This window comes from Paenibacillus polysaccharolyticus (assembly GCF_900102085.1).
GTDB classification, from domain to species: domain Bacteria; phylum Bacillota; class Bacilli; order Paenibacillales; family Paenibacillaceae; genus Paenibacillus; species Paenibacillus polysaccharolyticus.
This window is the reverse complement of record NZ_FMVM01000003.1, coordinates 288358-346028: the sequence shown is the minus strand read 5'-3', so window position 1 is coordinate 346028 and position 57671 is coordinate 288358. Positions and strand designations below refer to the sequence as shown.

46 protein-coding genes and 1 other annotated feature (2 of these 47 only partly in view) are annotated in these 57671 nt (G+C 46.0%); of the genes, 38 read left to right on the top strand and 8 right to left on the bottom strand.

Annotation, left to right across the window (positions count from 1 at the left end; translation table 11 throughout):
* The 13 genes from dinG to BLQ13_RS06145 all read left to right on the top strand — a co-directional run.
* Nucleotides 1–2125 carry the 3' portion of an ATP-dependent DNA helicase DinG gene (gene dinG / locus BLQ13_RS06205; RefSeq protein WP_090917151.1) on the top strand. Its footprint begins 737 nt before the window's first position, so the window shows 2125 of its 2862 coding nt (coding positions 738–2862); its start codon lies off the left edge, out of view; it ends in the stop codon at nt 2123–2125.
* 218 nt (nt 2126–2343) lie between these two features.
* Nucleotides 2344–3000, top strand: a complete 657-nt coding sequence (locus BLQ13_RS06200) for a redox-sensing transcriptional repressor Rex (RefSeq protein WP_090917150.1) — start codon at nt 2344–2346, stop codon at nt 2998–3000.
* Entirely contained in the window at nt 2984–4291 is a 1308-nt protein-coding gene (locus tag BLQ13_RS06195; RefSeq protein WP_090917148.1) for an amidohydrolase, read from the top strand. Before BLQ13_RS06200 ends, BLQ13_RS06195 begins: the two co-directional genes overlap by 17 nt.
* A 44-nt stretch (nt 4292–4335) precedes the next feature.
* Complete coding sequence (locus BLQ13_RS06190; protein ID WP_090917146.1) at nt 4336–4866, top strand: DUF5590 domain-containing protein; 531 nt, start codon at nt 4336–4338, stop codon at nt 4864–4866.
* Between the two features lie 331 nt (nt 4867–5197).
* A complete protein-coding gene (locus BLQ13_RS06185) occupies nt 5198–5725 on the top strand; it encodes a hypothetical protein (protein ID WP_090917144.1) in 528 nt (175 codons plus the stop codon).
* A complete protein-coding gene (locus BLQ13_RS06180; RefSeq protein ID WP_090917142.1) occupies nt 5718–7220 on the top strand; it encodes an AAA family ATPase in 1503 nt (500 codons plus the stop codon). The genes BLQ13_RS06185 and BLQ13_RS06180 overlap by 8 nt, the downstream gene beginning before the upstream one ends.
* Before the next feature lie 133 nt (nt 7221–7353).
* Nucleotides 7354–8226, top strand: coding sequence for a 3-hydroxyacyl-CoA dehydrogenase family protein (locus BLQ13_RS06175; protein ID WP_090917140.1), 873 nt, complete (start codon nt 7354–7356; stop codon nt 8224–8226).
* A complete protein-coding gene (locus BLQ13_RS06170; protein WP_090917138.1) occupies nt 8223–9428 on the top strand; it encodes an acetate/propionate family kinase in 1206 nt (401 codons plus the stop codon). Before BLQ13_RS06175 ends, BLQ13_RS06170 begins: the two co-directional genes overlap by 4 nt.
* A 102-nt stretch (nt 9429–9530) precedes the next feature.
* Nucleotides 9531–10826, top strand: coding sequence for an asparagine--tRNA ligase (asnS, locus tag BLQ13_RS06165; protein ID WP_090917136.1), 1296 nt, complete (start codon nt 9531–9533; stop codon nt 10824–10826).
* 20 nt (nt 10827–10846) lie between these two features.
* Nucleotides 10847–11551 (top strand): DnaD domain-containing protein, encoded by a 705-nt coding sequence (locus tag BLQ13_RS06160; protein ID WP_090917134.1) that lies wholly within the window; start codon nt 10847–10849, stop codon nt 11549–11551.
* Between the two features lie 307 nt (nt 11552–11858).
* Entirely contained in the window at nt 11859–12359 is a 501-nt protein-coding gene (locus tag BLQ13_RS06155) for an RNA polymerase sigma factor (protein WP_090917132.1), read from the top strand.
* Nucleotides 12352–12804 carry a hypothetical protein gene (locus tag BLQ13_RS06150; RefSeq protein WP_090917131.1) on the top strand — a complete coding sequence of 151 codons (453 nt, stop codon included), beginning with the start codon at nt 12352–12354 and terminating at the stop codon, nt 12802–12804. Before BLQ13_RS06155 ends, BLQ13_RS06150 begins: the two co-directional genes overlap by 8 nt.
* Nucleotides 12805–12832: 28 nt before the next feature.
* Nucleotides 12833–14167 (top strand): multi-tm2 domain protein, encoded by a 1335-nt coding sequence (locus BLQ13_RS06145; RefSeq protein ID WP_090917130.1) that lies wholly within the window; start codon nt 12833–12835, stop codon nt 14165–14167.
* A gap of 77 nt (nt 14168–14244) precedes the next feature.
* Here BLQ13_RS06145 and BLQ13_RS06140 read toward each other — a convergent pair whose 3' ends face one another.
* From BLQ13_RS06140 to BLQ13_RS06105, 7 genes are all read right to left on the bottom strand, one after another.
* Complete coding sequence (locus BLQ13_RS06140) at nt 14245–14898, bottom strand: methylthioribulose 1-phosphate dehydratase (RefSeq protein WP_090917127.1); 654 nt, start codon at nt 14896–14898, stop codon at nt 14245–14247.
* Between the two features lie 2 nt (nt 14899–14900).
* A complete protein-coding gene (locus tag BLQ13_RS06135; RefSeq protein ID WP_090917125.1) occupies nt 14901–15578 on the bottom strand; it encodes a 2-hydroxy-3-keto-5-methylthiopentenyl-1-phosphate phosphatase in 678 nt (225 codons plus the stop codon).
* Entirely contained in the window at nt 15575–16798 is a 1224-nt protein-coding gene (locus BLQ13_RS06130) for a 2,3-diketo-5-methylthiopentyl-1-phosphate enolase (protein WP_208606755.1), read from the bottom strand. The genes BLQ13_RS06135 and BLQ13_RS06130 overlap by 4 nt, the downstream gene beginning before the upstream one ends.
* A complete protein-coding gene (gene proC, locus BLQ13_RS06125; RefSeq protein ID WP_186811616.1) occupies nt 16791–17657 on the bottom strand; it encodes a pyrroline-5-carboxylate reductase in 867 nt (288 codons plus the stop codon). The genes BLQ13_RS06130 and proC overlap by 8 nt, the downstream gene beginning before the upstream one ends.
* A gap of 37 nt (nt 17658–17694) precedes the next feature.
* The gene (locus BLQ13_RS06120; RefSeq protein WP_090917121.1) at nt 17695–18942 is read right to left on the bottom strand and encodes a glutamate-5-semialdehyde dehydrogenase; all 1248 of its coding nucleotides are present in this window, start codon (nt 18940–18942) and stop codon (nt 17695–17697) included.
* 25 nt (nt 18943–18967) lie between these two features.
* Nucleotides 18968–20071 (bottom strand): glutamate 5-kinase, encoded by a 1104-nt coding sequence (gene proB / locus BLQ13_RS06115; protein WP_090917119.1) that lies wholly within the window; start codon nt 20069–20071, stop codon nt 18968–18970.
* 82 nt (nt 20072–20153) lie between these two features.
* Nucleotides 20154–20373 (bottom strand) — a binding site (T-box leader).
* A 74-nt stretch (nt 20374–20447) separates the two neighbouring features.
* Complete coding sequence (locus BLQ13_RS06105; protein WP_090917115.1) at nt 20448–21656, bottom strand: pyridoxal phosphate-dependent aminotransferase; 1209 nt, start codon at nt 21654–21656, stop codon at nt 20448–20450.
* Nucleotides 21657–21898: 242 nt separating this feature from the next.
* Here BLQ13_RS06105 and BLQ13_RS06100 point away from each other — a divergent pair, with 242 nt between their 5' ends.
* The 4 genes from BLQ13_RS06100 (at nt 21899) to BLQ13_RS06085 (ending at nt 25956) form a co-directional block, all read left to right on the top strand.
* Nucleotides 21899–22927, top strand: coding sequence for an ABC transporter substrate-binding protein (locus tag BLQ13_RS06100; protein ID WP_090917113.1), 1029 nt, complete (start codon nt 21899–21901; stop codon nt 22925–22927).
* Nucleotides 22928–23174: 247 nt separating this feature from the next.
* The gene (locus tag BLQ13_RS06095; protein ID WP_167375652.1) at nt 23175–24800 is read left to right on the top strand and encodes an ABC transporter substrate-binding protein; all 1626 of its coding nucleotides are present in this window, start codon (nt 23175–23177) and stop codon (nt 24798–24800) included.
* Between the two features lie 68 nt (nt 24801–24868).
* Nucleotides 24869–25684 carry a carbon-nitrogen family hydrolase gene (locus tag BLQ13_RS06090; RefSeq protein ID WP_090917109.1) on the top strand — a complete coding sequence of 272 codons (816 nt, stop codon included), beginning with the start codon at nt 24869–24871 and terminating at the stop codon, nt 25682–25684.
* A gap of 89 nt (nt 25685–25773) precedes the next feature.
* On the top strand, nt 25774–25956 hold the full coding sequence (locus BLQ13_RS06085; RefSeq protein WP_090917106.1) for a hypothetical protein: 183 nt from the start codon (nt 25774–25776) through the stop codon (nt 25954–25956).
* A gap of 385 nt (nt 25957–26341) precedes the next feature.
* On the opposite strand, the gene BLQ13_RS06080 is transcribed toward BLQ13_RS06085, so the two are convergent.
* On the bottom strand, nt 26342–27262 hold the full coding sequence (locus tag BLQ13_RS06080) for a LysR family transcriptional regulator (protein ID WP_090917104.1): 921 nt from the start codon (nt 27260–27262) through the stop codon (nt 26342–26344).
* A gap of 369 nt (nt 27263–27631) precedes the next feature.
* Between BLQ13_RS06080 and leuC the strand changes: the two genes are divergently transcribed.
* The 21 genes from leuC to parE form a co-directional block, all read left to right on the top strand.
* A complete protein-coding gene (leuC, locus tag BLQ13_RS06075; RefSeq protein ID WP_090917102.1) occupies nt 27632–29053 on the top strand; it encodes a 3-isopropylmalate dehydratase large subunit in 1422 nt (473 codons plus the stop codon).
* 31 nt (nt 29054–29084) lie between these two features.
* Entirely contained in the window at nt 29085–29687 is a 603-nt protein-coding gene (leuD, locus tag BLQ13_RS06070; RefSeq protein ID WP_090917100.1) for a 3-isopropylmalate dehydratase small subunit, read from the top strand.
* 234 nt (nt 29688–29921) lie between these two features.
* Entirely contained in the window at nt 29922–31328 is a 1407-nt protein-coding gene (locus BLQ13_RS06065) for an N-acetylmuramoyl-L-alanine amidase family protein (protein ID WP_090917098.1), read from the top strand.
* 259 nt (nt 31329–31587) lie between these two features.
* Nucleotides 31588–32997, top strand: a complete 1410-nt coding sequence (locus BLQ13_RS06060; protein WP_090917096.1) for an N-acetylmuramoyl-L-alanine amidase family protein — start codon at nt 31588–31590, stop codon at nt 32995–32997.
* Nucleotides 32998–33031: 34 nt separating this feature from the next.
* On the top strand, nt 33032–33727 hold the full coding sequence (locus BLQ13_RS06055; protein WP_090917094.1) for a GerMN domain-containing protein: 696 nt from the start codon (nt 33032–33034) through the stop codon (nt 33725–33727).
* A 71-nt stretch (nt 33728–33798) separates the two neighbouring features.
* Nucleotides 33799–36537 (top strand): S-layer homology domain-containing protein, encoded by a 2739-nt coding sequence (locus BLQ13_RS06050; RefSeq protein WP_090917092.1) that lies wholly within the window; start codon nt 33799–33801, stop codon nt 36535–36537.
* Nucleotides 36538–36700: 163 nt separating this feature from the next.
* On the top strand, nt 36701–37399 hold the full coding sequence (gene nth / locus BLQ13_RS06045) for an endonuclease III (RefSeq protein WP_090917090.1): 699 nt from the start codon (nt 36701–36703) through the stop codon (nt 37397–37399).
* Between the two features lie 20 nt (nt 37400–37419).
* A complete protein-coding gene (locus tag BLQ13_RS06040; protein WP_090917088.1) occupies nt 37420–37692 on the top strand; it encodes an NAD/NADP transhydrogenase alpha subunit in 273 nt (90 codons plus the stop codon).
* A gap of 439 nt (nt 37693–38131) precedes the next feature.
* Nucleotides 38132–41758 (top strand): dynamin family protein, encoded by a 3627-nt coding sequence (locus BLQ13_RS06035; RefSeq protein WP_090917328.1) that lies wholly within the window; start codon nt 38132–38134, stop codon nt 41756–41758.
* Between the two features lie 389 nt (nt 41759–42147).
* Nucleotides 42148–43920 (top strand): ABC transporter ATP-binding protein, encoded by a 1773-nt coding sequence (locus tag BLQ13_RS06030; protein WP_090917085.1) that lies wholly within the window; start codon nt 42148–42150, stop codon nt 43918–43920.
* A complete protein-coding gene (locus tag BLQ13_RS06025) occupies nt 43917–45767 on the top strand; it encodes an ABC transporter ATP-binding protein (RefSeq protein WP_090917082.1) in 1851 nt (616 codons plus the stop codon). The genes BLQ13_RS06030 and BLQ13_RS06025 overlap by 4 nt, the downstream gene beginning before the upstream one ends.
* Before the next feature lie 253 nt (nt 45768–46020).
* Nucleotides 46021–47676 carry an AraC family transcriptional regulator gene (locus BLQ13_RS06020; protein ID WP_167375651.1) on the top strand — a complete coding sequence of 552 codons (1656 nt, stop codon included), beginning with the start codon at nt 46021–46023 and terminating at the stop codon, nt 47674–47676.
* Nucleotides 47677–47807: 131 nt separating this feature from the next.
* Complete coding sequence (locus tag BLQ13_RS06015) at nt 47808–48809, top strand: ABC transporter substrate-binding protein (RefSeq protein ID WP_244159232.1); 1002 nt, start codon at nt 47808–47810, stop codon at nt 48807–48809.
* A 70-nt stretch (nt 48810–48879) separates the two neighbouring features.
* Nucleotides 48880–49917 (top strand): NAD(P)/FAD-dependent oxidoreductase, encoded by a 1038-nt coding sequence (locus BLQ13_RS06010; protein WP_090917078.1) that lies wholly within the window; start codon nt 48880–48882, stop codon nt 49915–49917.
* Between the two features lie 237 nt (nt 49918–50154).
* Nucleotides 50155–51342, top strand: a complete 1188-nt coding sequence (gene purT, locus BLQ13_RS06005; RefSeq protein ID WP_090917076.1) for a formate-dependent phosphoribosylglycinamide formyltransferase — start codon at nt 50155–50157, stop codon at nt 51340–51342.
* Complete coding sequence (locus BLQ13_RS06000; protein WP_090917074.1) at nt 51332–51790, top strand: GNAT family N-acetyltransferase; 459 nt, start codon at nt 51332–51334, stop codon at nt 51788–51790. Before purT ends, BLQ13_RS06000 begins: the two co-directional genes overlap by 11 nt.
* Before the next feature lie 289 nt (nt 51791–52079).
* Nucleotides 52080–52808 carry a CAP domain-containing protein gene (locus BLQ13_RS05995; protein ID WP_244159231.1) on the top strand — a complete coding sequence of 243 codons (729 nt, stop codon included), beginning with the start codon at nt 52080–52082 and terminating at the stop codon, nt 52806–52808.
* A gap of 240 nt (nt 52809–53048) precedes the next feature.
* The gene (locus BLQ13_RS05990; protein ID WP_090917070.1) at nt 53049–53924 is read left to right on the top strand and encodes a GDSL-type esterase/lipase family protein; all 876 of its coding nucleotides are present in this window, start codon (nt 53049–53051) and stop codon (nt 53922–53924) included.
* Nucleotides 53925–54890 carry an ABC transporter ATP-binding protein gene (locus tag BLQ13_RS05985; RefSeq protein ID WP_090917068.1) on the top strand — a complete coding sequence of 322 codons (966 nt, stop codon included), beginning with the start codon at nt 53925–53927 and terminating at the stop codon, nt 54888–54890.
* Nucleotides 54883–55872 (top strand): ABC transporter permease, encoded by a 990-nt coding sequence (locus tag BLQ13_RS05980; protein ID WP_090917066.1) that lies wholly within the window; start codon nt 54883–54885, stop codon nt 55870–55872. The genes BLQ13_RS05985 and BLQ13_RS05980 overlap by 8 nt, the downstream gene beginning before the upstream one ends.
* Before the next feature lie 76 nt (nt 55873–55948).
* Nucleotides 55949–57671: the 5' portion of a DNA topoisomerase IV subunit B gene (parE, locus tag BLQ13_RS05975; protein ID WP_090917064.1), read on the top strand. The gene runs 257 nt beyond the window's last position; the window shows 1723 of its 1980 coding nt (coding positions 1–1723); its start codon is at nt 55949–55951; its stop codon lies beyond the right edge, outside the window.

Here is a 57671-nt window from a genome sequence, read left to right as displayed (position 1 = left end):
TATGGATCAGGTGCGCGCGAACCTCAAAGAGACACTGGATCATTATGAAGAGCGTGAAGCACAGACACAGATGTTTGGCAGTGTACGGCAGGCGCTGGATGAAGAGAAACATCTTTTGCTGGAAGCCGGAACGGGAACAGGGAAATCCCTGGGATACTTGTTGCCTGCTATTTACGAAAGTGTAAAACAAGAACAGAAGGTGATGGTAAGCACTCACACCATTAACTTGCAAGAACAACTGCGCGAGCGGGATATTCCGATGCTGACGCAGGTAGTTCCTTTTCCGTTCAAAGCTTCCGTATTCAAGGGGAGAGGCCACTATCTCTGTCTTCGTAAATTCGAACAGAAAATCAACAAACGTGAATTTGCTACGCCGAAAGAGGACTACTTCACGGCAGCACAAATGATCGTGTGGCTGACCCAAACCGAAACGGGTGACGATGAAGAATTGAACCTCAGTGCACGCGGAGGAGACTTCTGGGAAACGGTACAAAGCGAGTCCGAGTCTTGCCTCGGTAGATCCTGTCCGTGGTTCCGTAAGTGCTTTTATCATCGTGCGAAACATGAGGCGGGGCTTTCTGATATTGTGATTACCAATCACTCCAAACTGTTTACAGACGTGAAGGCTGCTCATCAGCTGTTGCCAGCTTATGAAAGTCTGGTCATTGATGAGGCGCACCATCTTGAAGATGTAGCGGGTAAACATTTGGGGCTTCACATGAAGTATTTTACGCTCGTACACACACTGACCCGTTTATTCAAAGATAGTCGTAATGGCCAGCTTCCCATGCTTCGCTCTCAGTTGTCAGGGCACGAGAACGGTGTACAGTGGGGTTCAATGGTAGATCAGATGTTTCCCCTTGCCGTTGAAGTGAAGGAAATGTGGGATCGTCTGAGCGATGCTCTGTTTGGTCTTCTGCCTGAACGGAGCGATGCTTCTCCAGGGGAGACCGGACAGTTCTCGCTGCGGCTTAAAGCGTCTCAGAAGCCTGCCAAGTGGCAGGAGTTGCAGGATTTGGAGAACCAGATCTATGTGACATTGGGTGATTTGGTTCGTAAGGGTGACAAACTGTTGCTCGAAGTAAAAGAAGATCAGGATGATTATCAGTCCGACAGTCTGATCACTGATATCACCGGGCTCTTGAAAGATCTGACGACGATGAAGGAGAATTTAAGATTCTTTATGCGTATGGATGATGCCAAGACCGTGTACTGGATGGAGGCCAGCGGACAGTTCCGTAGCAAGTCACTCCAGCTATACGCTGTTCCGGTGGATGTGAGCGCGCAATTGAAAGAGATGTTTTTCGATAAAAAGAAAAGCGTTGTGCTTACATCGGCTACGCTGTCGGTGGATAAGTCATTCCAGTTCATGATTGAGCAACTGGGTTTGCAGGAAGCTGCCGACAATAATCGGCTTCTGACCTCGATGCTACCTTCCCCATTCAATTATCGGGAACAAGCTTTGTTAGTAATCCCGCGGGATTTCCCGAGTCTGAAGGGGAGCGTAGGGGACGCGCACTTTGTACAGATGCTGGTGCACTCTCTTGCTGAGACGGCGATTGCAACTCAAGGACGTATGATGGTGCTGTTTACCTCTTATAAAATGCTTCGACAAGTCTATGAACCACTGAAAGAGGCTTTGTCCGGGAATGACATCTCGTTACTGGGGCAAGGTGTTGACAGCGGGAATCGTTCGAAGTTGACCCGACGCTTCCAGGATGCCAAAGCAGCAGTCCTGCTGGGTACGAGTAGCTTCTGGGAGGGCGTGGATATTCCGGGTGAAGCGCTGACCTGTCTTGCGATTGTGAGACTGCCTTTCCAGCCGCCTAACCATCCGCTTCTGGAAGCGAAGAGTGAACTGTTGCAAGAGCAGAAGAAAAATCCATTTATGAAGCTTTCTGTGCCACAGGCAGTCATTCGCTTCAAGCAGGGGTTCGGCAGGCTTGTTCGGACAGGCAAAGATCGCGGAATCGTCATTGTGTATGATACGCGTGTAATTGAAGCTTATTACGGCAAGTACTTCCTGTATTCGCTACCTGGACCAAAGATGGAGCATATGCTGACAGAACAGATGGTTCCCCGTATTGCTGAATGGTTAGATCGACCTGCAGAAACTCAAAAATAATTACGATGTAAAGCTATAACATTGCATTGGACTTCACCATGGCGTTAAACTTTGAAGAAGACTTCACAAAGTTCGAACAGGGCAGCGCTTTAATGAACTTATAATCCTAATAATTCGGGCATTCTGTATGAGGACATCATGCATGGATATTGCATGTATACAGAATGCTCATCTTTTCAATATTTATTTAATCGTGGCGATGGTAAGGGGGAGCAAGGATGAAATCGGATAAAATATCAGAAGCGGTAGTACGGCGTCTGCCTGTATATTTGCGTTATTTAAACGAGTTGGTTCAGCGTGAGGTGACAACGGTTTCCTCGCAGGAGCTAGGACAGCGACTGGATTTGAATCCAGCTCAAATCCGTAAAGATTTAGCTTATTTCGGTGATTTTGGTCGTAAAGGAATCGGGTATGATGTGTCTTACCTGATCGAGAAGATTCGTCACATTTTGAAAATTGATCAGCAAATTAATGTGGCTCTGGTAGGGGCCGGTAATCTCGGACATGCCTTATCGAATTATAATGCTTATTTGAAGGACAATATGAAAATTGTCGCAATTTTTGATGCGTTTGGGCCTAAGATTGGCAGTAAAATTAATAGCCTGACGGTCAAACCTATGGAAGAACTTACAGAAGCGGTTCAGAAAGATAACATTCGTATCGGGATCATCACGGTGCCGGACACGGAAGCTCAGAATGTTGCCGATCAACTGATTGATTCGGGCATTGAGGCGATCCTGAATTTTGCACCGACGATTCTAAAAACGCCTTCACATGTGCGGATTCATCATGCAGACTTTACAACGGATTTGCTCAGTTTGGCTTATTATTTGGAGAACGGGAAGGAAGATGAGCTTGATGACAACAACGAATAAATGGGTAATCCAAAATGGTAAATTTGCTGTAAATGAAGGTGCCAATTGGACAGTGATTCAAGGGTATATGGTCGTTGAAAATGACAAGATTGTGCATATTGGTGAGACGCTGCCGGATGGTGACGAGAACCTGCCTAAAGTGGATGGAAAAGGACTGCTCTTCCTGCCGGGTCTGATCAATACGCATGGTCATGCGGCAATGTCTCTGCTTCGAGGTCATGGTGATGACCTGGCATTGCAAGTGTGGTTACAAGAAAAAATGTGGCCAATGGAAGCCAAAATGACTTCTGAGGACGTGTATTGGGGAGCATCCCTTTCGGTGCTTGAGATGTTAAAAGGCGGAACAACAGCTTTCCTGGACATGTATGACCACATGGATCAGGTAGCAAAAGTGGTTGAACAGTCAGGAGCAAGAGCTGCGCTGGCTCGCGGTGTCATTGGATTGTGCTCCGAAGAAGAGCAGATGCGAAAGCTCGAAGAGTCCGCTGCGTTTGCGCGTGAATGGAATGGACAGGCGGATGGACGCATCACAACCGTAATCTCTCCGCACGCGCCTTACACATGCCCTCCAGATTACATAGAGAAGCTTGTTCAAGTTGCGCATGATCTAAACCTGCCTCTCCATACGCACATGTCAGAGACGCTTCGTGAAGTGGAGCAGAATGTATCAGATTATGGCATGCGTCCAGTGGCACATTTGGAGAAGCATGGCTTTTTCTCACGTCCTTCACTCGTAGCGCATGCTGTGCATCTCAACGATGAAGAGATCGAAATCTTGGCACGTCATGATGTCGCTGTATCGCATAATCCGGGTAGTAATTTGAAGCTTGCATCGGGTGTAGCTCGTGTTCCCGCTTTGTTGAAAGCAGGAGTTACTGTATCTTTGGGAACAGACGGACCGGCAAGCAACAACAATCTGGATATGTTTGAGGAAATGAGACTTGCAGCTTTAATTCATAAAGGAGTATCCGGTGATCCTACCGCCGTACCTGCCGGGGAAGCGTTGCTTCTTGGAACAGCTTACGGTGCGAAGTCCATCTTCCTGAACGATACTGGAGCTTTGCAAGTTGGTAAAAAGGCTGATTTTATTGCACTCAACATTGAACAGGCTCACTTCTATCCACACACGGATTTGATTTCACATGCAATTTACTCGGCTTCGGCGAAAGATGTGGAACATGTATGGGTGGATGGCAAACAAGTCGTAAAACATGGTGAATGTTTAACACTGGATGAAGAGCGCATTTTGCGGGAATCCCAGTTGGCCTTTGATCAATTGCTTGCGCGTTAAGAGGCAACTTCAATGCGCACTTTTAGGGAAAGGAAGTTCAACACTTGAAGAAAAAAAAGAAGTGGATATGGATATCGCTGCTCATTCTCGTTCTGATCTTGATTGGGCTTCAGCGATATTACGTCTATGTTACGCAGGATCAGCGGCAGGAAGAAGCATTGGCGATTGAATCGGCACAGAACCAGCTGGGCATTACAGCACCTGATGAACTGCGGAAGTACGTGTGGGGCGAAAAGAGTGGCGCTGACAACATATACTGGACGATGACAGCTAAAAACAAAGATAATCAGGACATTATGGTCTGGGTTAAGTTTGATAATAACAATCAGCCTGTACAAGGCGCGGCAGGTGTGCACAGTGAGTTATTGCAGAACGGGATGACCGAAACGCAGATTCGCAACCGTTTCAGCTCAGACGTTCCAGGCGGTGAGATCAAACGGATCATGCCAGGTGTTGTGAACAATATCTATGTGTGGCAAGTGTACTATAACGATGATACGCATAACTATTATCGCTTTTACCGATTTAGCAACGGAGAGCAAGTCGATCTGGTATATACTTTACCGAACAGCTGACTTCATACATCTTCTTCCGTTATGATGATGAATAAAACGGTCAATTCATAGATAGTTGCACATAACAATAAGCCAAAAAACCGGCAGACGGGATACCGACTGCCGGTTTTTTGGCATTCCAACCATTGAACATCAAATGAAATAGTTAAAATTATTAATTTATTCATATTTTCGCCTTCGAAATTGTATATACGATGTGATATACTCAGATATGTACTGGAGTTAACGAACAACGCAAATAAATCTGCAATAAACGTTGCAGACATGATGTACAGCTAAATATACAAGCCTGTAGATTAAGGACGGGCTCATTTTGGGAGGGGTAATTCATTTGAAGCTGAAAGTATTGCCTATTGTTCTGACCGCCGTAGTTTCTGCCGTCCTGTTGTTTGGAGGTTGGTTCATATACCGTCAAGTAGCCGTACAGAGTCCGATTGAAAAGATGGTTACTCAGTACGAAGGTGTTAATAGCGTTCAGTTAACTATTAACCGCAATGATGTACAAATGAAACTTGATTTAAAGCCAAATGTAGATTTAGGTAGACTGGTGCAATATATTCATAGAGAAGGACAGAACCTGATCGGCTCCCGAGCGCTCAAACTGGATGTTGTAGACCACTCCAATGAGGCGCTTGAAAACTGGTGGGGAGATGCCATGTTTACCGTAGCCCAGGCGATGGAGAACAAACAATACGCCGAGATTACTCCGACGTTGTCCAAGATGGCTACAGGAGGAATTCAAGTCAATACGGCGATGGATGACAACAATGTTTATGTAAGTCTGCGAGACGGAGAAGCCAGCAAGTTTATTATACTGCCGCGTGTACCCGGTCAGATAGGAGTGTGGCCTAATGCCTAAATGGACAAAAGAAGCAGCCATAGGAATTGTCCCAGTTGTTATCATTTTTCTTGCTTTTATCGGTGTGAATATTGTTCCGATTCTGATCGCAGCATTGTTGGTTGGTGGGTTGTTATTCATGATGCAGATGCGCGGCGGGATTACGGTTGGTGCTGGACAAGAGCGTAAACGGAAGAAAAAAGGACCTTCAAAACTGACGTTCGAAGAAATTGGAGGTCAGGACAGTGCCAAGCAGGAATTAAGAGAGGCGCTTGACTTTCTGATCCGTCATGAAGAAATACAGAAGTTTGGGATAAGGCCAATGAAAGGTATTTTGCTGACTGGTCCTCCGGGAACAGGGAAAACGTTGATGGCTAAAGCCGCGGCTCACTACACGGATTCGGTATTCGTAGCTGCATCAGGCAGTGAGTTTGTTGAAATGTATGTCGGTGTAGGTGCCAGCAGAATTCGGGATTTGTTTAAGGATGCCAGAACACGGGCAGCGAAGGAAAACAAGGAAAATGCGATCATTTTTATTGATGAGATTGATGTGATCGGTGGTAAACGTGAAGGCGGACAGCAACGTGAGTATGATCAGACCTTAAATCAATTGCTGACGGAGATGGATGGTATCTACACATCCGATACGCCTAGAATATTGCTGATTGCAGCTACCAACCGTAAAGAGATGCTCGATAGTGCACTGACACGTCCAGGGCGCTTTGACCGTCATATTCAGGTGGATCTACCAGATAAAAAAGGTAGAAAACACATCTTGGAGCTACATGCAGTGAACAAACCACTTACACAGGGCGTGAGCCTGGAAAAAACAGCGGAAGAGTCTTACGGTTTCTCAGGCGCACAGCTCGAAAGTGTCATGAATGAAGCTGCGATCTATGCGATGCGTGAGGGCTTGCTTACCATCGAACAGCGTCATTTATCTCTTGCGATTGACAAAGTGATGATGGGTGAGAAAACCGATCGCGAGTCGAGCGTTGAGGAAAAGAAGAGAGTGGCCATTCATGAACTTGGACATGCCATTATGGCTGAGCTTGTGCGTCCAGGGAGCGTAAGCCAGGTAGCCCTTAGTCCGCGTGGACAGGCACTTGGGTACGTGCGTCATAACCCGCAACAGGAGCAGTTTCTGTATACGAAACGTTTTCTGGAGGAGCAGATCATGATTGCACTGGGTGGTGCAGCCGCCGAAGAAATGTACTATGGTGGCCGTTCTACAGGTTCACGCAATGACTTTGAACAAGCGACGAATGTTGTACAGACGATGATGGCTTCCGGTTTGACGTCACTCGGGATTGTAAATATGGATATGGTCACTACCGAAGAACTGATGAGAGAAAATAAAGTTATTCTTCAGGAACTGATGGAGCAGACGAAACGCCGGCTTGAAGAGCAACGGTCAATTTTCGACAATTCACTCGACATTCTGATGCGTGAGGAAGTTTTGTCAGGAGAACAATTTCGTTGTCAATTTCGTGACAGTGCACGTTTACCAGCATAATTTCTTTATGCTGGTTATTTTTTTTTACATTTCAGTCGTGCTAAGATATTATTAGTTGTTGGGTCGAAATTTGTAATTTTCGGCGAACAGGGTACAATAGAGAAATAGAGAACCGAAAGGATGGAGCAGAACCATGTTTTTCAAAAAAATAGGAGTTGTCGGCGGCGGTACGATGGGGCAAGGAATTTCCCAGATGCTCGCAGCCAAAGGACTTGATGTGCTTCTAGTGGAGCATACGACTAAGAAGCTTGATCATGCATATGACATGATTGAAACCAATTTGGATAAACAGCTCGAGAAATGGGCGATTACCAAAGCGGAGAAGAAATTGATTCTCTCCCGTATTACGAAAGTAGCGCACTTGGCTGAACTGGGCTCTTGCGATATGGTTATTGAAACGATCTCGGAAGATCTGGAAGCTAAAAAAGCAGTCTTTAATCAATTGGATCAGGTATGTCCAAGCAATGTGATTTTGGCAAGTAACACGTCCACGCTGAGTTTGACCGAGCTTGCAAGCTCGACCAAGTACCCGGAGCGTGTTATTGGTATGCACTTTATTCACCCGGTATCCCGGGTTGATCTTGTTGAGATTATTCGTGGTCTGAAAACATCCGATACTACATTTGAAGAAACTCGCCGCTTTGTTGAAGAAGTCGTAGACAAAAAAGGCGTTATGATCTATGAATCCCCTGGATTTGTAACCTCCCGTCTGATCTGCTTGCTGATCAACGAAGCGCTTCATGTCCTGCAAGAAGGTGTAGCTTCTGCTGAGGACATCGATGATGCAATGCGTATCGGTTATAATTTCCAACATGGACCGCTTGAAATGGCTGACCGCTTCGGACTTGATTCCGTTGAAGCAGCCCTCGAAAGAATGTTCCGTGAATTCGGAGAACTGAAATATCGTCCTTCGATTGTCCTGAAAAAAATGGTGCGCGCAGGTCATCTGGGCGTAAAATCAGGAGAAGGATTCTTCAAGTACGACAAGGATGGTGACCGTCTGTGAATATACTCGTAATTAACGCGGGGAGTTCCTCGCTCAAATATCAATTGTACAACATGGAAGATGAATCGGTACTTGCAAAAGGTCTGGTAGAGCGAATCGGGATGGATTCTTCCATTCTGACACATAAACCGACTGGCCGTGAGGAAGTTACGGAAGTTAGTGAGATTCTAGAACATACGACTGCGATTCGTAAAGTCATTGATTTGTTGACACACAAGGAACACGGCGTCGTTGCTTCTGTTAGTGAAATTCAGGCTGTAGGTCACCGTGTAGTACACGGCGGTGAAGCGTTTAAAGAATCTTCACTGGTAGACGACGCTGCAAAAGCGGAAATCCGTCGTTTGTTTGACTTAGCTCCGCTTCATAACCCGGCAGCAATGATGGGTATCCGTGCGGCGGAATTGAATATGCCAGGTGTGCCTCAGGTAATGGTGTTTGATACAGCATTCCACCAAACGATGCCTGAACATGCTTATCTATATGCTATTCCACGTGTACTTTACAAAAAATACAAAGTACGTCGTTACGGCGCCCATGGTACCTCCCATGATTACGTAAGCAAAGCGGCAGCCGAGTATCTCGGTCGTCCGGTGGAAGACTTGAAAATCATCACTTGTCACGTAGGTAACGGTGGTAGTGTAACTGCTGTTAAAGGCGGCGTATCCGTGGATACATCGATGGGTATGACTCCACTTGAAGGTCTGATGATGGGAACGCGTAGTGGTGACCTTGATCCAGCGATTGTGCCTTATGTTATGAACAAGGAAGAACTTAGCGTAAGTGAAGTTAGCTCCATGTTGAACAAACACAGCGGACTTTTGGCGATTTCCGGAATCAGCAGTGATATGCGTGAAATTACAGAAGGCATGGAAAAAGGCGAGCCTAATTCGACGCTGGCATTTGAAATGTATGAATATCGTTTGCGTAAATATATCGGTTCTTATGCTGCGGCGATGAACGGTGTAGACGTGATCGTATTTACAGCTGGTGTGGGTGAAAACTCCGTTGTTCTTCGTCAGAAAGTATGTGAGCAATTGACATACCTCGGCGTTGAACTGGATGAAGCATTAAATGCGATCCGTTCCGGCGAGCCACGCCGCATTACAACTGAAAATTCAAAAGTGGACGTTCTTGTCGTACCTACGAACGAAGAATTGGTCATCGCACGAGATACACACCGAATCGTATTGAATTCTAAGTAATCTAACTGTAAAGTAAATACAGGATGACAATGAAGTGCAGAGGGCAGGTGCGAACCTGTCCGCTGCATTTTCAAATTTATGGAACCAAGGGGAGATATGGGCATGGATACGAATTGTGTAATTCGTAATGTGAACGAGCACGTGGGTGAGACAGTTACCATCGGCGCTTGGATTAATAACAAACGCTCTAGCGGTAAAATTCAGTTTTTGCAACTTCGTGATGGAACTGGATATATTCAAGGTGTAGTGGTTAAGAGTGAAGTTAGTGAAGACATCTGGAATGATGCCAAAAGCCTGACCCAGGAAAGCTCTGTCTACGTGACAGGTATTATCCGTGAAGAGCCACGGAGCGCGTCCGGGTATGAGATGACCGTTACTGGCGTGAAAATCATTCATCTGACAGAAAACTATCCTATTACACCGAAAGAGCATGGTGTGGATTTCTTGATGGATCATCGCCATCTGTGGCTTCGTTCCACCAAGCAACGTGCCGTAATGGTGATTCGTGCAGAGATTATTCGTGCTGTTCAGCAGTTTTTTGATGGTAACGGATTCACACAGGTGGACCCTCCGATCCTGACACCTTCATCTGCTGAAGGAACAACCAACCTGTTCCATATCAAATATTTTGATGAGGATGCGTACCTGACACAAAGTGGACAATTGTACATGGAAGCCGCAGCGATGGCGCTTGGTAAAGTATATTCCTTCGGTCCGACCTTCCGTGCAGAGAAATCCAAAACTCGCCGTCACCTGATTGAGTTCTGGATGATTGAGCCGGAGATGGCATTTGTCGATCACGAGGAAAGCTTGCGCGTACAAGAGAAATTCATCGCACATGTTGTTCAATCCGTGGTGAAAAATTGCCGAGCTGAGCTCGAGTCTATCGGACGTGACGTCTCCAAACTGGAAGGCATTACAGCTCCGTTTCCCCGTATTACGTATGACGAAGCGATTGAGTTCCTGAATGGACAAGGCTTTGACATTCCTTGGGGCGAAGATTTCGGTGCACCACATGAAACAGCGATTGCGGAAAAATACAACACTCCTGTATTTATTACGCATTACCCAGCTGGAATCAAAGCATTTTACATGAAACCAGATCCAAATCGCCCTGAAGTAGTTCTCTGTGCGGACATGATTGCGCCGGAAGGTTATGGCGAGATCATTGGTGGATCGCAGCGTATCGATGATCCAGAACTGATGCAACAGCGTTTTGAAGAGCACAACCTTTCGGATGAAGCGTACCAATGGTACCTGGATCTGCGTAAATACGGATCGGTTCCTCACTCCGGTTTCGGTCTGGGATTGGAGCGCACGGTAGCTTGGATCTGTGGACTTGACCATGTTCGTGAGACTATTGCATTCCCTCGTATGCTCTATCGTCTGTACCCTTAATGCTTAACGGAAAAGAGTATATGGAAGACGCGTCCTCCAAAGCCTGGTTAAGCGGTGCAGCTTACGGTATGGCTTCAGGTACTGCTCAACTACCGTACGCCTTACTACGTTTTTATCATCAGCTTGGATTGTCCGATACTGAGGTTCTGCTTCTCATTCAATTACTGGGCTTCCGTCAGGCGGAATTCAATGAATTTCCAACCCTTGAAGAGCTTGCTACACGAATGGGACTTGCTCCTGAAGGCATTGCCAGAATGTTGCAGCGTCTGATGAGGGATGGATACATTACGATAGATGAGCATCGGGACGAAGAACGGGATATTCAGTATGAACGTTATGACCTGCACGGCTTGTATGCCAAGCTTGCGATGTGTACAGCGGAAGATGCAGCTCATGCCCGGTCAGAACAACAAAAAGCCAATACTTCACGCCCAGATTCGAACAGTGTTCAAAAAGAAGAGGAAGAGCGAAATATGTTCTCTATTTTTGAAAAAGAATTTGGTCGTCCTCTCTCGCCAATGGAGTGTGAAACGATCTCCAGCTGGCTGGATCAGGATCGCTATCAGGAAGAACTTATTCTGATGGCTTTGAAGGAAGCGGTATTTGCAGGAAAAGTGCATTTCAGGTACATCGACCGAATTTTGCTGGAGTGGAGCAGGAATCGTGTTAAAAATGTACAGGATGCTAAAGCGTATACGCAACGTTTCCGCAATGGCGGACGTTAAATTAAATAAACAGGCCAGAATTCATTCTGTGCCTGTTTTTTGATATTATTTTGCTCCATAATATACTTCTTATTAGCTATATTTAAATCTATATCACGTTTTTTCGAGGGGATTTTAATAGTTTAACTGGTCTTTCAGTCGGAGCAAGAAATATAACTTCAATACCCCAAGGAATACTAATTATAAAAAGTTAATAAAAATTGCAGGGGTCAGTTGACCAGTCGTCGTCTATAGAATTGGAGAGGAGGGGAGAGTTATTGACGAAGCGCTCGTAATTGAACAAATCCGTCAAGGGGATGCATCTCAAATGCGTGTTCTGATCGACAAATACAGTCAGCATGTCTATCATGTGGCGTATTCTGTCTTACGTAACGATCAGGATGCACAGGATGCCGCTCAGGAGGCGTTCATTCAGATTTATAAATCTCTCCCCGACTACCGATCCGAAGGGTTCAAGACGTGGATCACACGGATTGCTTTTCACAAGGCTATTGATGCCAAACGCAAGCTGGGCAGACGGAGTGCTGAAGATCTGGGCGGAGATGAAATGGTAGTTAATCTGCCTGGACGGGATGAAGACGTTCTAGCCCGTGTCATTCGTGAAGAACGGCAGGAGAAACTTCGTGAGCGGATTAATCAGCTGCCTGCCCAGCACCGGGATATTATTACCGCTTATTATCTGAGCGAGAAAAATTATGAGCAAATTGCCCATGAGGCTCAGGTTGCTGTAAAAACGGTTGAATCAAGGTTATACCGGGCTAGACAGTGGATTCGAAATCATTGGAAGGAGGAAGAGTGGCGTGAGTAAAAAAGAAATGTATACCATCCAGCAATGGACGGATTATATCGAAGGCCGAATCAGCGGCAAACAGGCGATTCTGATGGAGCAGTTTCTTCTGAATGAACCAGACGCAATGCAAGATTATCTTGAAGCTTTAGATATGGAGCGAAACTACCCTGCATTACCGAATTCAGTTGATTTTACAGACTCCGTCATGAAGCGAATTGAGAGTATGGCGCCCGATGGCAAGACACGACATTCTAGAGGTGAACGAAACCGCCGATGGTTTGAACATAGAGTATTTCACTACGCTGTAGCAGCCTGTTTAACATTGATTTTTCTCTCTTCCGGACTGTTTGACAAGGTGGCCCCTTATCATAAATTCCAAGAAGGTGACACTTCAGGCTCATTTACCGAGAAATGGACTGAGGCAGCTACCTCATGGCTGGATAATTTCAAACCCAAACCTTGATTGGTTTCACATGGCCTGAATAGAAAGGATGACGACTGTGCATTCAGATCGTAATAAATTACTTGCATTTTTATTAAATCTGTTCCCTGGGCTTGGGTTCCTCTATTGGCGGCGAACGGCCCGAGCTGTAGTTTACCCGTTATTATTTTTTGGAACGGGCATTGGTTTTGTCATGCTGACCTATTTGGTCGGTGATAAGGATCTACTAGTCTTTGGATTATTAGGTGTGATCTTTATCTGGTGTCTCAGTATGCTAGACATGATTATTGTGTTGCTCTCTGCACCTTCCGTCCGAGAAATGTATTACAACGGACAAGGTATGCATTATGGTCATCCTGAACATCATCAAGGTTCAACCTATCCAGAGGGTTATGTTAGAGAACAAGGACCAATGGGGGCTATAAATCAGAATGACATGCATCGCCAGGGTGCTGAGGGTGAGCATGAATATGGCGGATTTCCTGGTGGGGCAACCTATACGGGACCTCACCCCATGTACCGTAAGGGAAGTGAAGGGGAGCGTTTTTTCACCATTTTGCTTTCATTTGTGCCTGGTCTTGGACATTTACATCTTGGATTGCTTCACCGGGGCTTATCCTTTTTGATCGCGTTTTTTGGTTCATTCGCCATGATGGTGTTCGTATCCGCCATTACAAACGAATCTATATTTTTGATGTTTTTGCTCATTCTGCCTGTAATCTGGGTATACTGCATGTTCGATGCGGTCCAGCATGTACATCGCAAGCAGGCTGGTGAAGTGTTACAGGATCGAACGTTATTTGAAGAGCTCGAGACAGGCAGAATTATGGGCAAGCGCAGCAAAGTGCTGGCTACACTGCTCTCCGCTTTTCCGGGTGCGGGGCATATGTATCTCGGATTGCAAAAAAGAGGTCTGCAACTTATGTTTTTGTTCCTTGGTAGCATCTACATTCTGGACCTGCTTCGTTTATCTGTGTTCCTGTTTATGATTCCACTGATCTGGTTCTATAGCTTCTTTGACGGACTTCAATGCTCAAGTCGGTATGGACGTGAACCGCTTAATGATCAGCCGGTCTTCAAAGACTGGGTTAAACATCAGCGTTTTATCGGGATGGGAATCGCGGCTCTCGGTTTGTACTATTTAACGATCCGCCTGATTATTCCGCAATTAAACGAGATGTTTCCGAATGTGTTTCTGACGTATGAGATTCGTTCGTATTTGAACACAGTTATCGTTTCCTTTTTGCTCATCTTTGGTGGGTTAAAGTTGTTATTTGGAAAACAGCGTGAGTCTACTGCTGAGGCATCGATGGCCAATGCGAACCACACTAAGGATGATGAATTGGAAAGTCTCTTTTTATTCAAGGATCGAGATAAACGATGATTCGTTTACAAGAAACAGTATAAAAAGCAAAACACACCAGGGCTGATCTCAAGCCGCTGGTGTGTTTTTTTAATAATCTATTTTTGTGCGCCTTTCAGCAAAAGCTGACGGTACATCACTTCGAACAAAAATTCAAAAGCTTCCAGATGACGTTTCGCCTCAAAAGCATCCTTACCCCACGCATAAATCCCGTGGTTACGCAGCAGAATTCCAGGAACATTAGCGTCTAGTGCACCCGGTACCAATTCAGCGATGGAAGGAATATGTGCGAAGTTGGGCAGAACAGGAACACGAATGGCTGCATTTTCTTCCCAAATATTAAAGGCTTTGATCAATTCAATACCTTGAATCGGCACATGACCATCTTCACCGAAAAATTCGCTGATAAGGTTGTTAAACACCGTATGCACATGGAATACCGCGCCACAACCGGTTAAACGATAGATTTCACAGTGAATCAACGTTTCGGCGCTCGGCTTCAACGTAGTCGCTTCGATCGCTTTGCCTTCCTTATCAACAAAAAGGAAATCTTCCGGCGTACGCAGGGACTTGTCTTTGCCTGAGGCGGTCACCGCAAAATAAAATTGTTCCGGGTCGAATTCACCTACCCGCATCGACAGGTTGCCACTTGTTCCGGGAAACCAGTTCCGGCTTGCGAACAATGCTTTGACATCCGCCAGTTCTTCCAGAACCTGACGTTTATGTTCCAGTGTAATCTTTTCAAAACCCATCTTTACAGCACTCCTTGTAATTGCTTCTGCTTCATATCTTCGATGATGTCATAAAAGGTCGTAAATGGCACATGATCTACACCAAGTTCCACACATTTATCCGTCAGAATGGAGCGGGAGTAGACCAGATCAGCGATTTTAGCTCCTTCGAAGTCTGTTAGACTGTCTCCGATCAGAATTCGGTTATACTGTTCTTCCGGAAACGTACGAATGACGGTCGTTTTACACATCCCGCAACCGTTGTTGCAAGGGGGCTGACAGGGATGCGGCCATTCAATGCGAATGTGTTCACCGGAGAAATCTGCACCGTTACAGTATACATGATCCTGCGGAATGTCGAAGGGGGCGAGTAAGGGCTCAATGAAGAAGCCCATGCCACCGCTGGTCACATTAAATTCGATGTCCTCACTGCGAACATACTCCAGAAATGCTTGGAATCCTTCACGAATGCCTGCTTGTCCAAGAACAAATTCAACAATTTCATCTTTTCGCGAGGAAGGCAGGAGAGCAAACATGGCTCCCACCCCTTCGCGAAGAGATATTTTTTGTTCAATCGTGTCTTTCATGATGGCATCGATACCTTCTGGTTTGAAGTGTTTCATAATGGCGACAATGTTGTCTGAGAGCGTAATGGTTCCATCAAAATCACAGAAAATTGCTGTTTTCTTATCTGATCTCATCGTTCTCCACCCCACAGATCAAGTGCGCTTTTCAGCTCGGGGTGCTCGGAAGCATACTCGGCCAGTGGAATGGAGCGCCCAGCGGCTTCAATGGCTTGCAAGAACGCACGTCCACCTGCTTCGGTTCCCATGGGATGTCCGTGAATTCCACCGCCGGCATTGACGATCACATCCTTGCCGAAGTCTCTCAGAATCATCGGAACAAGTCCTGGATGAATTCCTGCTGAAGGCACGGGCATACTTGTTCTTACAGGTAGATCAGATGTGAGCAATTGCCCAGTGATCGCCATATTTTCTTCCTTCGGCATCGTAACCGAACCGTAAGGTGAAGGGAAGAGCACGAGATCAGCACCGGCGAGACGCATCAACTGGCCCAATACAACAGACGCAGAAATACCGTAATGCGGTGATGGATACAAAGCACCGGCAAGTGCCGGGTGAGCCATGATTGGTACGTTAATGTCAGGATCACTGCTTAGTTCATGCAACACATCATAACCATAGGAGAGCACGTTGAAGAGTAACGCATTCGCACCTGCACTGATCGCACGTTCAGCTTGTTGTTTCAAACGGGAGGTAGGTCCCGTCAAATTGGTGGCGTACAGAAGTTTTTTGCCTGTTTCTTGGCGAGCCTGTTCGGCAGCCTTCATGCAGACCTCAACTCTTTTTTCAATCGGTGTAAGCTTGTTCTCAAACAGGATTTCATCGTCTTTGATCAGATCAACGCCCCCAAGAGCCTGACGGATAAATTGCTCCCGCAGTTCTTCGGCATTCAGTCCAATAACCGATTTGAAAATACTCATCAACAAAGGACGATCATGAACTCCAAGCAGATCCCGCACACCGCTCAGCCCAAACTTCGGTCCCGGGAAAGCGCGCAAGAAGTTATCTGAAAATCCGAGATGATTCAGCTTGATGCGTCCGTCCATCGAGATTTTGCCAAAAACGGTGACAAGCAAAGCTGGGATATCTTGACTAAAGTTAATATCCGGGTATCCAATGGTGATATCTGCATAACGTTCTCCAGGTGCTAATCCTTCCGCTTCGTGTACCTCGACCTTGATCACTTCACCCAGATGTTTTTGCATGGCTTCCCGCTGCGCCTGAGGTAGCTCCGTCCAGCTGCCCACGGTCATACCTATGGCAATCGATTGAGCTTTTTTGTAAAAATCGGCATGATCATCATGCAGACGATATGTGGCAGTACACATGTTATTCATGTTTTAAATCTCCTTCCAACGCAGCTCCCATCTCGCGAGAACGTTCTGCACAGCGGCTCACGGCCGCAATGACATTTTCAAAGAAGTCTCCTTCATCCAACGTTTTCAGAGCTGCCTGTGTTGCACCTCCAGGCGAGGTTACATCACTGCGCAGTTTCATCGGTTCCATGCCCGTCTGTTGCACCATGCGTGCTGCACCAAGCACCGTCTGAACGGTTAGATCACGAGACTGTTGACCAGACAATCCGCCGCGGATTCCGGCTGCAATCATGGCTTCCATTAGGTAGTATACATAAGCAGGTCCGCTGCCGGAAATACCCGTAAGCACTTCGAGTTTGTCTTCTGGCACAATCGTTACGATGCCTACAGCTTCGAAAAGGGACATGACTGTACTACGCTGTTCATCGGTAATCTCCGCAGAGAAAGCAAGTCCAGTGGCACCAAGTCCAATGGTGCTGGAGGTGTTAGGCATCGTTCTTGCAATCGGCTGTTTGCGGCCAAGCAGGCTCTGCATCGTACGGATCGATAGTCCAGCTATAACGGATACGATTAGCTGGTTTGGGGATAACAGGGGTCCCAGTTCACGAAGCGCCGCAGCGGCATCTTTGGGTTTCATACACAGCACAATCACAGGGGAAGAGGAAAGGATATCCATTGATTTTGAGGCTGTTCCGGTATGCACGGCATAACGGGTGCTCAGTTCCTCCTGACGTTTCAAGTTGCTGCGATTCAGCATCGTAATATCCTGAGGACGAACGACAAGGCGGGAAATGAGCCCACGCACGATGGCTTCAGCCATCGCACCTGCTCCGTGGAAAGTAATCTTTTGTTGTAGTAGTGTCTGTTGCTCTTGGCTCATGTATATCGTTCCTCCTATATAACTGGTTGCTCAAAAATTATTGACGAATCTGACCATTGCCTGTAATCCGGTATTTACTTGACGTCAGTGCAGGTAGTCCCATTGGGCCCCGTGCATGCAACTTCTGTGTACTGATTCCAATCTCGGCACCGTATCCGAATTCGAATCCGTCGGTGAAACGAGTGGAAGCATTATGATAGACAGCCGCCGCATCAACTTCTTGCATAAACCGTTCTGCATGCGCGGCATCACGGGTCACAATGCATTCGGAATGCTTCGTTCCATAGTGTGCAATATGCTGCAGGGCTTCATCCAGATTTTCTACAACGCGGATGTTCAAAATATAATTGTTATACTCTGTTGCGTAATCTTCCTCTGTGGCCTGGGCCGCTGTCGGAACAAGGCGCCGCACCGTTTCACAACCTTTTAGAACGACACTTGCTTCACGGAAGCGCTCAGCCAGAGTTGGGAGATGCTTTTCTGCATAGTTCGCATGTAGTAGCAAGGTTTCCATAGAGTTACATACCGATGGGCGCTGTGCTTTGGCATTGATAGCAATATCGGTCGCCATAGCTTCGTCCGCTGATTCATCCACATAGGTATGACAGATGCCAGCACCCGTCTCAATGACCGGTACCGTTGCGTTCGCTACGACAGTGCGAATTAGTGAAGCACCACCACGTGGGATGATAACGTCCAGCAGTCCATTCAGCTTGAGCATTTCGTCAACGGAAGCACGGTCTGCGTCTTCTACCAACTGAAGTGCATCTGCAGGCATTGCCGTAGTTGCCAGCGCTTGATGTAGCACCTCCACAATTTTCCGATTGGAGGAGAGAGCGGAGGAGCCGCCGCGTAGGAGTACAGCATTGCCTGTTTTGAGACAAAGGCCTGCAGCGTCAACCGTCACGTTAGGACGAGCTTCATAAATAATGCCAATCAGGCCAATCGGAACTCTTGATTTTTCGATGTGCAGGCCATTCGGACGTGTAAAAGTTTCCAGCACTTCGCCCACAGGATCGGGTAATTCCGCGATCTGACGTAAGCCTTCAGCGATGCCTGTGATGCGCTCTTTATTCAGTGCCAGACGATCCAGCATGGATTCAGGAGTGCCTTGTTCTCTGCCGCGATCCAGATCTTCCACATTTGCAGTAATGATGGCATCCGCCGAAGCAATCAAGGCGTCAGCCATAGTGCGCAGTGCGGCGTTCTTCTGTTCCGTACTCAGCCGATTTAATTCGGTGACGACAGCTTTGGCTTTACTTGCTTTTTCTCTAACTTCACTCATCTTAAATCCTCCTCTAGTTCAGCTATTATTTCAAGGTAATCCATTCATCGCGATGAATCACTTCAAGTCTATGGATGCTGTTCAGCTGTTTCATGACCTCGCCGCTTGGCAGTCCCGCGATCTGACGAAGCTGATCATCATCGTAATTGACGATGCCACGTCCGAGTAGCGACTCATCGGGGCCAAGTACTTCGACCACATCGCCCGCATGGAATGTTCCCAGAACTCGCTTTACGCCTACGGGAAGCAGACTGTGCCCACCGTGAACGAGCGCTTCCTCAGCACCATGATCAACAACAACTGTCCCAAGCGGAGTGGACATGAAGCCAAGCCATTGTTTTTTGCGAGAGAGTGAGGCCAGCTTGGTCTCAAAATAAGTTCCTTTTCCGATTCCATCCAAAGCGAGTTGCATGTCCCCAGGTTCTTTCACACTGCCTACAAAAACAGGAACACCTCCGCGTGTGGCGACTTTGGCCGCATCCACCTTGGAGCGCATACCGCCTGTGCCTACAGCTGATCCCGAACCGCCGGCATATGCATATATCTCGGCTGTAATTTCAGGTATACGGTCGTATCGCTTCGCGGTAGGATCTTTACGTGGATCAGCAGTGTACAACCCATTCGTATCTGTAACGATGATCAGATGCTGTGCCTTGACCAGATTGGCAACCAGCGCAGATAACAGATCGTTATCACCGAATTTCAATTCGTCGACAGATACAGTATCATTTTCGTTAAAAATCGGAATGACCCCTTGCTTGAGCAGTTCCTCTACGGTCATACCCGCATTTCCCATGCGTTTACGGCTGTGGAAGTCGGTACGGGTCAGTAATATTTGCGCTGTAGTAACGCGGTGCGCCGCAAAAGCCTGTTGATATGCCTGCATCAGCAAAGCCTGCCCAACCGCCGCAGCCGCTTGTTTCTCATGTAGTTGTTTGGGACGCTGAGGGTAACCGATCTCCCGGAATCCGGCAGCAACGGCACCAGAAGTGACGAGCAGAACTTCGTGGCCCTGAGCAACAAGCGAGGCCATTTCATCTGCGAAAAAGGATATCGCCTGGCGATCCAATCCGCCTTCTTCAGTGGTTAATGAGCTGCTTCCGATTTTAACGACAATACGTGAAGTCATGATTTCACTTCCTTAAACATAATTAATCAGTGATTGCGAAGCAGTCTGCTTAGGTACAAAAAAAACTCCCGTCCTTTGGTTAAAAAAGGACGAAAGTTCGTTACTTCCGCGGTACCACCTTTATTGATGATCATGATCAGATCATCCGGCTCATGCCCTGTAACAGAAGGCACTGTCCTGTACACAACAGGCCGCTCAGGGGTAGGTTTCGGAGAGAAGCCGCGGTAAATTCTTGCAGCCAGATGGAATTTACTCTCTGTGCGCAGCTGATTCTCTCTTACTGGTCCCGTCATCACGTTTCGTTTACTATTTCTTATAACATACCATGGAAAGTTGGCATATGCAAAGAGATTGTAGCCATGTGTTCAGCTTTCACTTATTTGAAAAGATGAAGCTTCCCAATTCGCTCCGCCGCTTCACGCAGTCGTTGCTCATCACTCAGAAGACCTATGCGTACGTAACCTTCTCCGTGGGAGCCAAAACCGATACCAGGCGCGACAGCAACCTTCGCTTCTCGTAGCAGAATTTCAGCCAAACCAGAGGAGGTATATCCTTCCGGCACAGGCAACCATCCAAAGAATGAACCTTCCGGCTTGGACGCTTGCCAACCGATCGCGGAAAGCGCCTCGTAAAATGCATCACGACGAGATTCATATTGTGCGACCAGTGAAGTGACACAGTCCTGCGGGCCTGTCAGAGCTTCCGCAGCGGCAGCTTGGATACCGCCAAACAGGCTGACATAGATATGATCCTGTAGCAGATTGATTTTAGAGATGATCTCCGCATTCCCCAGTGCAAATCCGACACGCCATCCTGCCATATTATATGTTTTGGAGAGGGTGTAGAACTCGATGCCTACCTCTTTGGCTCCTGGAGCTTGCAAGAAACTGACAGGACGACGCCCGTCATATCCAATTGCACCATAAGCAAAATCACTGGCAACGACAATCTGATTCTGAATCGCAAATTCAACAGTGTCCTCGTAAAAGGATAGCGGAGCGGTGGCCGAGGTTGGGTTGTTGGGATAGTTCAGGAACATAAGCTTGGCCTTCTGCCGATCATCAGCGGAGATTGCTTCATAATCGGGTAGAAATGCATTGGATTTCAATAGAGGCATGAAGCTCATACGCGCCTGCGCGAGAGCAACGCCTGACCAATAGTCAGGATACCCTGGATCGGGAACGAGACATACATCCCCGGGATTCAATAAGACTTGAGGTAATTGAACCAGTCCGGTTTTGCCACCAAATAGAATAGCGACCTCGGTCTCGGGATCAAGATCAACGTTGTAATCTTCTTTGTAACGTTTGGCAACGGCTTCCTTCAGGAAGGCATACCCGCGAAACGGAGAATATTTATGATAAAGGGGATTTTCAGCCGATTGCTGTAAAGATTGAACAATACGCGGTGGAGTAGGGGTGTCAGGATTACCTTGCCCCAGATTAATGACATCATGACCGCTCGCAATCTCGCGGTTCACATTTTGAACAAGGGTCGCAAAAAATTGCGTTGGCAACTGTGACATGACATTTGCAGAGGGAATTGGAAAGGCGGAAAGAGAAGATCTATGTTCTGAATTCGTCATCGTATATATCACTCCATGATGTTCATTTATGGCAAAACGTTCTCATTAATTTATCACGTCAATCCCGAGCTGTATAGAGGGAGATAGAAGTGAGGAAGAACATTTTTGTACAAAAGGGAAATGCAAAATTCAAGTTTATCCATTGAGATCAGAAAATCCATGAGTTAAGATATTTTACGATAATGATAATCAATATCATTTAAAAAATCTTGAGAGCACATCAAACAGGGGGAAAAATAGAGATGCAAAGCAAGTTCCATAACAAGTTCCGAAATACGGCCCTTTTATTGACAGTCACAGCGTTGTCTGTACTTTTATTCGCATGTTCAAACGAGGCATCGACATCTGCGCCAGCTTCAGAGAATCCAGGTAATGTATCGGTTAATCAGGCAAGTAAAGACACGGAAACCGGAAAACAAACTTCTGCAGATGAGGATAACGTCGGACAGACAAGACAGTTCAAAGATTGGACAGGTCATACCGTGACTGTGCCTGTTACTCCTCAACGTGTAATCTATCATGGCGAAGTTACCGGGGATCTGGTCGCACTGGGCGTTATCCCGGTGGGCATACTTCGGCAGGAAGGCATGGTGTTTGACGACCAGGTAGCGGATTCGGAAGATGTGGGATTTCCGTTTAGTGTAGAGAGAGCCGTTGGATTGAACCCGGATCTGATTATTTTTTCGAATAGTGATGAAGCACAGTATGATCAGATCTCAAAAGTCGCACCTACAGTAACCTTTGATTCATTCGCAACATTGGAGGAGCGCATGCGAACGTTAGGCGATCTGTTAAACAAAAAACAGGAGGCAGAGGACTGGATTACAGCGCATCAAACTGCAACAGAGCAAATGTGGAAAAAGCTTCGTGATCATGGCCTAAAAGAAGGAGAGACAGCATCGGTGTTTACGATGTATCCGGGGAATCGTCTTTTTGTGATGGCTGGAGCCGGGTTACCTCAGTTGTTATATGGCAAGAATGGGATGGAACCAACACCTGAAATCCAGAAGTTATTGAATGAAGAAATGGGATTTGCGGAGATTTCTACGGAAAAAATGACAGAAATTGCTGGTGATCGGATATTTATCCTTGAACCAGTAACGGATGATGCCAAGCAGTCCACCAAGGAATTGATGGACAGCGCAGTATGGAAAAACCTGCCCGCCGTTAAAGCTGGCAAGGTGTATCATTTTGATATTGTCAAAGCTTCGGGTGATGCGATGTCCAGAGAATGGTTATTGAAGGAGCTGCCCGAGCAGATGATTCAATGATGAAGTTCAAGGGAATCCGACAATCGAAACACCACCAAATTAAATCTTAAAACTTCAGGAACTCCATTGTAGATTTCAAATAAAATACCCAAAAGCGATCAACTTTGGTTGAGCGCTTTTTTGATACGAATTATCTGTAAGGAGCTCATTACAAAATGATCTAGATATAAGATTAGTACTAGACTATAATGACTCCATAGAGTTTCGAATGATAATAATTCTCAACAGTGCTAGGAGATAAATGAACATGAAAACGTTGGATGTGAATCAAGATAAATTATTTTTTTCGACATTCATGTTTCGGCTGGAGCATCTGGAGCGACGCATTGAACGATCTAATCAAATCATGCTGGAGGTGCAGTGTGATAAACATATATTTTTAATCTGTGAAGAAGGAGAAGGGCACTTGTACATCGGTCAGGAATACTGGCCTTTTAATGCGGGTTGTATCTATCCGATTTCTCCGGGCGAGGCATACCAGCTGGAACACAGGAATTCAAACCATTTGACTTATACGGTTATGGCATATGATGCTTTTCAGCTTTTGTCCGGCCATCTCAAGTGGTATTCACCGCCTTTATTTCAGCAACGCGCTCAGTTCAACGATGCTACATATGAGTCTGTGAGCAGAGTGTTAGTCGAATTGTTTGCATCCCGAAATTATAAAAATGATGCGGAGTATTGCAATCTAAATGTGGGGTTTCAGCGATGGATGGAACGGATCATAACTCGTTATACCACAAAAGGTACGGATACAAATTCGGAGTCCAGGTTAACCCGGACTATTCAGTATATTGATGAGTGTTACAGAGATGAAATCACGGTCCATAAGCTTGCGAATATGGCTGATGTTCATCCTAAACTATACACGACAATGTTCAGGCAACGTACTGGTCAGAAACCGCTTGATTACATCAATCATGTTCGAATTCAGCATGCCAAAGATTGGGTACGCAAGACAGATGAGCCTTTACGTGATATCGCGAGCCGTGTCGGATTCAAAGATGAATATTATTTTAACAGACGTTTTCGCCAGATTACCGGACTATCTCCTCGTCAGTATGACAGATCTATTCAACAGCAGACCTTGGTTCAGGATTGGTTAGGACACGATGTAAGTATTCCCGCTAATCCAGAGCGAGTGATCTATTATGGAGATACTGCGGGAGATTTGCGAGTATTAGATATCCATTTAATTGAGGATGAGGAGTATAATGCAGGCACTCCGATCAATGTTGAAAAGACGATTCGTTTGAAGCCGGATCTGATCATTATAGATAGTGAAGATGAGCATCAGTATGAGCAATTAACGCGCATTGCGCCTACGCTGGCTTACAATTCGCATGCGCCTCTTCATGAACGTTTGACGAGAGTAGGGGACTGGTTTGGCAGGCAGAAACAAGCCAAGCGATGGCTGAGTTCGTATGAAGAACGTACATTGCAGATGTGGGAGAAGATTAGCAAAATAATTCATCTGGGAGAAACAGCCTCAGTACTCACATACCATCGGGGAGCTCGCTTGTTTGTGATGGGAAATATCGGACTTGCGCCATTACTATATCACCCATTTGGTTTCAGGCCTGTTCATAAGGTGCAGGAAGCTCTTGCAGCAGGCAGAGCATACAAAGAGATTTCGGCTGATGCGGTTCAAGAATATGCTGGAGATTATCTGTTCCTCATGCTACCTCAGGAGCCAGATGCACGGCAGGCGACAGAGAAACTGATACAGAGTCCAGAGTGGAGAGCTCTTACGGCTGTAAGACAAGGGCGTGTGTATCCTTTGGAGGAACTGGCCTGGAATTCAGGTGATGCACAGATATGTGACCAGTTGCTGGAGAGGTTACCTGAACTGTTAGGTAGTCATCTGAGTTAATACGGTTGCGAATTTTCTAGGGATCAAGCTATGATATCAAGTATTACAGTTCGGAGGAGTGTTGGGTCATGACTGAACAAGGGGAAATGCGGGTTGTTTTGATTCAAGGGGATATTAAACTGGGAGATCCGGAAGCTAACCATCAACATATGCAGAGGTTGCTTGAACGCGCAGTGGAGCAATATCCGGATGCAAAGCTGGCCGTGCTTCCCGAAATGTGGAACACCGGATATGCTTTGCCGCAAATTCATGAGCTTGCTGACCCGGAAGGGAAGACGTCAAGAGAATGGCTGTCTGCTTTTGCGAAAAAACATCAAATCTCCATCGTAGGCGGTTCGATTGCCGAGAAGCGTGACGGACAGATCTACAATACGATGTATGCCTATAATGAGGAAGGAACAGAAGTATCACGGTATGATAAACTTCATTTGTTTCGTCTAATGGATGAAGAAAAATACTTGGAGCCGGGTGCACAGCCTGAAATGTTTGAACTCGGCAACGGTCTGACGGCGGGGGCATCGATCTGTTATGATATTCGGTTTCCAGAATTAGCTCGAACCCTCGCTCTGAATGGTGCACGTGCATTAATTGTGCCTGCTGAATGGCCTAATCCTCGTCTGCATCACTGGCGCACATTATTGACTGCTCGGGCTATCGAGAACCAGATGTATGTTATTGCGTGTAACCGCGTCGGCAAAGGGGGAGACACTGAATTTTTTGGACACTCCTTGATCATCGACCCTTGGGGAGAGATTGTAGCTGAAGGCGGTGAAGGCGAAGAGATTGTATCTGGAGTCATCCGTCCTGGTTTGGTTGACGAAGTTCGCGGACGTATCCCGGTGTTTGAGGATCGCAGACCAAGCATTTATTTTAGCGGGAAATAGTTTTTCTCTAAAAAAATGGCATATGCTGTTTATCGCTCCAGGAGGCGGGTAATAATAACTATCCCGTCACCAAGGAGGATGATCAATCAATGGACAACCATGTGAAAGATACGCTCAGGAGACTGGAACAAGGCAACAGAAGGGTAGATCACTTAAGAGCATTCTTAGAGAATGGGACAGGAGGCTTGTCACCCCCTGAGAATTCGCAGGAAGAAGGACGCGCCATGGATCAACAGAACAGGCTGACAAGTGATCGTAATCTGCGAAGGTAAAGGATAGAATCATGCTTGCGCAGAATAACTGAAGGTTACGTATTAAGATGATGTGAGACATGCTAGATAAGCTATGATATATATGCAATTATTTGAGACAAGAAAAGTTAAGTGGTATGACAGTGACAGTGAAATGAAGGTTGATGCGTGAATAGCGAGTGCTTACTTGCCATAATTTTATGTATTAACAAGCAACATTGTGCTGTAACAAAAGATGCTACATTGTTTGTGGGTCAGTTGTTTAGCTGGTCTGTAAACGAAAAAAGCTGTCCCGTAGTCATTAGACTATGTGGACGGCTTTTTTGGTAAGAGCTTATAAGTGTTCTCGTCAACTTGTGATTACACTATGCAAATCATAAATCCACGAACTTGTTACAGCATCGGTTTAATCTGTTTTGGAAAGCTCGGCAACGGTTTGCCGAAAAGTCTGTATAAAAGCTTCGGCTGCCTTGGATAGGACGCGCCCTTGACGATAAGCGACGACAAGCGTACGACTTGGCGTTGGATCGGCAAGTGGGACATATACAGGCACGAACTCACTGCGGGGTGCACGGGCGATAAAACGGGGAACCAGAGTGATGCCCATGCCTGTTGCCACCAGAGATTGCAATGTTTCAATGTTGGTGCTCTCAAAAACCACCTGCGGGTCAAAACCGGCCTGTTCGCAGAGATCAAACGTCAGCTTGCGGAAGCCCTGTCCTTTTTTTAATACAACAAAGGGTTCATCCCGAAGCTCATCAATCCGCACAGGCTGCAGATGGCCCGGGGTTCCTCGATGAGCCAAAGGGTGGTTCGGCGGTACAGCCAAATCTATACGTTCCTCGCCAATCTTGACATAAGACAAACTGGACTCCTGCAAAGGTAGAGAGAGCAGGCTGAGGTCAGCTTTGCCGCTGGCTGTTAACTTTTCGAGTGTAATCCCGGAATCTTCTAACAAAGTTACTTCGATGTCGGGGTACGCTTGTTGAAAGGCTGGGAGCACATGCGGAAGCAGATGAGAACCGGTAATCGGCATACTGCCTACAACAACCTTTCCTTTGCGAAGCTGCGAGATATCCGACATTTCCTGACGCAACAGCTCCATGGCATCCACAATCTTTTGGGCCTGTTCAACAAAAGTAACTCCCGCGTGTGTCAGCTCAACAGTGCTGGTATTCCGTTGAAAAAGCAATACGCCAAGTTCCTTCTCAAGTTTGGACAGTTGCTGACTGAGTGAAGGCTGGGCAATATGTAATTTTTCTGCGGCTCGTGAGAAGTTCCGTTCAGCAGCAATCTGTAGTGTATATTGAAGTTGTCTGAATTCCATAATGATACGTCATTCCTTTCATCGATGTCGTTATTATAACATTAATGAGCACGGGTTCGTTATTCTTATCAGGGAAGCATGGCCCGGACAAGAATTCGAAAAGAGAAATTAAAGCATTGACAGGGCCGAGACATGCACGTAGTATAAGTTATACATGATAATGATAATTGTTATCAATTAAAACCTCTGTATTCTACAGTGGTTTATTACTGTTTGTCTTATTATAGGTTAAACCTATCACATCTATAGATATTATATCTTGGAACAATGAAGGACGGGGTGATATATTTAGGTCATTCAAGAGCTTCACTTTTAGACAAAGATGCACGAAGCTCTTCCAAGGACCGAACTTATGATGAGGTGAAAATGATGAGTAAAAAAACGATGTTTGAGAAAATTTGGGAAAACCACGTAATTCATCAGGAAGAAGGAAAACCAAGCATTCTGTATATCGACCTGCACCTGGTGCACGAAGTAACATCTCCGCAAGCATTTGAAGGACTTCGTCTGAGCGGTCGAAAAGTTCGCCGTCCAGAGCTGACATTTGCAACAATGGATCACAACGTGCCAACGAAGGATCGTTTCAACATTACAGATCCGATCTCCAAACAGCAAATTGACACACTGTCTCAGAACTGCCGTGATTTCGGCGTGAAGTTGTACGATCTGGACACGATTGACCAAGGTGTAGTACACGTTATGGGACCTGAGCTGGGCCTGACTCATCCAGGTAAAACGATTGTATGCGGCGACAGCCACACATCTACTCACGGGGCATTTGGTGCACTTGCATTTGGTATCGGAACAAGTGAAGTGGAACACGTTATGGCAACACAATGTTTGCAGCAAGCAAAAGCAAAAACGATGGAAGTTCGTTTTGTCGGCAAACGTAACCCGGGTGTTACGGCGAAAGACATGATCCTTGCGGTCATTGCCAAGTACGGCACAGACTTTGCAACAGGTTATGTTATCGAGTATACAGGGGAATCCATCCGTGAACTGAGCATGGAAGAGCGTATGACGGTATGTAACATGTCCATTGAAGGTGGAGCAAGAGCAGGACTGATCGCTCCGGATGAAACAACGTTTGAATATCTGCGTGGACGCGAGTATGTTCCTACAGGTGCTAAGTTTGATGAAGCTGTTGCAGCATGGAAAGAGCTTGTGACGGATGAAGGTGCTGAGTTTGACCATGTCGTTGAAATTGATGTGGAATCACTGATCCCACAAGTAACCTGGGGTACTAGCCCAGGCATGGGAACCGATATTTCTTCCAAAGTTCCTGTACCAGCAGAACTGCCTACAGAAAATGAGCGTAAAGCGGCTGAAAAAGCGCTTGAATATATGGGACTTACACCTGGAACACCGATTGCAGAGATTCCGATTGATTATGTATTTATCGGTTCTTGTACGAATGGACGGATTGAAGATCTGCGTGCAGCGGCAAAAGTGGCCAAAGGTCACACCGTTTCCAGTAATGTAACTGCTATTGTTGTACCAGGCTCCGGACGTGTTAAAATCCAGGCGGAAGAAGAAGGTTTGGACAAAATTTTCACTGAAGCTGGTTTTGAATGGCGTGACGCAGGCTGCAGTATGTGCCTCGCGATGAATCCGGACGTACTGAAGCCGGGACAACGTTGTGCATCTACTTCCAACCGTAACTTTGAAGGACGTCAAGGACGCGGAGGACGTACGCATCTGGTGTCACCAGCAATGGCGGCAGCGGCAGCGGTTAAAGGACATTTTGTAGACGTACGTGACTGGAATTTCAAAACAGAAGCAGCGATCTAAGCGATAATCGCCAGAAGGGAGAACGGAACATATGGAAGCATTTCAAACACTGCAAGGCATCGTGGCACCGGTAGACCGGGTCAATGTAGATACAGACGCAATTATCCCGAAACAATTTTTGAAGCGGATTGAACGCACCGGATTTGGACAGTTTTTGTTCTACGAATGGCGTTTTGATGAAGAGGGAAACAACAATCCTTCCTTCGAAATGAACAAGCCTCGTTATGAAGGAGCATCAATTCTAATTTCTCGTGCTAATTTTGGTTGCGGGTCTTCCCGTGAGCATGCACCATGGGCAATTATGGATTATGGATTCCGTTGTGTCATTGCACCATCTTTTGCGGATATCTTCTATAACAACTGTTTCAAAAACGGAATTTTGCCGATTAAACTGTCCGAAGAGCAGGTAGAAGACTTGTTTCAGCGTACAGCAAAGCATGAAAATTATGAGATGAATGTGAATCTGGAAAACAAAACGATTACAGACGCACACGGATTGCATATCGATTTTGATCTGGACGAACACCGTCGTCAATTCCTGTTGCAAGGACTGGATGACATCGGTCTGACACTTCAACATGATGATGCGATTACTGCCTATGAAGAGCGCCATGCGGCTAAACTTTTTGGCTAAATAAAGTGATTAAACACCAAGCCTCCATCTGGACAAGGAATGTTCACGTTCCTTTGTTCAAGATGGAGGCTTCTTTGCTTTGTTATTTTCCGACTAAATATGACAACGTTGTAACCGGATCACTAGACATTATCTGATAGACTGGATAGTAGATTATGGAAGGGTACATAGCGTAATACTGGTAGTGAATCAGGCCTCAAATCTACATATCTTAACTAGAATGGTGGATGACGAATGAAGAAATGGTCGGCAGCAGTCATTTTTTTTCTGTTCCTTTGTCTTTTCCCAGTGATGGCTCATGCAGACCGTGCGCCTTCGATCGTGCTTGATGGAGTCACCATTGACCAAAAAGTAGGAGCACCCGCAGAGAATATTGGGAAAACGGTCATGGTTCCGATTCGGATTGTATCCGAAAACCTGGGTTATGACGTGAAATGGGAACAGGCAACGCAAACGGTGCACGTTCAGCGAGGCAATAGCTCCATCGAGATGACGGCTGGCAAAGATGCAGCTACGATTAATGGAAATGTCGTCAATCTGGATGCACCTCCCTTGATTAAACAGGGTACAACACTAGTACCTTTGCGTTTTGTAGGTGAGGGCATGGGACTACAGGTAGGATGGGACAATGGTACTAAAACGGTTAGCCTGTTTAGTATTCCACCTGTAGTAGATACGGAGCCTGACAGTGATCCGGTGGTGACTCCTGCCCCGGTTGGTTTGACGGAACTGCAAAGCATAAGTTACAGCGGAGACCGTTTAATCGTTGCGACAAATGGAAACATCAGCCCTAAAGTGTCTAGTATTAGCGGGCCTGAGCGGATTATTGTAGATCTGCCGAATACCACCTTTTCACAGACATTTGTACAGGGACAGGCTTCGAATCCGGACGGAAGTGGGCAAATCGATGTTATGGACTCATCTCTTGTTTCTAAAGTCCGATTTGCCATGTTCAGCCAGTCGCCATCGACGGTGCGAGTGGTTTTGGATCTAAATCAAAGTACAACAGCAAACTGGTCACTTGGAGAGAATAACGTGTTGCTCGTTGATCTCTCAGCTGCGAATGGAACATCGGGTAGTCAGCCAGCCTTACCGGAGAATAACGGTAAAACAGTGATTGTTATTGACCCTGGACATGGTGGACGTCAGTCTGGCGCAGTCAGTGTATCAGGTGCTTACGAAAAAGATTTTAATCTAGCGGTAGGACTTAAAGTGAAGGCGCTTCTGGAACAGCATGACAACATTCAGACCGTGATTACACGTCAGGATGATACAGAACTTTCCTTGCAACAACGTGTGGATATAGCGAAGCTGAACCAGGCGAATCTGTTTGTGTCCATTCATGGAAACAAATTCACAACTCCGGTTCCAAACGGGATAGAAACATTGTACACACGAAAAGAAAGTAAAAGTTTAGCGGAAATCCTTCACAAGCACGTATTACCTGTTACAGGACTTAAAGATCGCGGTGTAAAAGTGGCGAGTCTGCACGTGACTCGGGAAACATCGATGCCGGCTGTACTCCTTGAATTGGGTTTTTTGAGCAATCCAACCGATGAAGCTCTGATGCTTACAGAGTCATATCAGGATCAGTGTGCTCAAGCGATTGTCGACGGAATTTTAGATTATTTGAGTTTGTAGAATGGGATTTTTCGTAAATATGCAGAGTAGGGAAGACCGTTGTTTCAAGATGCATAATTGATAAATTAGGAAAAAATAAGACATTAAAATGTAAAAAAAGCTTGATTTGACAACGTTTTTTTTCTGTTATGTTGGAATATATTCGCAACTTTTGAGATTGGGAGACGTCTAATAGGTGTCTGGTAATGCCCAAGTGCGCAGTGAAAGTTGCAAGCCTACAACATGCGGCAAAAAAATATGAGATTGGTAGGGGTGAAGGATGAAGAAGTTCGGTTTTTTGGTACTGTTATTTGTCTTTGGGCTCGTTTTCCCGGGCTATAGTCATGCAGCAGCAGACACGAAAATTATCCTAGACGGGAATGAGATCGTACAGCCTTCGGATGCGAAAGCGGATAACATCAATGGTAAGGTGATGGTTCCGATTCGTACGGTTTCCGAAAGTTTGGGATACTCTGTCGATTGGAAACAACAGTCGCAAACGGTGACGATTAGCAAAGACAACACTGCCATGCAGATGATTGTTGGACAGAAGACGGCAACAGTGAACGGCAGTAACGTAGACCTGGATGCCCCGCCCCTCGTAAAAAATGGTACGACTTTAGTACCACTCCGTTTCATCGGAGAGCAAATGGGTCTTAAGGTGGGTTGGAACAACACCACGAAGACGGTAACATTAGTTACCCAGAATGCAGGTTCCGGAAACGGGACAACCACTCCCCCGAACTCTGGTAACGATGGCGGAGGATCGAGTCAGGAAGGTCTTGTACAAGTGAACGGTATTAGCTTTAGCGACAACCGTTTCATGATTGCTACAAGTGGAAGCACAAAGCCGAACGTATTTACGATGAACGGCCCGGATCGAATTGTAATTGATCTGCCAAATACGGCTTTTGCGGATTCGTTTAGTCAAGGTCAGGCGCTGGATAGCAATCAAAATGGTCAACTCGTTGTTAACGGTTATCCAGATGTGTCTCAAATTCGTTATTCCTTATATAGCAACAGTCCTTCTACCATTCGGTTTGTTATTGATCTGACAGGTGCCAAAGGGTACAGTGTGCAGAACGATTCAGGATTGCTCATCATTGATCTAAACAATCAAGGTAGCACACCTGCTCCGCCCGTTGGTGGGAATGGCAAGAAAGTTGTAGTCATCGATGCGGGGCACGGAGATCAAGACCCTGGAGCGATTGGTGTTACAGGCAAAAGAGAAAAAGATTTCAATCTTGCCATGGCATTAAAAGTGGAGGCACTTCTGAAAAAAGAGCCTCAGATCGATGTCGTATTAACACGTAGTGATGATACATTTCTCGCACTGAAAGAACGTGTGAAGGTTGCACAGAACATAAATGCAGATATCTTCATCTCCATTCATGCGAATAGCGGCCCTGTCGCGGCAACGGGGGTAGAAACTTTTTATTCCCGCTCGGTTAGTAAGGAACTGGCTAATATTATGCACAAGTATCTCGTGAAGTCTTCCGGTTTAAAAGACCGGGGAGTAAAAATGGCCAGTCTCCACGTAACCCGTGAAACAACGATGCCTGCGGTGCTGTTAGAGGGAGGATTCCTTAGCAACAAGAGTGATGAAGCTGTATTGTTTACGGAAAATTTCCAGAACAATGTAGCCAAAGGTATTGTTGCTGGGATCAAGGAGTATTTGGGAATTCAATAAGGGACAACCCTTATGCTGAGGAGGATGAGTTAGAATGAACAAAAAAATATGGATCGCAGCTTTGCTGGTAACGGTCATGGCCGTAGCTGCTGGATGTGGTAGTAAACCGACAGCTGCTCCAAACCAGACACAAGGTGCGGGATCAGAGACACAAACAGGGAACGGCGCTACAGAAGTGGACGGTCAGGTCATTACCGACCCTACGACAGCTGGTTCCGAGGATAACACAACACCATCTAACTCAGCGAACGGAAGCTCGGAGGGAACAACGTCTTCTGGTGGAGCTTCTTCTGGTGAAGTATCTACGGACAAACCTTCAACATCCGACAGCAAGGAGAAGAAGTCTATCGAAGTGTTTTATACCGATCCGGAGGAGCTGGAACTTCACAAAGCGACAGCCGAAATTACGTTTGCATCGGAAGATGACAAATATAAAGAGGCTTTTGCTTCTTTGCAGCAAAGCAAAGATGAGAAGCTCGTTCCGCTATGGTCCAAAGATATTGAGCTGAAATCAGTTCAATTCAAGGATGGAGCACTGACACTGGATATTCATATGCCGGATACGGCACGTCTTGGTGCTGGTGGTGAATCGTTTGCCATCGATGCGTTGAAACAAACGTTCTTCCAGTTCGATGAGGTAAAATCACTTGATCTGCTGGTAGATGGTAAATCAACTGAAAGTTTGATGGGACATGTGGATCTTGAACATCCAATGACAAGATCCAATTAAGTTTTGCTTCAAGTGCGTTACCGTAGACTCACGGATTGAGGTCGTTTTTATATGAGAGAGGGGAATCATAGGTGACTTTTAAATATAACCATCCATCACACTCTAAAAAAGTAGTATCAGCCGTGCTTGCAGGCATGATGGCCCTTAGCGCGGGTGGAGCTGCTATGGCAGCAGACACAACAGAAACGGGACAGGGCCAAAATACGGCAGTACAAAGTACGGCTGCACCAACAGGTTTGTTTAGTGATATCAAGGCTGGATACTGGGCTGAGAAACATGTATACAAGCTGGCGTATCAAGGTATTCTTCTCGGCAATAACGGCCTGTTTCGTCCAGGGGACGCGGTAACGCAACAAGAAGCGATAACGATGGCCATCCGTTTTATGAATATGGAATCGCAGTTGAACACGAGCACGGCTGCGGCATTACCGACAAATATGCAAGTAGGAAACTACTTTAAGCCATATGTTGCGCTTGCACTTCAATTGGGACTCGTGGATAAAACGGAAGAAGCATCATCTGATGTCTCCAAAACAACATGGGGACAAAAGCCGGCAACTCGTGAATGGATTACTAAACTATTAATCCGCTCGTTGAACAAAGATGCTGAAGCGAAAGCACAGAATAATCAGTCCACTGGATTTGCTGACAACGCAAATATTTCAGACAGTGCGAAAGGGTATGTAAATCTGGCTGTTAGTTTGGATCTGGCCAAAGGTTTGGAAAACAACAAGTTCAATCCGACAGGCTCTGTAACTCGTGCTCAGCTTGCGACATTTTTTAGTCGTGGTGAATCGTTGACGGATACGAAGTATCCGAATACTTCTACGGGTTATGTTACCGGATTGAAAGACGGGCAGATCACGCTACTAGTTGACGGCAAAACGGTTAACTATGCAGTGAACAGCAATACCCCGTACTTTACCAAAGATAGTGAAACACGAGCATCTGCATCGGATGTGAAACTATATACGAAAGTTCTTATCGTTGGTTCGGCAGGTGCAGCTTCCTATGTGGAGGTTGTTGATGCCAAGCAACAAATGGAGAGCGTAGAAGGTACGTTTGCGCGTGCATTGTCCGGGAACAAAATCGGTCTCTTTGTAGGCGAAAACTATGAAACATATACTTATGATGAGAATACTGCATTCATGGATCAGAACGGAAAAGCAATTAAATTGTCTGATATTACAGTGGACAGCATCATTGAAGTACAGCGCGAGACGTTCTCTGCTGACAAAAAAACAGTGGTCATCCGGGTTAAATCCGGTATCGTTAACAAGAGTGACAGCGGTGTAGTTGCGGAAGTGGTTACTTCCGGAAAAACGATCAAGCTCGTGAATGCTGCGGGGGCAACAGAGCAGTATACGTATACAGATAATCTAATTATTCGTTATCAAAACCGCATTTTGTCTTTGGCTGATTTGAAGGCAGGCAGCACTGTGAAATACACTGTCAAAGACAGTGTTCTGCAGACAATTGAGCTGAATCAGGGCGTAGAACAATCCGTTCGTGGAACATTAGTTGAGATCGGCGGCAACCAATCCACATTGACGTATAAACGTGATGGAGGTTCACTTGAAGCAAAATTGCTGAGCGAGAAACCGGAAGTGATTATTAATGGTATTCAAGATGCAACGCTGAATGACCTGATTACAGATGCGAACAATGGTGACAAGGTTGAATTAACATTAAACAGTGATGACCAGGTAACTCGCATTCAGGTGATTGGCCGGCAAATGGAGCCTCTGAACGGGGCTACAGTTGTATCCTATAACAGTAAGACCAAAGTGCTTACTGTACTGGATGCAAATAAAAAACCTTATGTATTCACACTGGATGAGAAAACAAAAATGGACTATAACACAGTCAAACCGACACTGGCAGGTCTGGAGTCCTTGCTCAACGACGGACGCAAACTGGATCTGACTTATGTGGGAACTCGTGCATTGTCTGTGAAGATAATTTACAAATACGAAGGCACAATTAGTAATATTGATACAACAAACCGAAAAATCAGCTTGTTATCTGGCAACCAGACGATTACAGTTCCTTATACGACAGCACCAGCGGTTGAAATGTATAACAAATCAACGGCTAGTCTGTCTGATTTGAAGGTAGGGGATAATGTTGCGGTTACCCTTGGAACAAATCAGGATGTAGCGCAGAAGATTGCATTGAAAACAGTTGCTCAATTCGAAGTGGTCTCCATGGAATCCAACGGTCGTGTTCGGGTAAAATCAGATCTGCTTACAAGTCAGTTTTATGTGGATCAAGCGGTATTGACTGGCGAAAGTGGTCAATCCATTACACCTTCCCAGTTGACTGCAGGCAATTTGATTAATGTAACGTTTGAAGGAGTTACACCGAAGGCTGTTCAAGTGGTTAAACGTACGCTGGCTGAGGTTACTGCAGTGGATGCAACTTCGGTTACATTGAAACAGTTTAATGGTGCGACAGATAAAGTATCTGTGAGTGGACCTGTTAAAGTTGTTAAAGCCGGTTCGACATTAACATCTTTGACTAACCTCACGGTTGGCGACCGTGTGGAAATGACTAAAGATACAGATAATTCCACGCGTTTCAGAGTGCTTACTGTCATGAGTAAACAGTTCTGGTCTTATGATGGAGTGGGTAACCAGATTTTGGTTAAACGCGAAACAACATCAGACATGAACTACCGTTTTGCACTGGGATCTAATGTATTTGTTCACCAGGGTGACAATACTTTAAGCGTGCAATCTCTCAGAGATAATGATAATATTGTATTGTATCTCCTGAACAACGTTGTGATGGAGATTCAAAAACAGTAATCGTTTCTTTTTCGAGGATCAAAAGAATGACCGTCTTGATACGGGATCTTTCCCGCATCAAGACGTTTTTTTTGCAAGCTTTTTGGATCCCCGCCAAGCTACTTGGCTGAAGCTTGAAGTAAGGCTATACAGTGTGGAGCAGACTTGTGGGAGGTAGCCCTTCATGAATGCAGCGACGGTAAGACATATACTCGAAACCATGGAAGCCATGTTTCCTGATGCACATTGCGAGTTAAATCACAGCAATGCATTTGAACTAACGGTAGCGGTCCTTTTATCTGCGCAGTGCACAGACGAAACGGTGAACAAGGTCACTGCAGATTTGTTTCAAAAGTACAAAAGCCCGGCCGATTATCTAATGGTTCCTCTTGAAGAGCTGGAGCAGGATATTCGCCGAATTGGATTGTACCGAAACAAGGCCAAGCATATCCAGAACATGTGCCGAATTTTAATAGAGCAGTATGGCGGCGATGTACCGCAGGAACATGATCAGCTTGTCACCCTGCCAGGTGTCGGACGTAAAACCGCGAATGTTGTCGTTTCAAATGCGTTTGGAGTACCGGCGATCGCTGTAGATACTCATGTTGAACGTGTGTCGAAGAGACTGGGGCTCGCGGGTTGGGATGACTCCGTACTTGAAGTCGAGAAGAAACTGATGAAGCGCGTACCTCGGGATGAGTGGACAATAACTCATCACCGGTTTATATTTTTTGGACGCTACCATTGCAAGGCTCAAACTCCCCAATGCCATATCTGTCCGCTCTTAGACATATGCAGGGAAGGGAAGAAACGTATGAAAACGTCCCAGATCAGGAAAGATAAGGAACGTGTCACCACCCGAAAACGAAAATTAAATTCATAAGTAGAAAAGGATGAATAACGATGAAATGCATTTCCGTGTACACTGACAATTTTGAAGCCTTCTCCGATATTTTTGAACAAATCGTTGAACAGGAAATGGCGGAGAATGAAGAAAAAGAAGTTGAAGGCATTACTGTGAGTCACTCTGGTGACGTGCCTGAGCATTATCTGGAGCGTATGTCTACAAAGCCTGAGGTTGTTGTAATGAGAGACAAAGGCCGTGGCATTACCATTTTGCAACATGGTCAAGTTTTTGAAATCCTGTTGCCTACAATGGAAAACGCAGTATCTTAAGTTTTTGTTACCCTATGATCAGGAACCTGGTTGCATTGACATTGCCGAGAAGCGATCGTTAATGTAGCTGCTAGACATGTCATGCAGCCAGTTACTTGATGATAAACATCCCTAATTAATGTGGGAGTTAAAAGTATAACCTGTATAAAACCGACATGTCGGTTTTATTTTTTTATAGATACATAGTAACGGATTAACGTACCAAACAAACGTAAACGTGGAAATTAGCGTGATGAGTTGGTTCGAAAGAATTTTTTGACATCATCGGGCGTGGCAAATCATCTCAAATTGAACTTATATTGATCTGGAATCCATCTACATGCAGATTCAAGTGAAATCGTTCAAATTCAAACATGATGATGTTAAACTATATGAAGATAAATCAGAGATTGACGTCGAAACGGATGTCAAATTAGAGGAGCCAGGAGGAAGGCCAGTCATGTCCAGAACAGATTACCCAGCAGAAATGGCCACACCTTTGTTACCGCTACGTGAAGCAATGAAGCAGTCAGGGGACCATACCGCTGTAGAGGCACTAACGGATTTAATCAGCAAGGCTGAAACGAAACATCTGACGATTGCGTTCTGTGGACATTTCTCGGCAGGCAAGTCGAGTTTGATCAACAGCTTGTGTGGCAAGCGAGTACTGCCATCAAGTCCGGTGCCAACCAGTGCCAATGTCGTCGCAATACGCAACGGCAAGCCGAGAGCACTTATTTATACTTCACCGAACGTAAGCGCTGACAATAAAGCAGGAACATTGGAAGTTTCACCAGAGGAGCTGGAGACGTATTGTAAAAATGGAGGGGCGTACAGTTCCATAGAAGTATGGGATCATATTCCGCTACTACAGGACGATGCTGTATTGCTGGACACGCCAGGTGTGGATTCGACGGATCGCGGACATAGCCTGGCTACGCATTCGGCACTACATCTGGCTGATGTTGTGTTCTATGTGATGGATTACAATCATGTTCAGTCGGAGACAAATCTTTCTTTTGCCAAAAGTTTGTCCGACTGGGGGAAGCCACTATTTTTGATTGTGAATCAGATCGACAAACATCGGGAACGGGAGCTTTCATTTGATCAATATGTGGATGGGGTAGAGGCGATTTTTGCCGCATGGGAAGTCCGTTATGACGGTCTGTTATTCACTTCCTTGCGTGACCAGCAGCATCGATATAATCAGTGGGGTCAATTACCGGAACTGATTACTGAGCTGATGACCAAGAAAGAAGAGCTGATCTCTCACAGTTTAGCCAGTTCAGCCAGTCATATCACGGAGCAACATCTGAGACGGGAAGCCGGGAAGAGAGAAGATGAAGAAACTGCACTGCTTGAACAAGTAGGAGGACAAGAAGGTATCGAACGTTTGGAGCGTGAGATTGCTCTACTGGATGAACAAGTCGCAGAGCTTCGAGCCAAACCGTCGCAAGTCCGTGAGAAATTCAGGGCAGAGGTGGATTCTTTGCTTGCTAACGCAAACCTGACCCCAGCGGATATCCGAACTTCGGCTGGTCATTATTTGGAGAGCCGCAAGCCGGGATTCCGGGTAGGTCTGCTCTTTTCAGGAGGCAAAACGGAACAGGAGAAACAGCGCCGGGCTTCGGAACTGGTGAGACTGCTTCAGGATCAGACTTCCAGTCAAGTGGAGGTTCATATTCGGACGATGCTCAGACAGCTAGGGGAAGCTTATCAGGTCTGGGATGCCGCGTGGGAGCAGGTACTTAACACAGAATTGCCTGTAATTAATGAAGAATTGCTTGAACTGAAACGAAGTGCGAGTGCAGAACTATCGCCTGAGTATGTCATGCAATTCAGCAAAGATGTCCGGGGCGAGATTGAGGCCCGGTACCGTAAGTCGGCCATGCTGCTGGCCGACCGCATCCTGGAAGCGCTGGCTGCGCAGGGCGAAGCCGCGCTCCAGGCGCTGGACGCCAGCCGCGCAGCGCTGCTGGCGCAATCCGCGGCGGCGGCGCGCTACACGGCGCTCCAGCGCGCCGCCGCCGAAGAGGCAGCAGGGCTGCGCAGCCTGCTGCCTCCTGCGGGCCCCCTCCCCTCCGGGCTATTGCCGGAGGTGAAGGGCCCGCACGTGCCCGCGCCTGTGGCGGCGCAGCCACAGACGGAGGCTCCTGCGCCGCCGCGCGCAGCAGCGGCGCAGGGCGCACCGGCGGCGGCTGGCGCGGAACGCCGCCGGCGCCTGGACGCAGCAGCGGCACGGCTGGAAGCCGCTGCTGCGCTGGTGGAGCCGTACCCCGCCATGGGGTCGGCGGTACGGGATTTGCGTGCACGCGCGGCTTCGCTTGCGGGTGGCACGTTCACGCTTGCGCTGTTCGGTGCGTTCAGCGCGGGCAAATCCTCCTTCGCCAACGCATTGCTGGGCGAAGCGGTCCTCCCGGTATCGCCGCATCCAACGACAGCGGCGATCAACCGTATTATGGCTCCGGCCGGTGGCATGGAGCATGGTACTGCCCGGGTCCGCATGAAGACCCGGGAGGCCTTCCAGGAGGACCTTGCCTATTCCTTCCGTCTGCTTGGTCTTGGAGAGCCGGGCACGGAATGGCAAAAGCGGGTGCAATCACTCACGCCTCAGGATGTACACCCAGCAGGGCGTCCGCATTACAGCTTCTTACAGGCTGCTGCGGCTGGCTGGGAGGAAACAGCGGATCAACTTGGGCAAGATGTGCTGGTGGACTTGAACGGATATCGCCATTTTGTAGCCAATGAGAAGAAATCCTGTTTTGTAGATTCCATTGATCTGTATTACAGCTGTGACGTGACTGAACAAGGAATAGTGCTTGTGGATACACCTGGAGCAGATTCAGTCAATGCCCGGCATACAGGCGTAACGTTTAATTATATGAAAAATGCAGATGCCTTGATTTTTGTAACTTATTATAATCACGCCTTCTCCCAGGGAGATCGGCAGTTCCTGAATCAACTTGGGCGAGTGAAAGATAGCTCCGCGATGGATCAGATGTTCTTTGTCGTCAATGCGAGTGATTTATCTTCCTCGGAAGAAGAATTGGAACAGGTGCTCGATCATGTAGGAACAGAACTGCGGAAAAACGGGATTCGTTCACCACGTCTTTTCCCGGTATCCAGCATGCTTGCGATGGAAGGTAAAATGGATGGAAACGTTGATCGATTGCAACAATCGGGCTTTATGCGTTTCGAAGAAGAGTTTAATCAATTTGCAGGCAAGGAACTGGCTGATCTCGCAGTTGGTGGAGCCTCCGAAGAGCTGGCGCGTGTCATTCAGCGGTTAAAGCAACGTGCAGAGGATGCGGCACAGGGGGAAGAAACACTGCGTCAGCGGCGAGATGAACTGGGAACGATCTCGGAGCAGTCACGCTTGCGGATTGAGCGATTAGCGCAGCGATCAATGAAGGATGAACTGTCACAGGAAACGAATGAATTGCTTTTCCATGTCAGACAGCGTTTAGCCTTCCGACTGGGTCAGTTTATGGCAGAAGCGTTTCATCCATCCGTATTACGTGAAGATCAGGGCAACTTGAAAACGGCGTTCGCAGCTTGCGGCCGGGAGCTGTTGCGTATGATCGGCATTGAGCTTGAACAGGAATTACTCGCCACAACACTTCGATTGGAGCAGACTGGTCATGCTTGGGTTGGCAAGCAAGTAACTGAATGTATTAATGAAGTGAAGCAGCTGACAGGCGGTATCGACTTGTCCTTAACCTTGGATGAAAAGTGGAGTACTCCTGTGCTGGATGAAATCCGGCTAGAAGAACCGTCGGGCTGGAAAAACTACTGGAGTTACTTCCGGAATCCGAAGCAGTTCTTTGAAGGAGAAGGGCGTCAGCGCCTTCAGGAGGCACTTGAGCCGGTGCTCAAACAGATGATGATTGAAGTGCTCCCGACCTCAGAACAGAAGCTGGTGCAATTTTATGATACACAGGTTCATCAATCGGTACAGCATCACTCTCGTCAGCTCACCGAAAGGCTGGAAGAAGCCGTTACGGGCATACAGGATACCCTTGCAAGTGGAATCCAGGCTGAGCAATGGGTGGCCTTGTCTGAACAGCTTGAACAAATGCAGGAATAGATGGTCATGGGGGTTGCATCACCGTGTGAAACTTCTGATAAGTGATACGCTATATTGCCACAAGGTTGGTTGATCACATCTGCAAATATTTTGGAAACGTTTGTAAAATAATTGATTTCTTCCATAACCCAATGAAAATGTTGCAAAAAAGCGTCAAAAAAGGCTCCCGCCGCAAAGGCATATAGGGAGCCTTTTTTTGGCATGAACAACCTGAAATATAGAGAATATTCAAACATTTGATTGAAAGTCGGCTATTGGCATCCGTTAATGCGATAATTAGCTGAAAGTCGCCTGAATATGGTCTATTATTCGCTTTGCCGCGAATGAGGGACGGTGATAAACTTCATAAATGTTCATATCATTTCAAGCAACATTAGAGGAGGAGACACATGGATGTTCTCAGGCAACTGCAAACCTATTTTTGGGAGAAGCGAACGTATTTATTGGTATCGATCTTGTTTCTCGCCTTAGCGACCGCACTTGGATTAGTCTATCCGAACCTGCTTCGAATTTTGATCGATGACGTTATTGTGCCACGTAATTTTGAAGACGTTCCCATGCTTGCCCTGACGGTGTTAGGTGTTGTTATTTTGAAAGCAGGCATGCAATTTTTACACGGTTTCTTTGGCGGACGTCTAGGCAATTATTTGGCGTATCGTTTACGTAATGCCTGTTATGAAAAACTTCAATTTTTATCCTTCCGTTATTATGATACGGCCAAAACAGGTGATCTGATGTCCCGCCTCACGGGAGATTTGGAGGCCATCCGTAACTTTATCGGATTTGGTTTCGCCCAGATTCTTAACATGGTTCTAATGGTCGTATTCGGCGCAATAATGATGATGACGATGAGCTGGAAGTTAACGCTGCTGACACTCGTCTGCATCCCTCTGCTTGCCTTCGTTGCGCTTCGATTCGAATCCAGAATTCATCCGGCCTTTCAGGAAATGCGATTGGCATTAAGCTCGCTGACTACAGCGGTGCAAGAAAACATTACAGGTGTAAGAACGGTTAAATCGTTTGCACGTGAGCCTTATGAAGTGGAGAAGTTCTCCACACGAAATGAACGCTACAAAACGAATCAGATCCATGCCGCCACGTTGTGGAGCCGCTATTTTCCGATTATGGAGATTCTGGCATCGGTGAGTGTTGTACTACTGCTTGTGATCGGTGGCAGAATGGTAATCCAGCAAACCCTGACCTTGGGTCAACTTGTTGCCTTCTTCAGTTTGATCTGGTACATAATTGGTCCAATGTGGGGCCTCGGCTTTCACATTAACAACTACACTCAGTCCAAAGCTTCAGGTGAACGGGTGCTTGAGTTGCTGAACACCCCTGTGGATGTGCAAGAGACCGAAGACCCGGTTATTGTGGAGACAGATCAGGTGAAAGGTCATGTGACCTTTGAATCGGTAACGTTTGCTTATGGTAACAAAATGCCTGCTGTAACCGATATTAATTTTGATGCTCCGCCTGGTTCTGTAATCGGTTTCCTCGGAGGAACAGGATCAGGGAAATCTACGATTATCCAGCTTTTGATGCGTGCCTATAACGTGAACTCCGGTTCGATCAAACTCGATGGCAGAAACATTAAAGATATGGGCATTCGTAGCTTGCGAAGTCAGATTGCTTCCGTGTTCCAGGAGACGTTCCTGTTCTCCTCTAGCATACGTAACAACATCTCCTACGGGTTGAAAAATGTGACGATGGAAGAGATTATCCGCGCCGCCAAGCTGGCGAAGGCTCATGACTTTATCATGGAGTTTCCCGAAGGATATGATACGGTCGTCGGTGAACGCGGTATGGGACTCTCCGGAGGACAGAAGCAGCGGATTGCTATTGCGCGGGCTTTGCTGAAAAATCCGAAGATTCTTGTCCTTGATGATGCCACAAGTGCCGTTGACATGGAAACCGAACATGAGATTCAGTCGGGCTTTCAAGAGGTTATGCGCGGCAGAACGACATTTATCATTGCCCATCGGATCTCTTCGCTGCGACATGCAGATGAGATTCTGGTGCTGGACGAAGGACGCGTGGTACAACGCGGCAAACATACGGAGTTAATTCAAGTACCTGGACCTTACCAGGATGTCTATAACATTCAATATGCAGACTACATTGCCCGCGGGAAGCGGGAGGCTGGGGAGCAGGTGAACTCATGAGTGCCGAAACAATAACAGACAGGCGAGAGGTTAAGGAAACCTCGAATAAAAAAATGAATGAACGATTTGTCTATCAGGATGATGAAGTGATCGAAAAACCGTTTAACTGGCAAGAGTTTGCACGATTGTTTGCTTACATGAAACCGTATGCGAGGCAGCTCCTGCCGTTTGTGATTCTAATGATGATTCTTGGAACGGTTACGAAATTAGCCGTACCTTTTCTAATCAGTCTTGCAATCGATAGAGCTATTGCACCGCAGACCGGAGTACCTAGCATGACACTGCTGTATATTATCGCAGGTTCAATCTTGCTACTGTATCTCATCCAGTGGGCAGCTAACACATACCGTATTAAACTGACGAATATTATTGGGCAACGGGTGATTTACGATCTTCGCTCAGACTTGTTCAAACATATTCAGAAGCTGTCCTTTAACTTTTTTGATAAAAGACCCGCAGGTTCCGTGCTTGTACGTGTAACGAATGACATCAATTCTTTACAGGATCTGTTCACGAATGGTGCGGTTAACGTCATGATCGACTGCGTGCAGCTGCTTGGTATCATCGTCATTCTCCTGTTGATTAACTGGAAACTCGGTCTGGCTGTGATTATTACGGTGCCGATTATGTTCATTATATCTACGAAATTACGGGTGCTGATTCGCCGGGCGTGGCAGGATGTGCGTATGAAGAACTCTCGGATTAACTCTCACCTGAATGAATCCATTCAAGGAATCCGGGTTACGCAGGCGTACACTCAAGAAAAAGAAAATATGAAATACTTCGACAACATGAATATGTCCAGCAAAAAGTCGTGGGACAAAGCATCAGCAATGAACCAGGGATTTGGTCCTTTGATTGAAATTACAGGTGGTTTCGGGACGTTAATTCTGTTCTGGTACGGCGCACATCTCATTCAAAATGAAATGTTGACCGTGGGTTTGCTCGTGGCTTTTGCCAACTATGTCGGCAACTTCTGGGACCCGATTAACCGTTTGGGACAGATGTACAATCAGTTGCTGGTTGCCATGGCATCTTCTGAACGAATTTTCGAGTTTATGGATGAAGAGCCGAATATCGCTGACAAACCAGGTGCCAAGCCGCTTCCTTCTATTAAAGGGGATATCGTATTCGACAATGTCGTATTTGAGTACGAAAAGGGAAGACAGGCGCTGAAAGGCATTAGCTTCAAGGCGGCGGCAGGGCAATCCATCGCACTTGTCGGTCATACAGGCTCGGGTAAAAGTACAATCATCAATCTGATTAGCCGTTTCTATGACATCACGGGCGGCCGCCTGACCATCGATGGACATGACGTGCGTGATGTGACGGTGGAAAGCCTGCGTAGTCAGATCAGCATTGTGCTGCAGGATACATTTATTTTCTCAGGTACCATTCGGGACAATATTCGTTTTGGACGGCTGGATGCGACGAACGAAGAGGTGGAAGAAGCGGCGAAGGCCGTTAACGCGCACGAGTTTATCATGAAGCTTCCGGGTGGATATGATACCGAAGTGGAAGAGAGAGGTAATGTGTTGTCGATGGGACAACGGCAATTGTTATCTTTTGCCCGGGCGTTGCTCGCTGATCCGCGCATCTTGATTCTGGATGAAGCTACAGCCAGCATTGACACGGAAACGGAGTTGAAAATTCAGGAAGCCCTCAAAGTATTACTTCAGGGGCGAACGTCCTTTATGGTGGCTCACCGCCTCTCCACCATTCGTAATGCCGATCATATTATTGTGCTGGATCATGGGGAGATCAAGGAAGAGGGCAACCATGAACAGCTTATCCAGAAACAAGGAGTTTACAACGGTCTGATTGAAGCACAGTATCGGTTTTTGTAATAAACATAGCGAGTAACGCAGGTTTACAGACACTTCAGCTTATTTTGTTTGGGTGACCCTTTCATCGGACGGTCCTGATGAGAACACTGAGACAAGGCTGAAGTGTTTTTTTGAATATAATCATTGGGCATTCCTGGATCAACTTGAGTGCAAGATGAATCGTTTTTATTGTTCAAAAATGAATAACGAAATTATGTTATATTTTAAATAATTGAAGGAAGCACAATAGAGATATGTGGAGGAAAATATGCAGATGAAAGCCACTGATGAGGCTAATTTATATACATCTTTTGATCAGCTGGATCTGCTGCATTTCAAGTTGGTTGAATTGGAGTCAGCAGTTACAAGTCATTCTGAATCAAACTGGCGTCTCGGAAAACACTTTCTGGATCGTTATCTGTTACTGTTTATTACTGATGGTGAAGGATGGCTTACGGTGGACGGTCAATTTATTGAACTCAGGAGCGGAGCAGTATATATAGGTCTGCCTGGACAACTGATTGAAGCAGAGCTTAGGGGGAAAGAAGCAGGAGGACTCTATCAGATCAGATTTAACGTTTTTTTAGGCGAACAGTCAAATTCAAACGTGGTATCCGCTCTAGGTATGATGAAGCAAGTGTGTACGCAGACGAATGGTCGTGTGATTCAATGTAGCTCACCGGTTGCCGTGAGTTTGTTATGTCAGGAAATCGAGCAGCTGATCCGTGGGGAAGACAGGCTGCAGCATTTTTTAGGTCAGATTCGTTTTCAGGAGCTACTGTATAAGATTTTTAATGATATGGTTTATGTACAGTCCCACCAACCAGCATTGCCTATTGAACAAGTTAGACATTATATCGAACAGCAGTATATGAAGAAAATAACGATTCAGGATTTGGCTGAGGTTGCACGAATGAGTTCTCGTCATTTCATGCGGTTGTTTAAGAAAATGTATGGCTGTAGCGCAATGGATTATTTGACAATATACCGGATCAAACAGGCTCAGATCATGATGAGGAATGATCATAGTCCAAGGCTAAAGGAAATTGCAGCTTGCGTAGGGTTTCAAGACGAGATGTACTTCCGCCGAAAATTCAAGCAAATTACAGGTCTCCCGCCAGCAGCTTTTATACAAAATAGCAAGCAACGTATTGCTGCGGTTCACTCGCTTGGCATTGGAACATTACTGGCTCTCCAGATTATTCCTGCCGCTGCTCAAGCGAGTCATCCCTGGACAGCGTATTACAGACGAAAATACCAAACAGATAAGGTAATACCTCTGATCGATAATGAGCATAGCTGTTTGCAGCAATTAGAAGCGATTCGTCCTGATTATATTGTCGCTGTTCGTGAGGAAATGTCTGAGAGTATGATGCAGCGTTTAAGTTCAATTGCACCTGTTTGTGTGTTAACTCAGTCGGAAGGAGATTGGCGGGATCATCTGAGAACGGTAGCTGAATTTATGAATCGGCTTGAGGCGGCTGAGGTGTGGCTCGAAAGATATGAACAAAAGGCTGACGTGATTAGATCACAACTATCGAAGCAGGTGCGTCAAGATCGGTTAATCGTGCTTCGTGTGCATGGTACGGAAATACAGGTTATGAATCCGCAAACCATCGCTTCGGTGTTTTATAACGACATGCAGTTAATGGCGCCAGAGGGTATGGAGTATATTTGGCACAAGCCGCATTTTAATATCAGTGATCTAGCGGAATTAACCATAGATAGGGCATTGCTTATTGTGAGTGAAGACGAGGAATCAAGACAGACGTGGGCAAAAATTCAACAATCAGAGGTATGGATGGCGACAAAAGCGGCTCAAAATGACTGCATCGATATGTTGATCCCTAGTGTTCTGCTGGATTATACGGCCTTTACCCATGAATTGATGTTGGATGAGGTGCTAAAGTTGTGGCGACATCGTCCATAAGATAAAGTCAGAATCGTCAATATCTTGGAACGCCGTTATTTAATATACTACTCCTATGTCTAATTGATAATGATAATTATTATTGATTGGTGCTTATCATATCTTTTCATATATTAGGAGGTACATAAGAAGTGAAGTCAAAATGGTGGGTTATTACAGGTGTTATGTTAATGGTGTTATTACTGGGTGCATGTGGGAAGGCTGCTGGGCCCGACACTTCTGCTTCTGGAGAGAGTGAAAAAAGCTCATCCAGCGCCGCAACGAATACAACGAATGACAAAGGTGAAGTGAAAGTCGTTCAGACCGAGATGGGCGAAATCACGATTCCCAAGTCTCCTAAGCGTGTGGTTGGGTTATCTGTTGTATATCCAGAGCTGTTATATTCACTCGGTATTGTTCCGGTAGCTGTTCAAAATTATCATGAGGACTTCCCTAAGTATTTGCAGGAGCCTTTCAAAAATACAATGAAGATGGGGATTGCGAAAACACCCAATTTTGAAGCGATCCTGGAGGCGAATCCGGACTTGATCATAGCACCTGCATGGTGGTCGAAGAAGGATTACGATCAGCTTTCAAGTATTGCACCGACGGTGCTTCTGCCAGAGCGTGAAGAATGGCCTGAAGAACTACAGGATATCGCTGCGGTATTTGGCAAGGAAACAGAGGCCAAACAGGTTTTGGAAGATCTTAAGCAACATGAAAAAGAAGGAGCAGACAAGTTGCACAGCCTCATCGGTGATGAAACGGTGTTATATGCGCGAGTGATGGAGAAAGAGATTGTTTTGAATGGTCCCAATCTTTCTCGGGGTGCTTTTGTCCACAAACGGTTGGGTTTAAAACCTGTGAGCAATTTTCCAAAAGATGAAACCGGACTGTCCATTTCGATGGAAGTATTGCCAGAATACGATGCAGATCACCTGATTATCCAGCTTGATGATGAGGAAAATCCGGAAATTCAGAAGAAATATAAAGACATGATGAGTACATCCATTTGGAAAAACCTTAAGGCTGTTAAAAACAATCATGTGTATCTCGTAGGCGGCAAAGAGTGGTTCAATCTTGGAATGGCACCGATGTCAGATAATTATGCAATCGATGATCTTGTAGCTGCTTTTGAAGAGAAAAACAAATAAACATCTGGAAATGGCTTCGATACCTTGTGGTTAATATGAGCGGTGAACATAAGATAGGAGGTGTTAAGTCATGCATGATCAGGATATTTTTGATGTAACGATTATTGGCGGCGGTCCAGCTGGAATGTATGCGGCTTTTTATGCAGGCATGCGTGAAATGAAAGTGAAGCTGATTGAAGGAAAGGATCAGTTAGGTGGTTTTCTGCACACGTATTCTGATAAAACGATATGGGATGTGGGCGGACTACCCCCAATGAAATGTGCCAAGCTGATCGACTGGCTTGTTCAGCAAGCGGGTACTTTCGAACCGAATCTGGTGTTCGGCCAGAGTGTTGATGCAATAACCCAGCAGGACGATGGAGTAATTGCATTACACACACTTACAGGTGAAGTGCATTATACGAGGAGTGTTATAGTTGCCATTGGCAGGGGCATCGCCGAGGTGCAGAAGCTTGAACTGGACAGTGCACATCATTATGAACGGAGTAACTTGCATTATACGGTACAGAATCTGAACTATTTTGCTGGAAAAAAAGTATTAATCTCGGGCGGTGGCAATAGCGCTGTGGATTGGGCACTTGAACTTGCAGACTTGGCTGACACGGTAACCGTAGTTCATAGACAGGATGCTTTCCGTGCATTGGAGCATAATGTGAAACAGATGAAAAGCAGGACGAAGGTACTCACACCCTTTAAAATTGATCGCTTGTATGGCAATGGAGAATGTATACACCAAGTTGCCATATCCAATGTGGCTACAGGTGAAAACATAGACCTGGAAGTCGATGAGATCATCGTAAGCCATGGTTATACGAGTCAAGCAAGCAATCTTGCCCGCTGCGGTCTGGATATGGATGAAGGGATGATTGCCATGAACCAACGGGGTGAAACCAATATACCTGGTATTTTTACAGCAGGAGACTGTGCGATACGCGAAGGTAAAGTGCGTTTGATCGCAGGAGCTTTTAATGACGCGATTGTTGCGGTCAACAGTGCCAAAACATACGTTGAACCAACGGCAGCTGGAATGGCCTACGTTTCGTCCCATAATGAACTGTTTCGGGAGAAAAATCGTGATTTGGAGAAAAGTGACTCATTAAAAGGATAAATTATAATAAAGGAAAATTAGGTTGTATGTTTCTTTAATTTTTATATCCTTAAAAATGGGAGGAATGGAAAGAGTATCGAATCCGAGAATGTAATTTGTAAAATTTGATCGAAAAAACACAAAAAATCTTGTAAAATTCACAAGAAAAATAGGGAGTACTCTTGCAATCTTTAACCAAAACCCCGAAAATAGAGAGACAGATATAGAAGATTTCTCTTTGGGAGGATTGGAAAGAACATGTGGGGTGCTCCTTTTTCGGCTCAAGCCAAAAAAATGCTGCTGCTAGGCAGCGGAGAATTGGGTAAAGAGGTCGTGATTGAGGCTGCACGTCTCGGTGTGGAAACGATCGCTGTTGATCGTTATGAGAACGCACCGGCCATGCAGGTCGCACATCGATCTTACTGCATCGACATGTTAAATGGTGATGCATTGAAACAATTGATCCGTAAGGAACAACCGCATTACATCGTACCTGAGATTGAAGCCATTGCTACTGAAGCATTGCTGGAACTTGAGGAAGAAGGCTTTTGTGTCGTGCCAACGGCCCGTGCCGCTCGTTTGACTATGGATCGCGAAGGCATTCGTCGTCTTGCGGCCGAACAATTGAATCTCCCTACAGCCGCTTATCTCTTTGCGGATAGTTTAGAACAGTTGCAAGAGGCTGTTCGTGAACTAGGTACACCTTGTGTTATCAAACCATTGATGAGTTCATCTGGTAAAGGCCAGAGTGTATGCCGTGTACCGGATGACGCAGCAAACTGCTGGGACATAGCTCTTTCGGGAGCGAGAGGCAAGTCTGTTCGTGTTATCGTGGAAAGCTTTGTGAAGTTTGAGAGTGAGATTACGCTACTTACCGTCAGATCGGCATCAGGCACTGTATTTTGTCCGCCGATCGGTCATATTCAAAAAGATGGGGATTATGTCGAATCATGGCAACCTCATGTGATGACATCGGAGCAATGGAAGCAAGCTTGTCACATCGCAAAAACGGTTACGGATGAGCTCGGCGGGTACGGCCTTTTTGGCGTTGAACTCTTTCTCACAGCTGATGGAGTGGTATTTAGTGAAATCTCGCCACGTCCACATGATACAGGTATGGTCACGATGGTTACACAGGATAATTCAGAGTTCGCGCTTCACGTGCGTGCCATTCTTGGATTTCCCGTCACAGAAGTACATTTGCTGACACCAGGAGCCTCAGCCACGCTGAAGGCCGATGTCGAAACATCTGATTTCACCATAGGTGGAATTGAAGATGCACTTGCATTACCTCGTACTCAGGTTCGTGTGTTTGGCAAACCTGAAACGAAACAAGGACGCCGAATGGCTGTAGCCCTTAGTGCTGGAACAGATGTGGAAGAAGCTCGTAAAACAGCGGTTCAAGCCGCAAATATGCTGAAAGTGGAGGTAAATCATGTCCAATAATGTGGAGGCCCCTGTACTGATGATCCGAGAATGTGAACTGCGAGATGCTGAAGCGGTGACAGGATTGATGCGAGAGGTCAGCTATCCGACAACAACCAATGTAATGAAAGAACGCATTGAAGGTTTGGAGAGCAATCCGAACGCGTGCATGCTCGTTGCCGAAGTGGATGAACAGATTATTGGTGTGATTGGCTTGCAATGTGTTCAAAGTCATGCCTATCCGGAACCTGCTGCCCAGATTACTTCATTGATCGTAGGTCAGGAACATCGCGGTAGCGGAATTGGTCGCCGTTTAATGGCTCGTGCTGAAGACTGGGGCAAAAAGCAAGGTGGTAAGCAATTGTTTGTCACTGGGGCGAATCGTGAAGTAACTTCAACGACGTATTCCTTCTATGAGCATATTGGCTTCCAGAAAAAAGGCTATCGTTTCAGTAAAGTTCTTTTATAATAGATGAAACGGCATTCAGCAAGTGAAAACTTGACTGAGTGCCTTTTTTTTATATGGTGTGTACATCATTTTATTGAAAAGACCCACAAGGAACTTCGTTTTTGTGACGTATAAGGCCGGGTGTATAGCCTACATATATAAACTGTCCAAGGTTGTTTTGAAACAATCAATAATGACAAAAAAGTCATTTTTCCAGTATTTACGGGTTCACAATCTCCTAATGAATTGATATACTCCTAGAGTAGACATTACAAAGTTGTAATAATTAATTCTAAGGAGATGAATGAATTTGAAGAAGAACTGGATGAAAAAAGTTGTGACAGGCAGTCTGACAGCTGCACTCGCCGTAGGGATTATGCTTCCTGCCTCCGCGTCTGCTGCAGATTCAACATATAAAGCAACGACGGTTACAACGTATAAAGTGGTCAATGCGGATAGCTTGAAAGCTTATATTGAGCAATGGCTGAAACAAAACGGATACAAAGTCTCGGAAGGTCAAACAGCTGAGCAACCAACAACGCAGCCTGTAACCAAGCCTGAACAACCAAGCACACCTGCTAAACCAGTACAAGAAGAAAAACCAGCTACGACCACACCAGCTAAAGATTCTTCAAGCACAGGTAATAACGGTGGTACACAAAGCACACAATCCGATTTTGCTACACAAGTGGTGAAACTTGTGAACGCTGAACGTGCCAAAGCAGGTCTTGGTGCACTGACATCCGACGCTCTTTTGGACAAGGTCGCTATGGCAAAAGTAAAAGATATGAGCAACAACAACTATTTTGATCATCAGTCCCCAACGTACGGTTCTCCGTTTGACATGATGAAACAGTTCGGAGTAACGTACAGCTACGCTGGTGAAAATATCGCTAAAGGGCAAAAAACACCTCAGGAAGTTGTAACAGCCTGGATGAACAGTGCGGGTCACCGTGCAAACATCCTGAGCAAAAACTTTACGCAAATTGGTGTAGGCTACTATAACGGATATTGGGCTCAAGAGTTTATCGGTAAATAAGAGTTGGAAATGAATAATATATAACTTATTTTATAATAAAAGAAGTCATATGTGCACATAGCCGAAAAGCTGTGTGTACTATGGCTTTTTTCCATTTTTTGAGTTGAGAAATGATCTGCTTTCCGAATATAACAGCAAAATTTGCAAATTAACGACAGAAGACTTATGTTATTTAGAATAAGCAATATCTTGATGTGAAAGCCATTATAAATTATTTGTAACTGACTGGAGATGTGATGGATGAAAAAGAACAAAAATCTTGATTCAGCGCCTTGGATCTGGAGAAGTGTAAGCACGATATCCATAGTAGCAACACTGCTATTGATATTTGGATTTGCTTACGCCATAAAAGATGTTATTTTTCCGCAAGGGGATTCAACGTTAAATGAGGGACAGAAGGCTGCGGCTCCAGCTAAAGATGCTCAAAATAGGGGCAATAAAGCGATTGTAGAAGACGGCAAAATCCGAATGGCTGTCATTGGCGATTCCCTTGCAAGAGGAACGGGGGATGATGAAGGACTTGGATTTGTTAGACGGGCGGCTAATCTGCTCAAAGATGAGGGTCATGATGTACAGGTACTTAACAATCTGGGTGTAAACGGTCTGCGAACAGATGCGTTGTTAAAAAAGCTGGATGAACAAGGGGTTCAATATGTTTTGCAACAATCCAACTTTATTTTACTCTCTATCGGTGCGAATGACCTGTTTCAAGGTGGACAGGTTCTTCAAGGTGAAGACCCGCCAACAGCCGAGAAACTGGCTGCCGCCTTGCCGGAGACATCCAAACGTCTACAGGAAATTTTGAAGAAAGTGAAAGAAATCAATCCTAATGCTCAGATTGCATATATCGGATTATATAATCCGTTTGGTAATGTGAAGGAACTGGAGAAGCCGGGCAACGCAGTTGTTGCGGCCTGGAATGATGCGGCGATGTCCATCTTGAACAATGAAGATAACATGACACTTGTGCCAACCTTTGATCTGTTTGAGAATCATCTGGACGAGTATCTTTCATCTGATCACTTCCATCCGAATGGACAAGGTTATCAGCAGATGGCCGTTCGCATTGCACAGGAATATAAAGGGAATAAACCGGCAGAAGGGAGCGCGAAATAAATGGCAGAGAAGCAGTATGATTCCGTCTTGTCCGTACAACACCTAAAGAAAAAAATTGGACGGAAATGGATTATTAAAGACGTCACTTTTGATGTCAAACCTGGTGAAATTTTCGGTTTTTTGGGGCCGAATGGTGCGGGGAAAACGACAACGATTCGTATGCTGGTTGATCTGATTAAACCTACAGAAGGAAAAATTTCGGTCTGTGGATACGACGTGAATCGTGATCCCGAACGAGCGCTCAAATATGTTGGTTCCATCGTGGAAAATCCTGAGGTATATACATATTTGACAGGGTGGGAAAACCTGGAGCACTTTGCCCGGATGCAACCAGGCGTTGATCATGACCGTATTCATGAAGTGGTCAATATTGTGCGTCTGGATCAACGTATTCATGATAAAGTTAGAACCTATTCACTGGGTATGCGCCAGCGGCTCGGAATTGCCCAGGCATTACTTGGAAGACCACGGTTGTTGATTCTGGATGAACCAACGAATGGACTTGATCCCAAAGGGATTAAGGAGTTACGTGAATTTATCAAACAGCTTGCCAGTGAGGGGATGGCAGTGTTCGTCAGCAGTCACTTGTTAAGTGAAATTCAACTTCTCTGTGATCGGGTAGCCATAATCAGTACCGGCCGTGTGCTTGCAGTTGGTGGTGTGAATGAACTGATCGAAGACCATTCGAAGGTGGCGATATGGCATCTTACACCTTTTGATGCAGGCCGTCAGCTTTTACTTGATAAGGGGATTACGCTGGTTAGCCGCCCCGGTGATGTCATGGATGATACAATTGTTGCAGGGCTCGGTGCGAATGCTGTTGTTGCCGAGATGCATGAAGAACGGATACCGGAGCTGGTACAGCAGATGGTTGAAGCAGGCATTCAGGTTGAGGGCGTACAACGGATTCAGCCTACACTTGAGCAACTATTCTTAAAAATGACAGAAGGTGAATCCATTGAATAATATCATGCCGCTCATTCGTAATGAGACCATTAAAATGGTCAAGAAGAAACGCCTTTATATTATTTTTATCGTTCTGGCCATCCTTGTTCCGATGTTCACGTATGCACAGATGAAATCGGCTCAGAATAACCAAGACAAGTTCGGTGGTGACTGGAGGCTTGAATTACAACAAGCGATTACGGATAATCAGAACTCACTAGGCAGTGATCGGGTTCCCGAGGAATACAAAAAGTATAGAACCGTCTATATCCAGCAGATGCAATACTATCTGGAAAATAACATTAATCCCAAAGAACCAGGCGGTGTGACGTTTACAAGGGAATTTATGAACAATGCCGTTGGATTGTTTATCCCGCTTTTGATTATGGCAATCGCTTCAGACCTGGTGTCAGGAGAACGGACAACAGGCACGATCAAAATGTTGCTGACTCGCCCCGTTAGACGGTGGAAAGTGCTTCTAAGCAAACTGATCACATTGATCATGTTTGTTTCGATCATCGTCGTTTCTGCTTATGTGATCTGTTACGGGATATCCGGGGCCGTTTTTGGTTACAAAGGTTTCGGCATGCCTGTCTTCACTGGATTCAAAGTGGTTGGCACCGAAGTGGATATGTCTGCCGTACATGCGGTAAGTCAATGGCAGTACATGCTCATGCAAGCAGGTTTGATCTGGTTTGTAAGTATCATCGTGGCTATGCTGGCGTTTATGGTATCGGTTCTTGTTCGCAGTACAGCGGCAAGTATCGTAATTATGATGGCTGCGCTGATCGCTGGAACGATTCTAACCAATATGGCAGCTTCGTGGGAAACAGCGAAGTATTTGTTTATGGTGAACCTGGAACTGCCTGATTATTTGTCTGGCGGATTGCCACCAATTGAAGGCATGAACCTTGGATTTTCCCTTATTGTGCTTAGTGTTTGGGGCGTTGCATCACTCATTGTATCATTCCTTGTCTTTACGAAACGGGATATCTTGAATTAAAATGGACAAGGATAAGAAAACATCTGTTTGCATTTCAGGCATTTTTGTAGTTTCAAGTTAAGAAGGGGGAGCATGAATGGTCGAGCAAATCGATATGTCGGCAGGTTCGACAGGCGGAGGACAGGGCGCCTCGGGCTACGACGCGGACGACATTCAAGTACTTGAAGGACTGGTAGCGGTTCGGAAAAGGCCGGGGATGTACATCGGCAGCACCAGTACTTCAGGTCTACATCATTTGGTATGGGAGATCGTAGACAACGCTGTCGATGAGCACCTAGCCAAATTCTGCTCCAAAATCGATATCACGCTGCACAAGGACGGTTCTATTACAGTTCAGGATAACGGAAGGGGAATTCCGACAGGTATACATAAAACAGGGATTCCCACTCCCCAGGTCGTGTTTACGATTTTGCACGCAGGCGGTAAGTTCGGTGGATCAGGATATAAAAAATCAGGTGGTCTGCACGGTGTAGGGGCTTCGGTCACCAACGCATTGTCAGAGTGGCTTGAAGTCGAAATTTTCCGTGATGGTAAGATCCATCGTCAACGTTTTGAATATTGGCAGGACAAAAAAGGCGTCGAACATGTAGGAGAACCCGTGACTGGTCTTGAAGTATTGGGTAATACCAATCGCACAGGCACCAAAGTTACGTTTAAACCGGATATTCGCGTTTTTCAGAATGGAATTCAGTTGAATTATGATACACTGGCAGAACGCCTTCAGGAGATTGCTTTCCTGAACTCGGGTCTGAAAATTGTGCTTAAGGACGAACGTTCAGGCAACCAAGATGAGTATATGTACGAGGGCGGCGCGAGCCAGTTTGTTGAGTTTTTGAACGAAAATAAAGATGTACTTCATGACGTTATACACTTCTACGCAGATAAGGACGATATCGAGGTAGAAGTGGCAATCCAGTATAATGCGGGTTATACAGAAACACTTGCTTCCTTTGTCAATTCGATCCCGACCCGTGGTGGAGGAACGCATGAGACCGGATTCAGGGCAGCCTATACCCGTGTAATGAACGACTACGCTCGGCGTACCAGCATGATCAAGGAAAAAGATAAAAATCTGGAAGGTAATGATCTGCGTGAAGGCATGATGGCGGTAATTAGCGTCAAAATGTCTGAAGTGGAATTTGTCGGTCAGACCAAAGATCAGCTCGGAAGTGCTTCTGCTCGAAGTGCAGTTGATTCAGTGGTCTCCGAAAATATTCAACGTTTTCTGGAAGAGAACCCGCAGGTTGCACAGACCTTGATTCGCAAAGCAGTGCAGGCGTCCAAAGCGAGAGAAGCCGCGCGGAAAGCCCGTGACGAGATGCGAACAGGGAAAAAGCGCAGTGAAAGTTCTAACTTGAATGGCAAGCTGACGCCTGCGCAATCGAAAGATTTTACACGCAATGAATTGTTTATTGTGGAAGGTGACTCTGCAGGTGGTTCAGCCAAGCAAGGACGGGATTCTAAAATACAGGCGATTCTGCCGTTAAAGGGAAAACCGTTGAATCCGGAAAAATCGAAGCTTGCGGATATTCTGAAAAATGAAGAGTATCGTGCAATTACAGCAGCAATAGGCGCAGGAATCGGAACGGAGTTTGCCGTAGAGGACAGCAATTATTCCAAAATCATTATCATGACGGATGCAGATACGGATGGCGCACATATCCAGGTGTTGCTACTTACGTTCTTTTACCGTTACATGAAACCGTTAATTGATGCAGGGAAAGTATATATTGCGCAACCACCTTTATATAAACTCACTCGTAAATCCGGTAAAATGGCAACGGTAAGATATGCCTGGA

Coding starts and splice junctions, on each gene's coding strand:
- BLQ13_RS06195 (WP_090917148.1), top strand. CDS start 2,984: ATGACAACAACGAATAAATGGGTAATCCAAAATGGTAAATTTGCTGTA.
- BLQ13_RS06145 (WP_090917130.1), top strand. CDS start 12,833: ATGACGACTGTGCATTCAGATCGTAATAAATTACTTGCATTTTTATTA.
- BLQ13_RS06105 (WP_090917115.1), bottom strand. CDS start 21,656: ATGACGAATTCAGAACATAGATCTTCTCTTTCCGCCTTTCCAATTCCC.
- proC (WP_186811616.1), bottom strand. CDS start 17,657: ATGAGCCAAGAGCAACAGACACTACTACAACAAAAGATTACTTTCCAC.
- BLQ13_RS06200 (WP_090917150.1), top strand. CDS start 2,344: ATGAAATCGGATAAAATATCAGAAGCGGTAGTACGGCGTCTGCCTGTA.
- BLQ13_RS06000 (WP_090917074.1), top strand. CDS start 51,332: ATGTCCAATAATGTGGAGGCCCCTGTACTGATGATCCGAGAATGTGAA.
- BLQ13_RS06020 (WP_167375651.1), top strand. CDS start 46,021: ATGAAAGCCACTGATGAGGCTAATTTATATACATCTTTTGATCAGCTG.
- BLQ13_RS06065 (WP_090917098.1), top strand. CDS start 29,922: ATGAAGAAATGGTCGGCAGCAGTCATTTTTTTTCTGTTCCTTTGTCTT.
- BLQ13_RS06085 (WP_090917106.1), top strand. CDS start 25,774: ATGGACAACCATGTGAAAGATACGCTCAGGAGACTGGAACAAGGCAAC.
- BLQ13_RS06060 (WP_090917096.1), top strand. CDS start 31,588: ATGAAGAAGTTCGGTTTTTTGGTACTGTTATTTGTCTTTGGGCTCGTT.
- BLQ13_RS06180 (WP_090917142.1), top strand. CDS start 5,718: ATGCCTAAATGGACAAAAGAAGCAGCCATAGGAATTGTCCCAGTTGTT.
- proB (WP_090917119.1), bottom strand. CDS start 20,071: ATGACTTCACGTATTGTCGTTAAAATCGGAAGCAGCTCATTAACCACT.
- BLQ13_RS06030 (WP_090917085.1), top strand. CDS start 42,148: ATGGATGTTCTCAGGCAACTGCAAACCTATTTTTGGGAGAAGCGAACG.
- BLQ13_RS05985 (WP_090917068.1), top strand. CDS start 53,925: ATGGCAGAGAAGCAGTATGATTCCGTCTTGTCCGTACAACACCTAAAG.
- BLQ13_RS06025 (WP_090917082.1), top strand. CDS start 43,917: ATGAGTGCCGAAACAATAACAGACAGGCGAGAGGTTAAGGAAACCTCG.
- BLQ13_RS06130 (WP_208606755.1), bottom strand. CDS start 16,798: ATGAATAACATGTGTACTGCCACATATCGTCTGCATGATGATCATGCC.
- asnS (WP_090917136.1), top strand. CDS start 9,531: ATGGATACGAATTGTGTAATTCGTAATGTGAACGAGCACGTGGGTGAG.
- BLQ13_RS06140 (WP_090917127.1), bottom strand. CDS start 14,898: ATGGGTTTTGAAAAGATTACACTGGAACATAAACGTCAGGTTCTGGAA.
- BLQ13_RS06080 (WP_090917104.1), bottom strand. CDS start 27,262: ATGGAATTCAGACAACTTCAATATACACTACAGATTGCTGCTGAACGG.
- nth (WP_090917090.1), top strand. CDS start 36,701: ATGAATGCAGCGACGGTAAGACATATACTCGAAACCATGGAAGCCATG.
- BLQ13_RS06035 (WP_090917328.1), top strand. CDS start 38,132: ATGTCCAGAACAGATTACCCAGCAGAAATGGCCACACCTTTGTTACCG.
- BLQ13_RS06095 (WP_167375652.1), top strand. CDS start 23,175: ATGAAAACGTTGGATGTGAATCAAGATAAATTATTTTTTTCGACATTC.
- BLQ13_RS06055 (WP_090917094.1), top strand. CDS start 33,032: ATGAACAAAAAAATATGGATCGCAGCTTTGCTGGTAACGGTCATGGCC.
- BLQ13_RS06040 (WP_090917088.1), top strand. CDS start 37,420: ATGAAATGCATTTCCGTGTACACTGACAATTTTGAAGCCTTCTCCGAT.
- BLQ13_RS06100 (WP_090917113.1), top strand. CDS start 21,899: ATGCAAAGCAAGTTCCATAACAAGTTCCGAAATACGGCCCTTTTATTG.
- leuC (WP_090917102.1), top strand. CDS start 27,632: ATGAGTAAAAAAACGATGTTTGAGAAAATTTGGGAAAACCACGTAATT.
- BLQ13_RS06135 (WP_090917125.1), bottom strand. CDS start 15,578: ATGAGATCAGATAAGAAAACAGCAATTTTCTGTGATTTTGATGGAACC.
- BLQ13_RS05990 (WP_090917070.1), top strand. CDS start 53,049: ATGAAAAAGAACAAAAATCTTGATTCAGCGCCTTGGATCTGGAGAAGT.
- BLQ13_RS06120 (WP_090917121.1), bottom strand. CDS start 18,942: ATGAGTGAAGTTAGAGAAAAAGCAAGTAAAGCCAAAGCTGTCGTCACC.
- BLQ13_RS06175 (WP_090917140.1), top strand. CDS start 7,354: ATGTTTTTCAAAAAAATAGGAGTTGTCGGCGGCGGTACGATGGGGCAA.
- BLQ13_RS06090 (WP_090917109.1), top strand. CDS start 24,869: ATGACTGAACAAGGGGAAATGCGGGTTGTTTTGATTCAAGGGGATATT.
- BLQ13_RS06160 (WP_090917134.1), top strand. CDS start 10,847: ATGGAAGACGCGTCCTCCAAAGCCTGGTTAAGCGGTGCAGCTTACGGT.
- leuD (WP_090917100.1), top strand. CDS start 29,085: ATGGAAGCATTTCAAACACTGCAAGGCATCGTGGCACCGGTAGACCGG.
- BLQ13_RS06010 (WP_090917078.1), top strand. CDS start 48,880: ATGCATGATCAGGATATTTTTGATGTAACGATTATTGGCGGCGGTCCA.
- BLQ13_RS06155 (WP_090917132.1), top strand. CDS start 11,859: ATGCGTGTTCTGATCGACAAATACAGTCAGCATGTCTATCATGTGGCG.
- purT (WP_090917076.1), top strand. CDS start 50,155: ATGTGGGGTGCTCCTTTTTCGGCTCAAGCCAAAAAAATGCTGCTGCTA.